Here is a 57,671-nt window from a genome sequence, read left to right on the forward strand (position 1 = left end):
CGTTGGGGGTGTTTTTTATTGGGAAAAATTTTATATATTCAATTATTCTCACCAGATTTGACTAAAAAGTCTTCATACTCTCCCTTTCCTTGCTTAAGATATAAACAATTTGAATCGAGCATCAGTTCATGCAGTTTAAAATTATCGCCGCTCAAGATTTGGATAGACTACAGCGACAACAGATTGCTGAGTTATGTTTTACAGCTTTTGATGAAGATCCTTGGAGTCAGTATGCCTTCATGCAAACAGCTTCTCATTTAATCTGTATATTGGATGAAAAGATTGTATCGCACGCTCTATGGACGGATCGAATGTTCATTGTTAATGACAATATCAGTGTAAAAACTGCTTATGTTGAATATGTGACGACTGATGAAATGATGCGGGGGAAGGGGCTAGCATCACAGTTATTAAGATATTTGATCGATGCTTTAACGACTTGGGGTTATGAACTTGCTGCATTACAGCCCGAAGATGATGCATTCTATAAAAAACTAGGCTGGATTTCTTGGTTGGGGGATTTATATATCAAACAAAATAGCTCTACTTATTTGACAGATGAGAATGAAATTCTGCTGTATCCATTGAGTGTTAAGCTGAAAGAATTACTATCACATCATACAGCTGATGATGCGATTTGCACGGATTGGCGAGAGGGAGAGCTTTGGTAGTTCTAGCTATATTTTAATGCTAATTGTTTGATTTTAAATGTATATTAAGTAAGGAATTATGATAATTACTATTTGAGATTGTTAGCCTAGGAGATGCTATGGAGTTTATAAGTACCTATGGTAAGGAAATAGTTTCTTTATTAGTACCATTTATTACTTGGTTTCTGAATGTGGGGATAAAGCCTAAAGCAAAATTAATTTGGACAAATCCTCATGCATTTGTTTTCCTTGTACAAGAACCTTTGAAGGATGCTGAGGGTAATATTTTAAAGCCGATGCAAAGAGTTGAGACAGCATCAATCAAAGTTATAAATACTGGAAGAGATACTGCAAATAAAATTGAATTAATTTTTAATTGGCAGCCCCAGCATATCAATTCTTGGCCTGTTCGCTCTTATGAACAAAAGATAGCCCAAGATGGTCGCTGTACTTTAATATTTGATAACCTATCACCGAAGAAAGAGATAGGAATTGAAATAATGGGCATAAATGTTGACCTTCCTGCTTTACTTCTAGTTCGTAGCGCTGAATGTACTGCTAAAAATGTAGCTTTGAGTTGGTTCCAATCTGTACCGAATTGGAGAATTAATTTAGTTCGTGGATTAATTCTAATTGGTTTTAGCACAACAATTTATTGGGTTATCTCTTTAATTCAGTTTCTTGTTTTAAAGACACCACATTAAATCATTAGTTAGAATAACTAATGATTTGAATAAGGCGAATTTGTTTCAGGATAATTGAATTTTGTAGTAACTCTTATTTATATGCCTATAATGATTGAGAATCATTCCAAATCTAATAAGGAAATAACATGTCAACCGATCAGCAATTTCCAACACCTGCCAATCTAGGTATCGCAGTTTATTCAAATAATGCTGAAGCCATTGGTAACACACCTTTAGTTCGGATCAATCGCCTCATCAAAACCGGTGCAACGGTACTGGCAAAAGTAGAAAGCCGGAACCCTGCATTTTCAGTGAAATGTCGTATTGGTGCAGCGTTGATTGCAGATGCGGAAAAACGTGGTGTACTGAAAGCAGGCATGCAGATTGTTGAGCCAACCAGTGGCAATACAGGGATTGCTTTGGCATTCGTCGCAGCGGCAAAAGGTTATCCAATTACTTTAACCATGCCTGCCAGTATGAGTCTAGAGCGTCGAAAAGTACTAAAAGCTTTAGGCGCAGATCTAGTGCTGACCGATCCTGCCAAAGGTATGAAAGGTGCGGTAGATGAGGCTGTTCGTTTAGCCACTGAAAATCCAGAACTATATTTCTTGCCGCAACAATTTGAAAATCCAGCCAACCCACAAATTCATACAGACACCACTGGCCCTGAAATTTGGCAAGCGACCAATGGTCAAGTGGATATCTTGGTTGCTGGTGTAGGAACTGGTGGTACCATTACGGGTATTTCACGTTATTTTGAGCAAGTTCAAAATAAACCACTGTATTCAGTTGCGGTTGAACCTGCTGAATCACCAATCATCACGCAAACCAAGCGCGGTGAAAGCATTACACCTGCACCACATAAAATTCAGGGAATTGGTGCAAACTTTATTCCTAAGAACTTAGACTTGGATCTAGTTGATGAAGTGCTGCCAGTGAATAGCGCAGCTGCTATTGAGTGGGCAAGAAAATGCGCAACCCAAGAAGGCATTTTAGTTGGTATTTCAAGTGGTGCAGCATTAGCGGCAGCAGCGCAAATTGCTGAACGTCCTGAAAATGTAGGCAAAACCATTGTGGTGATTTTACCTGATAGCGGTGAACGTTATTTATCTTCAGTCTTATTTGAAGGTTTGTTTGACGAAGCATAATTTCGTGATTCAATCAATAAAAAAACCATGCTTGAGGCATGGTTTTTTTATTGATTTTAAAGTGCTTTTTTTAAGGTTTTTTCGTGGCGTTTGACCGAGCGTGCATATTTCTTGGCTTTATGGCGCGTCCAGAAACTGCGTTCATAGCCAGTTGGTCCGACATTATAATAAGCCACGGCTTTAGACCAACTGCCAGCAGATCTATAGTAAGTCGAGAGCACATGTGCACCACAGTTAATATTGACATTCTCATCATAGAGATTGCCGGGGCAAGACTGACGCCAATGGCTGGAAATAATTTGGGTTAAACCGATTGCACCTGTTGGCGAGCGCGCTGAGCTGTTGTAATTCGATTCTTGACGGATCAGGGCCGCAAGTAGAGTCGGTGATACATCATAACGCTCAGCACTTTGAATAATTATTGGAGATAAACGATTTGCTGTGCTAGGCGAAACGGAATAGGCATTTTGCAAACCTGAGGAAAGTTGATTCGAGCGATTGGTAAAGGACCCGCTTAAACTGCTACATGCAGATAAACTGATTGCAAGCACAACAAGGCTGATCTTTAAAATGATTGAGGCAAACGGTTTGAAGGCCGTAGGTTGATCAGAAGAAGTTGATGTGATGTGCAAAACTAGAACCTGATACCAAACAGAAGTATAAGGATGGTATGCACTCAGTTTAGGCGAGTCAATAGTAGTTATTTTACGGTCATGGTTGGACTTGAGTGAGTCATAAAAAAGCCCCGACATCCTGTTGAAGCTTTTTCATCTTTGGTTGCCTGCCGCCAGTTTCTGTAAATGACTACATTCTGTATTTTTTGTTATTTTGAATGAGATATCCTGTCTTTCTATGATTTATAGATCAGTGAATCTAGCTCATTAGGTGTATTTGGCAATCATCACAGTAGTTTTAGGTTCTTGCATAATGGCGCATTAAAGGGCTTCTTTTAAACTTTGTTCATGGCGTTTGACTGAGCTGGCATAGCGTTCAGCTTGCTGACGCATATAGGGACTTCTTCTGTAACCTGTGGGGCCAACATTGTAATAGCCGAGGGCTTTTGACCAATCGCCTGTCGATTGATAGTAGTTCGCCAAGATATAAGCACCACAATTGATGTTGACATGTTCATCATATAAATCACCAGGGCAGAACTGTTGCCAAAATTTTGGGCGTACTTGGGTTAAACCCACGGCATCTGCTGAAGATCGTGCACGGGTTCTATAGCTAGACTCTTGACGAATCAGCGCGGCTAATAAATGCGGTGAGATATTGTGACGTTCAGCAGTTTGCAGAATGATTGGAGCAACCCGATTTGCGGTTGTTGGTGCTACTGAAAAAGCGTTTTGAATACCAGAAGACAATTTTTGGGAGTGATTTACCGTAGGTGCCTTGGTTGTCGTACACGCGACAGTGAAGTAAGTACTTAAAAAAATGAGACTCAATTTAGCAAAAGCAATCTGAAAGCGAGAAAAAGAAAATTTTTTGTGAATTATCATCGTGGAAAAATTTGACCGTCATCTATAAAACATGCGGATGGTAGGGAGCAAGCTGATGGGAGTCAATGTAATCTATAGGAGTAAATCGTTTAATTTTAGATATTAAGCCGAATAAGAAAGCCCCGACATCCTGTCGAGGCTTTCTCATATTTGGTTTCTTGCCGCCAACTCCTGTCAACGACCACATCCTGTGCTTGTTATTATTCTGAATGAGACATCCTGTCTCTCTATGCTTGATATATTAGTGAATCTATCTCATTCGGTATATTCGCCAATCACCACAGTCACTGTAGGCTTTTACTTACAAAGTGCAAATTAGCGTTTCTTTAGAATCCAGCCAACCAACCTTTGTGCAATTGGCGCGCAGACCAATACGCTAGGAAAGGCAAACATCCACGCCACGATCCATGCAGACATCCACATCGCAAAGAAATGATCGATAAAACCGACTGCCTTTAATGTGGTGATGCCAGAGATTAAAAAAGACATCATGCAGGATAAAATCAATGGAAATAAAAGACTTGCTGCTTTCACGTGATCATCACTCCTTGATATGCACTTAAGCTCAATGCAAAATTTTGTCCAAACAACTGAGCGGTTTTGATATCGCCAACATCAAAAGCATCTGCCGCACTGGCATGTTCAGCTTGTGCCATAAGGCCAGACCATGACCCGAGACGATTGGCCGCTTGCGTATAAGGAACACCTTGATGTTGCTCAGGTAAAATAGGATTACCGACCCATATCATACCGTGTTGCATCGAAAAGGTGAAAAGTGAAATCAGGGTAGATTGCTTATCGCCTGCAGGCAGTGAGGAAACTGTAAATCCTGCAGCTAACTTTCCTTTAAATGCTTGTTTTTTCCATAAAGGTCCTGTGGCATCCATCAACAGTTTCAATGTGCCTGACACACCACCCAAATAGGTTGGTGAACCCCAAATCAGTCCATCATAGTGACAGAGTAATTCAGGTTGTGACATTAGCTGCTCAGCGGTGAATAAATCAATTTTAATCTGTCCAACTTGTGCGGCACCGAGTTGAATCTGTTGGGCAATAAATTGAGTATGACCCTGACGGCTATGATAAATAATGGCAATAGACTTCATGGTTGAACTCCTCAGTGAAACAGTGCAAGCAATTGAGCGCTGAGATATAAACTGCAGCCAAAAATAGTGTGATTGATCAGACTTCGTAGGCAGTTGCGCAAAGGTTGTGCTGTTTTAGCTGAAGCAATGCCTGCCCCCATAGCCGGGTGCATGACGAAAAAGGGAATGAGCACTGTAATCACCCCGAAAATAAAGGCAGAGGTGAATTGTGGTTGCAACAGCCATGTCTCTCCAACAATCAGGACAAAGCTGAATGAAAAGAGAATGCCGACACTGTAATGTGCCAGCCAACCCAAGGCATATTCCTGTCGAATAGCAAGACTTTGCGCAATCGATGCATGGATGAACTTGCCCCGAAACATCCAACCGACCCAACGCCCCAGTAAGGCAAAATTTAAGCTTGGGAGGTTGAGTCTTTTTAATAGCAGTAGCCACATATCCATCATTATTGTGGCTCCTACGCCTAGGCATAGGATTTGAAATAATAGTTCCGAAGTTTCCATTTTTTCACCTTGATCTTTTTTGTATAAAACGCGATAAAGATAGTGTGCAAGTTCAAGTCAACTTGAAGTCAAGGGGTATTTATGGATATTGGAGAAGTGGCTAAACGGGCCAATGTGACTACCTCAACCTTACGCTTTTATGAGGAAAAGGGCTTAATTAGATCGATTGGTCGTCATGGCTTACGCCGACAATATAGCAAGCATGTCTTGGATCAATTGGCATTGATTGCTTTGGGGCGGGCGGCAGGTTTTTCCCTCAATGAAATTGCGCATATGTTTGGGGAGAGTGGTCAGCCCGAATTGGACCGAGCCATGCTCAATCAGAAAGCAGAGCAGCTAGAACAAATGACCCGACGTCTGCGCTTTATCAGCCAAGGACTGAGACATGCTGCGGTATGTCCCGCAGAAAATCATATGCAATGCCCAACCTTTCAAAACTTTTTAAAAGCTGCGATTGCTGGTGAATATCATCCGATCAAGCTTGCCTAAGATTGGATAGACCATAGTAAGCGCGATTCATAAAACAAAAGGTTGCGTTACATTGTCATGTTTTCGCCATAAAGACTTCATTTTATTGCAGTAAAAGCGTCATAAAAACTTGTTTTAATTTGCCTAATTTTTTACCAAATGTATAAAACCATGAACAAGAAAACTTTATTGGCCTTATTCTGCTGTAGTGCTTTGGGTTTAACGGCTTGTAATAATGATGACAATAACCAAGATCAGAATACATCGACAGACAAAGTCACAGAACCCACGCTGATTTCTTTCGCCAAGCTTCCTGTCGCAACTTATGCCGCTGGACCAGATTCAGGTAAAGCGGTGAGTGGGGCCAATGGCATCTATCCACCTTTTAAAGGACAACCTGTACAGGGCTTTTCTGCTGCCTTAAAAAATGAGGATGGCAGCTATATGGCCATGGCCGATAATGGTTTTGGCACACAGGATAACTCAGCTGATTTCTTATTACGCATTTATAAAATCAAAGCTGATTTTAAAACCAAGAGTAAAGGTTCGGGGCAGGTTTCTGTACAAAGTTTCCTTCAATTACGTGATCCCAATAAGCGGATTCCTTTTGAGATTGTAAATGGCAATACGGCAGAACGTTTATTGACAGGGGCGGATTTTGATCCTGAATCAATGCAACGTGCGCCAGATGGTACTTATTGGATTGGTGATGAATTTGGCCCATTTTTACTACATTTCTCAGCCGATGGTGTGTTACTCGATGCACCGATTGCTTTGCCCAATCCATTTAATCCGAGCCAAGAATTACGCTCTCCGCAAAACCAGCTGAATAAAGCCAATATCAATTATGTGGAGCCATTGGTGGGGCGCAGTAGTGGTTTTGAAGGCATGGCAATTTCACCTGATGGCAAATATCTGTATCCGCTACTGGAAAAGCCATTGCTGAATGACTCGACAGGTAGGCTGCTGATCTCTCAATTTGATCTTCAGAAGAAAGCCTATACGGGTGTTTATTATTGGTTCGTACTAGATAGTAAAGCCACCAATATTGGCGACTTCCAACTGTTTAATGACAAAGAAGGCATCATTATTGAGCGCGATGTGAGTCAAAATAATCTCGGTGGCCATAAGAAACTGATTCGAATTAAATTCAATGAGCCGAAGCAGGTGGTGGCACGCGAAGACTTGGTCGACTTAATGAAAATTGCCAATCCAAATGGGCTGTATGGCACAGCGCGTGAGGGAGATATTGGTACAGGCAAGGTGTTTGCCTTCCCTTTTGAAACCATTGAAGATGTGATTATTGAAAATGGCACGACTTTGACAGTATTGAATGACAATAATTTCCCTGGTTCATCAGGACGCAATGCCAAACTCGCCGATGATAATGAGATCATTCAGATTCGCCTGCCTAAAGCATTATTTTAAACATTTGATAAAAATGGCCGAAATGATCATTCCGCATTTCGGTCGAAGGCGTATACTGATCGGGCATAAGGAGTCCTCATGTCTGAATCAGTGCTGCGCCCAACCCATATTGAATATGGTTCGAAATCGTTTACTGCGATTTTATGGTCATTGTTCTTTGCTGGTTTCGCGTCATTTTCCTCGTTGTACTGTGTACAGCCGATGATGCCGATCTTTGCAGAATTCTTTCATGTCACTCCGACCCACAGTAGTTTTCCGCTGTCTTTTTCTACCATTGCACTGGCTATTGGCCTATTGTTCACGGGCTTTATTTCCGATCGATTCGGGCGTAAACCCATCATGGTGTTTGCCTTATTTCTGGTCTCGATTTTATTACTGATTAGTGCTTCTTTTCCAATCTGGGAAATTTTTCTAAGTACCCGTGTTTTGATTGGTCTAGCTGTTAGCGGTGTTGCTGCGGTAGCGATGACTTATATCGGAGAGGAGATTGCGCAGAAGGATATCGGTTTTGCCATGGGGCTGTATATCTCAGGTACCGCGATTGGCGGAATGGGTGGGCGTCTGATTGCAGGTGTTTTGGTTGATTTTATTTCTTGGCAATCGGCAACTTATATTATTGGTTTTCTGAATTTTGTGATTGCCTGCTTATTCTATCTGTTATTACCCAAATCACAGCATTTCAAACCATTTCCATTCCGATTTTCACGTTTTAAAGCAGCCTTTGAGCAAAATCTAAAAGACCCGAAATTACGCATTTTATTTGCCCAAGGTTTTATTCTAATGGGCTGCTTAGTCACGGTCTTTAACTATATTAGTTACCACTTATTAGAAGCCCCGTTTCATCTATCTCAAACATGGATCGGTCTGATTTCAATTGCTTATCTGGCAGGCATTTATAGTTCACCCAAAGCCGCGCAATGGGGCTTTAAATATGGGCGCGATAAAGTATTGCCAGTTTTACTGGTGATGATGATTATCGGCCTATTGATTACCTTGATTCCATCGCTCTGGACTATCTTACTGGGCCTCACAATTTTTACCTTTTCTTTTTTTGCGGCACATTCGACAGCCAGCAGTTGGGTTTCGGTTCAAGCTGTTCAGTATCGGGCAGTCGCGTCTTCACTCTATTTATTTTGCTATTACATCGGCTCAAGTTTACTTGGCAGTAGTGGCGGGTTGGTTTGGGAACGTTTTGGATGGGGTGGAATTAATTTGAGTGTCGCTGTGGTCTTAGTGATCGGTTTTGTGCTTGCGATATGCTTAATGAAGAATGAAAATAAAACGACAAATAAAGTCGCATAAACTTGATAAAAGTTCTGAAGATTTAGTAACTTAAATAAGCACCTATTTGGGTGTAGAGATAATATTAAAATTGGGGAAAATAATATGGAATTACATAGTCGTGTTTATTATAAACATCCTGATTCAACAATCATGGGGCAATTAGAAGTTTTATTTACAACACATCATGGAGATGAAGAAAAGTTCATTCAAACGGCTTTGCTAATTAATCCACAAGCAGATGAGATTATTCAAGAGCTGGTTGATTTGATCGATTCGATTGAACACGATCTTACACCAGAGACACTGCACTATGTTGATGGGTTTGCTGTGCTAGATTTTACCCATGGCTCAAATGGTGATGAAAACATTGAAAATATTTTATTATTTTTAAAAAGAGTATTACCTGATATTCATGCACAAGCTTGGGGCTGTGGTGATGATGATCCATGGGAGTTTTGGTTCAAATTTAATGGCGATGAGCTCATCCGTGAAGATGATGAACCTTTTAATGATCCTGATGAAGATGAAGAAATTAAAGCTTCTATTTATATGTGGTGGCATCAAGATTTACCTTCTGAAATTAAAGAAGGTTTCTTGAACGAAAAGGAATAATTATCATCATCTTATGACGCAGTTTCCTCAATAAGTTACAAATACTTTTTGGGGAAATGTCATTGTTTGTTTTTTGATCTATAAAAATGAATGAAATTCATGTTAAAATGATCGGCTTTCATTTTAGGGGTTAAAATACCAACAGCCCTTATAAATGTCTCTCCTTCATCTGCTAGCCGAGATTCGCAAGCTATGTCTACTGCCTATACCATGCAGACTGCGCCTAAAGCGCTGTTTGATTACGACAAATATTGGGCGTCGTGTTTTGAACCCGCACCATTTTTGCCGATGTCACGAGAAGAAATGGATCTACTCGGCTGGGATGCATGTGACTTTATTTTAGTTTGTGGCGATGCTTATATTGACCATCCATCTTTTGTATCAGGTGTGATTGGGCGAGTACTTGAAGCACAAGGCTTCCGTGTCGGAATCATTGCGCAACCTGATTGGACCAATGTCGAGAGCTTCCGCGTTTTAGGTAAGCCAACCATTGCATGGGGTGTGACTGCAGGGAATATGGATTCAATGATCAACCGTTATACGGCAGATCGTAAAATCCGCTCTGATGATGCGTACTCACCAAATAATGAAGCAAATAAGCGTCCAGATCGTGCAGCAACGGTTTACTGTCAGCGTTGCCGTGAGGCTTTTCCAGACGTTCCAGTCTTACTTGGTGGGATTGAAGGCAGCTTACGTCGTATCGCACATTATGACTATTGGTCAGACAAAGTTCGTCGCTCAATTTTGATGGACTCTAAAGCTGATTTGTTGATGTATGGCAATGGCGAGCGTGCCATTATTGACGTAATGCATCGTTTAGCCAAAGGTGAAAAAGTCCACGAGATTACCGATGTTCGTGGTACTGCATTTATTATCAATAAACATAATAAAAAATCGAAAGCAAAATTCGTTGAAATCGCCAGTAACGATGTTGATACCATTGGTCGTGTTGATCAAATTATCAACCCCTATGTCATGACTGAAGACATTGATGGCTGTGAAGTTGAAAAAGAAAAAGGTAACTCACTGGCACAGTATCAAAACTTCCAAAAAGAATTTGTGGCAAATCCGATCGTACGTGAAGGCGACAATCTAGATCCAGATACGCAGATCGTACAGCTGAAACCTGCACCATCAAAAGCAATTAAACATAAATTACCACCACGCGAATTGGCGGTAATCCGTTTACCTTCTTATGAAGAAGTGGCTGAGGATCAGGTGCTTTATGCACATGCCAATCGTATTTTGCATTTGGAAACCAACCCAGGTAATGCACGTGCATTGGTACAACGTCATGGTGAGCGTGATGTTTGGATCAATCCACCGCCAATTCCTCTGACCACTGAGGAAATGGACTATGTGTTTGATTTGCCTTATGCGCGCTTACCGCATCCCGCTTATGGCAATGCGCGTTTTCCAGCATTTGATATGATCAAATTCTCTGTGAATATCATGCGTGGTTGTTTTGGTGGTTGTACTTTCTGTTCGATTACCGAGCATGAAGGTCGTATTATCCAAAACCGTTCGGAAGATTCAATTTTACGTGAAATTGAAAAGATCCGTGATACTGCACCTAACTTCACTGGGATTATTTCGGACTTAGGTGGACCAACGGCAAACATGTACCGTTTGCATTGCCAAGACCCTGAAATTGAAAAGAATTGCCGTAAACCATCGTGTGTTTATCCAGGCGTTTGTCAGAACTTGCATACCGACCATGCACCTTTGGTTCAGCTTTATCGTAAAGCCCGTGAAATCAAAGGGGTGAAGAAGATTCTGATTGGTTCAGGTCTACGTTATGATCTTGCAGTCCTAAACCCTGAATATGTGAAAGAATTGGTTCAGCACCATGTCGGTGGTTATCTTAAAATTGCGCCTGAGCATACCGAAAATGGCCCATTATCCAAGATGATGAAACCAGGTATCGGGACTTATGATCGCTTTAAGCAAATGTTTGAGCGTTTCAGTAAGGAAGCAGGTAAGGAACAGTATTTAATTCCATACTTTATTGCCGCACATCCAGGTACTACCGATTACGACATGATGAATCTGGCGATTTGGTTGAAGAAAAATGGCTTCCGTGCCGATCAGGTACAGACCTTCTATCCATCGCCAATGGCAACGGCAACCACAATGTATTACTCAGGCAAAAATCCATTGTCTAAAGTGGCACGTTATACGGAAAATGTGGATATCGTGAAAGGCGAAAAGCGTCGTCGTCTGCATAAGGCATTCTTACGCTATCACGATCCAAACAACTGGCCTTTATTACGTGAAGCCTTGAAAGAGATGGGGCGTGTAGATTTAATCGGAAATTCAAAGCAGCATTTGATTCCAACTTATCAGCCACAAGGTACTGCTGAAGGTGAATATAAATCGGCACGTAAGAAGAATTCATCTGTCGCAGGGGATTCTGCAAAACGTGGTCAAGGTCAGTCTCGTTCACCGTCAGCTCAGCAACGTCCGCAAAAAGGGCAGCTATTAACGCAACATAATGGTTTACCGCCACGTGAAACGGGTGAGAAAAGACCATTTTCAGGAAAACCAAAGTCTAAAACCAAAGCACCTCGTTAATTGGGTATTGAAGAGGGCATGAGAGCGTTCATGCCTTCTTTTTTATGCCTAAATTATTATGTGATCACAATTTGATCGTAAAACTATCGCCCATAGAAACATAAACTGACAATAACGACTTGAATCTTGGCAAACGAATGATTATAAATAAAGTGCAGAGGGCTATTACGACTTTGGTCGTCTAGGAAAACACGATTAAAAAACTTAAGTTTGCACTGCAAAATGACTTTGCTATCGATGTTCTTGATTAAAAAAATTGGCATAAAGCCAAATGATTATAAAAAATCTAAAGGGATTAGTTAGAAATGTATTATTTTATAACAACAGTTGGGTTGCTGTTAATCACAGCACTTGCACTTCGTCGCTTACAACAAAATAGGCGTCAGGACAGTCCATTAAAACGCCGTGGTATTTTAAATATTGCGGAGCAAATTACTTTGATGCGTTTACAAGCTGTATTACCACGTCATACCGTGTTGGCGCATGTGTCTTTTGATGCTTTACTGACTACTAAATTTGCACACACACGTCGTAAGTATCAAGGTTTAGTCGCAGATTTCGTCATTTTAGATCAGCAACATCAAGTGCTTGCGATTATTGAGATTGCAGACGAATCTTATGTGAACCGTCTGCATCAAAAGCATTATCAAGATAGCTTACTTGAATTGGCAGGCTATCGTGTACTGCGTTATAGCAGCATTCCGACTGAACAGGAGCTCAGAGAGGATTTAGTGCCTGATTTGTTTGAGCCTACCGCTATTTCAGCGGCAGGTACCTCAGCATCAATGTCGCTGCCTAAAGCAGATCGAATGATGAAATATAATGAATTCGCATTTAAATCTTATTAATTTGGGCGAACCGCAGTGACTGTCATTTCAACCAAAACATCAGGTGTGTAGAGTTTAGATTCGACACAGGTACGTGCTGGGGGATGTCCCTCAGCAATCCATGCATCCCATACTGCATTCATGGCTGCATAATCTTTTTCGATGTCTTTTAAAAAGATCAGTACAGATAAAATATGGGTTTTATCTGTACCTGCTTCTGCCAATAAACGATCAATATTATCTAAGGTCTGCTGTGTCTGTGCGGTTACATCAACGCTGGTGTCATCCGCCAATTGGCCGGCTAAATGAACAAGATTTCCTGAAATTGCAACTTCGCAATAACGTGATGTGACATGAAGGCGTTGCACAGACATAGTGATTCCCTAATTGAAAAGTATAGTGAGGATTGTACTTGATGCCATTCAGCTGCAATGTAATTTTCTATAAATCAGGCGAAAAAAGTTTCTATTTCCATTAAGTTACGATGTTTGAAAATCAAAATGCAGCGTTGTTGTGGGCAAATAATAATATTTCCCAGATTCAAAAATTGGATTTTGGCTTGTCGTAATTGATTCAGACAGCTTGCAATCGAGCTATGCAAAGGGCATAGCTGTTTAAGTTGCTTTAACGCTAAATAAGTTGTTTGGTACATGGTTTTATTCCTCATCAATATAAATGAAAAAGGGGCAAAGACATTACACTTCACCCTTATATATTTTTTTATTGGCTTGGTTGTTCGGATTGGTACCAATTGACATGACGGGTGATGAACATGACACAGGCAATCAGAATAAAGGACAGGATCGAACCGAATAAGAAGGTCTTGCCACTGGATTGTAGTAATAGATACATCATGCTGTAGAGCACACCGAGTAGAATCCCGAAGAACAACGCAGGCTTAATCCCTTTCACGACGAAGTATAAGTACCACGTAATCAGACCGACGCAGGCGCAGGCCGCAACCAAATAAGCCAATGCAAAGGCATAATATTCACTGATTGAAAGTAACAACACGAAGAACACACCTTGTGCTATTGCAACCAAGGCATATTGCACAGGATGGATTTTAAGTTGTTTTAAAACCTCAAACAGAAAGAAGCAACCAAAGGTGATGATGATTACCATCACACCGTATTTAATGGCACGATCGGTTTGGGTATAGATATTGACGGGCTCTAGGAATTGCGTCGAAATGCCTGAAATATTGGATGGGGTACGGCTATCATAAGCCGCTTCTGCGGGTGCATGTTCTGTATTTAAGACCTGATAGAAGCACTGGCTATTTTCGCACAATGACACATTTTCTAAATTACGTTTACCCAGTGCGATATTTTTCCAGTTCGCTTGGAATTGGCGTTTTTCACTGGATTTTTTAAAGGGTAGGCTTTGCCCATCATATTTAACATCGCCCCAGTTACCTGTGGCTTGATAGGTCATTTCATAACTGGTCGGAATGAAGCTGAATTCACTGAGTCCTTCAAGCTCGAATTGCAGGCCAAACTTAAAACCCTGTTGGAACTTTTGCACCAGTTCAGGGTACTGCTTCGCTGTCAGATGCATCAGGTCAAAACCGCGTTGTCCTTGGCTTTGTTCTGAAAAGTCGAATTTATAGGCCTTGCCATCAATATTGAAGATTGGTTTGGCATTCAGCCCACGCGCATCTTGGATTGGGAAAATAATTTCAGCCTGTTCCCATCGATAATCACGTTTTGCCTCGTTATCGATGGCCTTGAATGTACCTTTACCGGACATCGAGTTCTGATAGCTGATTGCTTTATAGTTATTGCGCTTATAAGTGCTGTCCGAAACCTTAAATTGTGCATTCCAGTCGGTCGTTTCAGCCCCGATAGCGACAAATAGGGTTTGTGTACAGGGATAACTCTTCTTCTGCTCATCGGTGCAGGTGGTTTGCACTTGGTAGGGCAGTTTTAAATAAGGTGCAACGATTTGTTGTGGACGAATTTGTTCGTTGGCGATGTCATGAATGACTTGTTGTTGATAGCTTTGGCGTTCTGAGACCAAGCTCGAAATAAAAAACAAACCAATATAAAAAATCAAAATCAGGAACAGAATGGCTCCGATTTTAAGATTGATAAAATTGCGACGCATATGAAATTCCATGGTCATTAGGATATGACCAGTATCTATATGCGAGATGCGCTTCGGATGAGTTCGGTTTGAAGCTTAAGTGAAGTTTGTGTGAAGTATGAGGGTCAAGAGCACACCAGATTGATGGGTTGCTAAGAAGTCGAGGCGATTCGCTTCAATATTCTGGATATTAATCTGACCGTGGTGCTGCTGAATAATCTGTTTGACGATACTGAGTCCAATGCCGGTACTGCGTTGCTGATTATGCGGACGAGGCAGTGAAAAATAGGTTTCAAATACACGATTTAAGGCGTATTCAGGAATCGCATCGCCCTCATTAAAAAACAACAAAGTGATGCTTTGATGGCTTGGGTCTTGCTGAACTTGAACTGCGATTTTCCCCTGTGGCGGGCAGAAATCTCTGGCGTTATCTAAGAGATTATTCAGCGCTTGTTTCAGCCAAAATGGATCGGCATGGATCAAACAGTGTTGGGGCAGATCAAGTTGTATTTGGATCTGTTTCAGTTGCAAAGCACTATGTTGTTGCTGAAAGCATTGTTGAATGAGTTCGTTCAGGTCTAAGTTTTGAAACTCTAAAACATGTTGATTTTTTTCGAGTCGTGTTAATAACAACATTCGTTCAATCAAGGATTGCAAACGCTGGCTTTGCTGGACGATATGATGGGCAAACTGTTGCTGATCAGCTAGAGGGATATCATCTTGTAATAGTTCAGCGCTGGCTTGAATCGCGGTGAGGGGGCTTTTGAGTTCATGGGTGAGTGTATTGACATACTTCTCCACATAGCCACGATCTTCCAGTTTTTCCCGCATTTCGCTCAGTGCTTGAGTCACTTGGTTGAGTTCTTTAGCGGAATAAAAGAAAGGTGCCTGATTTACTGGTGCCAAAGCCTGTGCATAGCGTCGAACGCGATCAATACTGTGTCTTAGCCAATACGCCACCATGCTCGCCAATAATAAGCTCAGTGCTGCGATCCATAAGGATTGATAAATTAATTGCTGTTCGGCGCGCTCGATATAAGGTTGTACCGACTGATTTGGTTTACCAATACTGACCACACCAAGCAATTGTTGTTGGTAAATAATCGGCGCTGCAATATGCATGACACTGCTATTGCGGTCATAGGGATTGGTTGCCGTTGAACGTGCGCCGTATTTGCCGCGTAGCGTTAAGTAGACATCATTCCATTTTGAATAGTCCTGTCCTACAGCTGGCCCTTCAGAATCATAAATCACGATGCCTTTGGGATCGGTAATGTACAGTTGCTGATTAATCTGTTCTTTGCGGTGCTGCCAAATGGTGGCATTCAGTTGACGGGACAAAGCTGCCTGAATTTTTTGATCAAATTCGGGCGTATCCACCTGATGTTGATAGACATCTTCCGCAATCAGTTGGGCAATAATATTGGCGTTTTCAGCGAGGGTGTCTTCAACCACTTGTCGTACATTGGGTTTCACTTGTTGAGTCAGGGTATAGGCGATAAAGCCTAGACTGAGTACCACCACCAAGCTAAAGAAAAACCAGATACGGACAAAGATAGACATGCTTTAGCTCAACTTTATCAAACTATAGCCAAAGCCACGATGAGTACGAATCGGATCATCATGTGGAGTAATCTGTCTGAGCTTTTGCCTTAAACTCTTGATATGCGTGTCGACAGTACGTTCCAAACTATGTTCAGGATGTTCCCAAATATGATCCATCAGTTGTTGGCGGCTAAACACCTGTTCTGGATGCTGAATTAGTAAAAATAACAAGCGGTATTCATAGCGAGTCAGTTGTAGTACTTGTTGATGATAATGAATCTGTAAAGCTTGTGGATTGCATGACCAAGTTGCCGATTGCACAATAACGTCAGTTTTCGTCGCTGCTACAGAGGCTGTAACAGGCTGAGCTTGCGCTTCCATTCTGCGCCAAATCGCTTTGATTCTTGCCACAATTTCTCGTGCGCTAAAGGGCTTGCTGCAATAATCATCCGCCCCAATTTCGAGACCAACCACTCGGTCAATTTCATCATCACGGGCTGTTAAAAACAGTAAAGGGGTTTGATCTTTTTGACGTAATTGTTTGCAGACTTCGAAACCATTCAGATCAGGGAGTCCGACATCTAAAATAATAAAATCAAAGGATTGTTGCGTCAGTAATTGCAGTGCCTGTGTTCCTGTATTGGCCCAACTGACTTGCCAACCTTCACGCTCAAGCGCATAACGTAGCGGCAGGACAATGGCGGCTTCATCTTCAACACAAAGAATTTGTTTTTGCTTCATAAGGCATGTACATACAGAATTTTCTAGTTTTATCTGTTGAGTTTAACTGAAGTTATGAGTGTAGTGGGAATATAGAATTTTTTATAGGAACAAGAGGATAGCGAAAGAAGACCTGAAGTGCCCTGTAATCTTCGGATTTGATCGTCACGCCAACCACAGGAGCAGATGCTAAAAGTGAGGTTTTCTTTAGCAAAGCAAATAACAAGGATAATGTTACTGCGTTGCTTAGAGTACTGAAAACTGGATAAAAAGCAAACATAATTTTCAGCATGGATTGTGCTTTTGTGTAAAAAATCAGCACTACCACAAAGAAAGTTGTGATTCTTCTTCTAGCGCCTGTAATTGATATACCCCGACGCCGACCAGACGGAATTGGAATTCTGGGTCAATATGCATTTCATCGAGAAGTTGTAGTACCACTTGCCCCAAGTCTTGTTGTGATTGTAGTGCCTGCTTAAAGCTTTTACTGTGCTGTAAGACTTGGAAATTTTTAAGCTTGAGTTTGACGGTCACACCGCGAGCCGTTAGCTGTTTTTTATTTAAACTGCGCCAGACTTGCTCGGTCAATGGCTGCCACGCATGGCTGCATTGAGCAAGGGTGTAATCATCGTCAAAAGTAATTTCCTTGGAAATTTGCTGACGTTCTCGTTCTGCTTTGACAGGTCGGTGATCAATGCCTTGCGCATATAAATACAGCTGTTTGCCGTACTTTCCAAAATGATGAATCAGCACATTTTCGTCAATTTTTTGCAGATCGCCCAAGGTATGTAAATTCAGTTGCTGCAATCGTTCTTGGGTGACTTTGCCCACCCCAGGAATTTTATTCAAGGCTAAATCTTGAATAAAACGTAGCACCTGATTCGGTTTAATCACAAATAAACCATTGGGTTTGTTCCAATCCGAGGCAATTTTTGCCAAGAACTTATTCGGTGCCACGCCTGCGGAAGCGGTCAGTCCTGTGATTGCAAAAATATCAGCACGGATCTGTGTAGCGACTTCGGTGGCACTGGCAATATTCTTTAAGTTTTCAGTCACGTCCAGATAGGCTTCATCTAAGGAAAGCGGTTCAATCAAGGGCGTGTATTGCTGGAAAATCTGATGAATTTGTGCTGAAACTTCGCGGTATTTTTCAAAATTGGGTTCGATCACGATGACCTGTGGACAGAGTTTTTTGGCTTGTCCCATTGACATGGCAGAACGGAGTCCAAAGACACGGGCAGGATAAGACGCTGCTGCAATCACTGCACGAGGATGATGTGAGGAAATCACCACAGGCAAATCTTTTAGCTCTGGGCGGTCTTTGAGCTCGACTGAGGCATAAAAGGCATCCATGTCGATATGGATGATTTTGCGTAACTCATTTGGCATCTTCAATGCCTTGTGCTTTCAGAAAAATCCGCCATTGCTTTGGTGATTCGGCATAAACATTTAAATCCACGGCTTTGGGAACGCCATCGATTTTGCCTTGACTGCTATGCTGCCAAAACAGCCATTGTCGACCATCTTTGAGCTCAGGTTTACCCTCATAATCTCTGACCCATAACGGAGTGTTGTTAAAGTTTCCCATCAGGACAATATGGTAAAAGCTTTTGGAAATATAAAAAATCGGTTGTTTGCCATAATGCTGTTGTAGTTGGTCATGCATGACCTGAATTTCTTTCAGTAATTGCTCTTTGGTATAGGTGTTGATGCAGTTACTGTCATATTCCAAATCAATTACAGGCGGCAGGGCATCGGCTTTTTTCGGAACGGTCGCAATAAAATTTTCGGCTTGTATGGCGCCATCACGACACAGGCGATAGAAATGGTAAGCGCCTACATGCAGGCCACGTTCACGTGCTTTGAGCCAGTTTTCCTGAAAGTTACGATCTTTAAAATCACCGCCTTCGGTTGCTTTGAGATAGACGAATTGATATTGCATCGGCGAGATTTTTTTCCAGTTAATCTCGCCTTGATGATGAGATATATCAAAGCCGCGAATGGAATAATCCTGTGCTGATGCTTTCTGCTGATAGAACAAACCAAAGTAACTGACCACACCCAGCATGACCGCTAAACCGATACTGGCATAAGTCGGATAATGTGGTGTCGATGGAAATTTTGCAGATTTTTTTGCCATATCGTTTGTGTTATGCGGTGCCTAAGTAATAACGCGCTTGTTTATGAGTGAATTGTACAGGTTTTGCCTTGTGAAACCTGATCTGTGTCTACAATTGTGCCACACATTTGGATGCTGCATGGTGTCCCATTTGAGCAATTTTCTGGGCATCTTTTAATCTATGGTTTCTTTGGGAATTTGCCAGAACACCAAGGCGGTAATGATATTAATACAGCCGAGAGTGATCAAAGTGGCGTGAAAGGCGGTGCTAATCGAGGCACTGGAAAACTGTTGCCCAAACAGATTAATTAACGTTCCTGCCAAGGCCACCCCGATACTCATGGAAAGCATCATAATCATCGACAAGAAGCTATTGCCGCTACTGGCATCCTGTTGTGCTAAGTCTTTCAAGGTTAGCGTATTCATGCCCACGAATTGCAGTGAATTGAGCGTACCAAAGATAAACAGGTGCAACACTTTTAACCATAAAGGGGTGGTGGCAGTCATCAGAGAAAAACTGGCGATACATAAACCGACTAAAACCGTATTGGTGAGTAAGAAACGACGATAACCAACCCGTTGAATCAAGGGGCGAATAATCGGTTTGGAAAATAAGGAGCCGAGCACCAGTGGTATCATCATTAAACCGGTATAGAAAGGTTCAAAGCCAAAGGCAACTTGCAGCATCAGCGGTAAAATGAAGGGAATCGCATTACTGCCGAGGCGGGCAAAGAAATTGCCCAGTACGCCGATTGAAAAGATTTTGTAGCGAAATAGGCGACCATGAAACAGGGCATTTTGATGCGTATGCGCATGGTAGGCATAAGCGGTGGCTGCCAGCAGTCCGGAAATCAATAAAGCCACGCTGATCCAGCGGGAATATTGCGATGCTGCAATATTCTCAATGCCTAAAGACAAGCCTACCATTGCGACCATTAACAGGATAAAGCCACTTAAATCGAAGGATTTGACGCTTGGTTCTTTCTGGTTTGGCATGACTTTGAAGGTCATGATCATTCCCAAAATTCCCATCGGAATATTAATTAAAAAGATCCAGTGCCAAGTCGTTACTTCGACGAGCCAACCCCCTAAAGTTGGTCCCATCAACGGTCCAATCAAACCTGCAAGGCTCATCAGACTCATGGCAGATAGAAATTGGGAGCGTGGGATTAGTTTTAACAGTGCCAATCGGCCCACGGGCATCAGTAAGGCACCACCAACCCCTTGAATGACGCGGAAAAATAATAATTGTTCTAGGTTTTGCGACAAGCCACAGCCCAGCGAGGCCAAGCTGAAAATCACCATGGAGCTGAGGTAAATATTACGAATACCGAAGCGATCAGCCAGCCATCCACTGAGCGGAATACAGGCTGCAACGGACAGCACATAGGCCACAATGACGCCATGCATTTGCAGGGGATTTTCATTGAGTTGTACTGCCATGGCAGGAATTGCCGTGTTGACGATGGTTGTGTCTAAGGCTTGCATAAAAAAGCCAATCGAGACCAAGAGCACCAACATTCGGAATTCAGGCTGTACCGCTTGATGTGTTGTCGTTGTCATGAGCCATGATGCTTAAAAAGGCAGTTTTAGTTTAATGCAACTGTGTGTGAAATAAAGCCTAAAATTGTCAAAGAGTGGTCATGAAACTGACATTAAAGTGTCATCGAATTTGCATCACCAACGACTAGATTAGCCATACAGAATAAATTGTATGGAATTTGATCATGAAATTTAGGATTTCAGTATTATTGACAGCGTTACTGTCGGTGGGGTTAGTGGCGTGTAATGATGACAACGACAATAGTAAAACAAACACGCCAGCAGAAGTAGTTGAAACAACCCCTGAAACGATTAAGCTAAGTTTATTAGGGCGCTATGAAACCAATGTCTTTGCCAAAAGTGCTGCTGAAATTCCCGCTTATGATGCTGCGAGCAAACGTCTCTTTGTGGTCAATGCCCAGAAGGGTTTAGTCGATGTCTTAGATGCATCTAAACCTGAAAAGCCCGTCCATATTGCAGAACTTTCTGCCCGTACTTATTTAGCCAATTCGGAAGTGAACAGTGTTGCGGTTAAAAATGGAATTGTTGCAATTGTAGTCCAAGCTGAGAAGAAAACCGATACAGGGATCGTGGTATTTTTTAATGCCAAGGACTTAAGTTTTATCAGCAAAGTTGCTGTGGGTTCATTGCCCGATATGTTGACTTTTAGTCCCGATGGCAAAACTGTTTTGGTGGCCAATGAAGGCGAGCCAAACGATGACTACTCGGTTGATCCTGAAGGTTCAGTCAGCATTATCAATATCAGCAATATTCAACAACCCAAAGCTAGTGTCGCAGACTTTAAGCCGTGGAATTCACAAAAGGCGGATTTAATCGCCAAAGGTGTACGTATTTTTGGCCCCAATGCGAGTGTGGCTCAGGATTTAGAACCTGAATATATAACCATTTCTGCAGATAGCAAAACGGCTTGGGTGACATTGCAGGAAAATAATGCGATTGCTCGGATCGATATTACACAGCAGAAAGTGACGGATATTTATCCATTGGGCTATAAAGATCATGGGCAAATTGGCAATGAACTAGATGTCAGTGATAAAGACAAAAAGATTGATATCAAGACTTGGGCTGGCTTGGTCGGGATGTATCAACCTGATTCGATTGCCAATTATCAAGCAAATGGTCAAACCTATCTGGTCACTGCCAATGAAGGTGATAGCCGTGAATGGTTGAAGGATTCCAAAGCCTATTATGCGGGCGATGCCAGTAAAGGCTTTGTTGAAAATATCCGAATGAAGCATCTGTTTAACAGCAAAGGCTTTAATAAGGATGGCGATTATCCAGCACATTTACAGCAACTGGCTGCAGGGGTGAAAGGGGCAAAACTCAATCCAGTGACCTTTGCGTATTGTGGCGCCACTGCTACAACTGCGGGTACATGCCGTGATGATGCTGCATTGGGTCGTCTCAATATTGCGTGGAACATGGGTTATCAAACTAATGCAGATGGTTCAGCCAAACTAGATGCCAATGGCTTGCTCACTTATGACAAGCTCTATGCTTACGGCGCGCGTTCATTCAGTATCTGGAATACTCAAGGACAGTTGGTTTGGGACTCTGGCAGCGAGTTTGAAAAGAAAACCGCTGAATTGTTCCCGAACTATTTTAATAGTGACCATGAAGCAGTGGCTTTTGATGACCGTAGTGATAATAAAGGCCCTGAGCCTGAGGGTATTGCTATCGGCACGATTGGTCAGAAAACTTTTGCTTTTATTGGCTTAGAGCGGATGAGTGGAGTGATGGTGTATGACATCACCACACCGAATAAACCGAAATTTATTGAATATTTTACGACACGTAATTTTGTCGAAACCGATGCTGCAAAACAGGGCGATTTAGGGCCTGAAGGCTTGATCTTTATTGCTGCAAAAGATTCACCAAATGGTAAGCCTTTATTGGTGGTGGGAAATGAAGTCAGTGGTTCAACTGCGCTATATCAAGTGAATGTACAATAAGTTCTCAATATAAAAAAAGCGGATCTCCTTGATCCGCTTTTTTTATGGGTCAGTTTTAGACTTCGATATGGCTAGGTGTGTTTAAGTTTTTAATCACACTTGAAATCTGTTCCAGTGTGTCGCAAATAATCACTTTGGCGCGATGCTGTGGTGGTAAAAAGCCTTCTTCTACCGCATGATCAAGCTGTGCAATCAGGGCATCATAAAAACGATTGACGTTATAAATGATCATCGGTTTTTGGTGCTGATTGAGCTGTCCCCAAGTGGCAATTTCCAGAATTTCTTCAAAAGTTCCTAGACCGCCAGGTAGAGCAATAAATGCACTGGCACGTTCAGCCATCAGGGCTTTACGTTCATGCATACTATTGACGATATGCAGTTCAGTCAGTTTATGGTGGGCAATTTCATAATCCAACATAAACTCTGGAATCACACCGACTACTTCACCGTTATGTTCTAGTACAGTATCTGCGACCTGTCCCATTAAACCAATACTGGCACCGCCATAGACAATCCCAAAACCTTGATTGGCAATATGCTGGGCAAGTTCAATGGCTTTATCTCGATAAATAGGCTTGTTGCCTGTACGCGAACCGCAATATAACGCAATAAGGGATTGGGTGGTAATGGGAGTTGGGTTAATGCTTTTTTTCTCTGTCATTCTTAATACACTATTCATTCGTTTATTTTCACCTTATCATTTTCGCTGTGCTTGTCTAGGCTAAATCAGGTTTGTGACAGTTTTATGCACATTTTACATACAATGGGCTTTTGTCGCGTCTCGAAAGAATTTGAAAACATCCTCAACATAAAAAAAGATGAATTTCACTGCAATCTTGCCTATACTGAAAATCCTTTTATTAATCTTTGTACCTCTATGAGTAGTGGTTGTTGTCGCTCCGCATTGTTCTTATTTCCTAAAAAAAATGTTTTGGCTGTTTATGCCGACCTTTTAAAATCTCAACTTCATAACAATATTGCTGATTTTGCAGAGGAGTCACCTCAATGATTCTGGAATGGATGTCAGATCCAGCTGCTTGGGTTGGCTTAGCCACATTGGTGGTGCTTGAAATTGTATTGGGTATTGATAACCTTGTTTTTATTGCAATTTTGGCAGAAAAATTACCACCAGAACAACGTAATGCTGCGCGTAAAATTGGTTTAATTCTCGCTCTGTTAATGCGTTTGATCTTACTTGCCTCGATCGCATGGGTGGTGACATTAACCACACCGCTGTTTCATATTTTTGACCATCCCTTTTCTGGACGTGACTTAATTCTACTGTTTGGTGGTGTGTTCTTGTTATTTAAAGGCACCATGGAACTGCATGAACGCATTGAAGGCAAGCAGGCACATAAAGAAGAAAATCCGGTGCATGCTGTGTTTTGGATGGTGGTGGTACAGATCGTGGTGCTTGATGCTGTATTCTCGCTCGACAGTGTGATCACTGCAGTGGGAATGGTGAAAGAGCTTTCGGTGATGATGATCGCGGTAACGATTGCGATTGGTATCATGTTGCTGGCTTCACGCCCATTGATGGATTTCGTCAATAAGCATCCAACCGTAGTGATTCTGTGTCTTGGCTTCTTGATGATGATTGGCTTCTCATTGGTGGTTGAAGGCTTTGGTTTCCATATTCCAAAAGGTTATTTATACGCTGCGATTGGTTTCTCGGTGTTGGTGGAAATGGTCAACCAGACTATGCGCCGTAACCAAGAGAAATTGGTGACGACAACAGATTTACGTTATCGCACCGCCTCTGCCGTACTGCGTATGCTGGGCAGCAAAGGCAATGGTAACGAAAGTCAGAACAAAGAAGCAGAAGATGTGTTAGCGACTCAAGCTTATGCCAAAGAAGTCTTTGATGAAGATAATGGCGTATATCACAGTGTTCTAGTTCAAGGGGTATTGGGTTTATCTGAGCGTCCAGTCAAGTCGGTGATGACACCACGTCCAGAGCTAGAGTGGCTAGACTTAGATGATGATCCTGCTGAGTTAAAAGAACGTTTAATGGCAATGACCCATTCGCGTTTGATCATTGCTCGTGGTGAGTTAGACAATATTGAAGGTATTGTTCTCACCCATAAAGTATTGAATGAATATATCGAAACAGGTGCGATTGATTTCAGTAAACACTTACGTGAACCTGTGATTGTGCATGAAAATGCACAAGTCCTGATGGTAATGGAGCAATTACGTCAAGCACCATTACAAATGGCGATTGTCCTGAACGAATATGGTTCGATTGAAGGGATTGCCACACCAATTGATATGTTAGAAGCGATTGCGGGTGAATTCCCTGATGAAGATGAATTGGAAGCAACTGCAGAAAGTCTAGATGATGGTTCGATGTTGTTAGAAGGTTCAACCGACATTCGTCACGTTTCTTTGTTATTGGGCAAAGATTTGGTCGATGAAAGCGAAGAATACTCAACCTTGTCGGGCTATATCTTATTCCATCTTGGTCGTTTACCTGAAAATGGTGACATGATTGAAGTCGATGGCTATCGTTTTGAAGTTGTGACAATGGATGGGCACAAGATTGAAAAAGTGCGCATCCTTCCGAAAGAGAAGACGACCGAGAAATAATTAAGTTTGAGCAAATAGCCTTTGGGTTTGGCCTTGTGGTACAAGGCTTTTCTCAGGGCTTTTTTATTTGAGAATTGGAAATGACATCATCACAAAATTGTCCATGTGGGCAGGGGCAATATGCTGCGTGCTGTCAGCCTTTGCACTTAAAACAGCAAGTTGCTCAAACTGCAGAGCAATTGATGCGCTCGCGTTATAGTGCTTTTGCCTTGCAGCAGATTGACTATATTTTGCAAACGACTGCCTTGGGGCAGCAAAGTGCTTTAGATCGGGCAGCGATTGCCGACTGGAGTCAATCGAACCAATGGCTCAAATTGGAAGTAGTGCAGCATCAACCCAAGCTGGACAAAACGCATGCGCTGGTTGAGTTTAAGGCACATTATCATGATGGCACGCAAGCGCATATTCATCATGAAATTTCACATTTTGTATTGCATCAACAGCAGTGGTATTTCCTTGACCCGACTCTGGACATGCAAATCACCATGAAACAACCCTGCATTTGTGGCTCGGGGAAAAAATTTAAGCAATGTTGTGCGCAATTCATCTAAGTTTGTCTTAGAATAGCGCACACTTTTACGCCTGATTTAGGGATGTAGGCAGATGTTACTCACCGTAATTTATATTATTGCCATTACTGCGGAAGCGATGACTGGTGCTTTGTCAGCGGGCCGACGTAGTATGGACTGGTTTGGTGTGGTGCTGATTGCCTGTGTCACGGCCTTAGGCGGTGGTTCGGTACGTGATGTGCTGTTAGGACATTATCCTTTAACCTGGGTCAAGCATCCTGAATATTTGGTGCTGACCTGTATTGCTGCCTTTGTCACCATTATTATTGCCAAGTGGATGCGCCATTTGCGTAATATCTTCTTGGTACTGGATGCCTTGGGTTTAATCGGCTTTACCATTATTGGTTGCCAGATTGCGTTATCGATGGGGCATGGCTTTGTGGTGTCTGCGGTCGCTGGGGTATTAACTGGAGTATCAGGTGGTATTCTGCGTGATATTCTGTGTAATGACGTACCGTTGGTGTTCCGTCGTGAGCTCTATGCCAGTATTTCCTTTGTCGCTGTGATTTGTTATTGGGTGTGCTTGGAAGTCGGTTTGCCACACGATCTTACCGTGATTTTCACTTTGGTTTTTGGTTTCACTTTACGTTTGATTGCGATCTATTTTGGTTTGGAAATGCCGAAATTTATTTATAAAGAAGATGATGCGGAATCTGCGTCCTCAACCGATGAGCATTGATATTTCTAAGTTCAAAGAAAAATATATTACAAAAGCAAAATATTGTCTTGAATAGCGGCTTTATGCCGCTTGTCAGCTTATAAATCATGAAGAATGTTTAAGTTTTGAGGCCTTGTAATCATCCTAAGACACCATTTGACGTTTAAACAACAACAAGGGCTTGTCACAACGCCTGCATCCACATAGCATACAAAACATTGACGATAATAAATGATTTTGGATGACTCGCTGAAATGACCAGCCTTGCACATCATGCAACAGAAAACCGTTCCGTAGCCGAATTCACTGAGCAGGCTTACTTGAACTATGCCATGTACGTGATTATGGATCGTGCATTGCCCCATATCAGTGATGGTTTAAAGCCTGTACAGCGCCGTATTGTCTATGCGATGAGCGAGCTCGGCTTAAAGTCGACAGGCAAACCGAAAAAATCGGCACGTACCGTGGGTGACGTACTCGGTAAATACCATCCGCATGGTGACTCCGCCTGTTATGAAGCGATGGTGTTGATGGCACAGCCATTTAGCTATCGTTACCCACTGGTTGAGGGTCAGGGCAACTGGGGTTCACCTGATGATCCAAAATCATTTGCGGCCATGCGTTATACCGAAGCTAAACTTTCGGCTTATAGTGAATTATTACTGAGCGAACTTGGGCAAGGCACTAGCGAATGGCAGGACAACTTTGATGGTTCGATGAAAGAGCCAATCACGCTACCTGCACGTGTGCCGAATATCTTGCTGAACGGTACCACGGGGATTGCGGTGGGGATGGCAACCGATATCCCGCCACATAACTTGCGTGAAGTGGTGAAAGGCACGATTGCGTTGATTCGTAATCCTGAAACCACCGATGAAAAATTAGCAGAATATATTCCTGCACCAGATTTACCGACCAAAGCTGAAATTATTACTCCACCTGAAGAATTACTGAAAATTCAAACCACAGGTCGTGGTAGTTATCGTGTTCGAGCAGTGTATACGGTCGAAAAAAATGAAATCGTGATTAGCGAATTGCCTTATCAGGTTTCTGGTTCAAAAGTTGTGACTCAAATTGCCGATCAAATGATTGCCAAGAAGTTGCCACTGGTTGCCGATATTCGAGATGAGTCTGATCATCGCAATCCAACCCGTTTGGTGATCGTGCTGCGTTCTAATCGTGTCGATGCAGAAACGGTGATGAGTCACTTATTTGCGACGACAGATTTAGAATCAAGCTATCGTGTCAATCTGAACATGATTGGGGCGGATGGTCGTCCACAGGTGAAATCGATTCGCCGAATCTTGTTAGAGTGGATTGAGATCCGTAAGCAAACCGTGACCCGTCGTTTGCAATATCATTTAACTAAAATTGAAAAGCGTTTACATATTTTGGCAGGTCTTTTAATTGCCTACTTAGATATTGATACCGTGATTCGGATTATTCGTGAAGAAGACCAGCCAAAACCTGTATTAATGCAGCATTTTGGTATTGATGAGATTCAAGCTGAAGCGATTTTAGAACTCAAGCTTCGCCATTTAGCCAAGCTTGAAGAAATGGAAATTCGCCGTGAGCAAGAAGAACTGGAAGCCAAGGCCGCCATTATTCGTGAGCAATTGGCAAATCCAGAATCATTGAAAAATCTTATTATCAGTGAGCTAAAAGAAGACGCGAAAAAATTTGGTGATGATCGCCGTTCACCAATCGTTGCCCGTGCAGATGCGGTACAGATCAAAGAACAAGATTTAATGCCAGCGGAAGCGGTGACCGTGGTGTTGTCAGAAGCTGGATGGGTCCGCGCTGCCAAAGGTGCAGAAGTGGATGCTGCTAATCTTAACTTCCGAGCGGGGGACCAGTATTTAAGTCATGCTGTGGGTAAAACCAATCAGCGGGTGTACTTCTTGGATGAAACAGGGCGTAGTTATGCCTTGCCAATTAGCAGCTTACCGTCGGCGCGTGGCTTAGGAGAGCCGCTCAGTTCTAAACTGTCTCCAGCCAGTGGGGTTTCATTTATTCAAGTCTTTATTGAGGACGATAATAGTGAATTACTTGCGGTCAGTTCTAAAGGTTATGGTTTTAAAACCCAAGCTGCGCAATTGGATACCAATGCCAAAGCGGGTAAGGCATTCTTGACGGTTGCAGATAAGGGAACGGCTTTACCATTGCTGCCAATTCAGCAAGCAACTCATGTTGCGATCCTCAGTTCATCAGGGCGTTTACTGATTATTGATTTAGCAGAACTTCCTGTTCTGAATAAAGGTAAAGGTAACAAGTTGATACAACTTGATGAAAAAGAGCAAATTTTATCCATGACAACCCTGAGTTTAGATGAAATAATCCAAGTCGCTGCAGGACAACAGCATCTAAAACTGAAAGGGGACGATCTCCAAAAATATCTAGGAAAAAGAGCAACAAAGGGGCAACTTTTACCACGCGGATATCAAAAAGCAAATAGACTCTTCATTCAGAGATAAGGCTAGTATTCTGTGATACAAATACGTTATATATGACAATGTATTCATATTGTTTGAATAGATTGACAGGGCAATTCAAAAAGTTAAAAAAAATGTTTTGTCATGGACGTAACGTTGTTACATTTTTAAGGATTACCACTCGGAGATAATGGCATTATGGAAAAGATTTGGTTTGCTGAATACCAAAAGACAGGAATTCCAGAAACAGTTGAACTGCCTGCTGAAAACACCTCACTTGTTGATATTTTTGAACGCAATTTCCAAAAATTTGGTTCACGTGATGCCTTTATCTTCATGGATAAAGTTTTAACGTTTAATGAATTAGAAGTCGCTAGCCGTAAATTCGCTGCTTATTTACAGAGCTTAGGTTTAGCGAAAGGATCACGTGTTGCGGTCATGATGCCGAACGTTTTCCAATACCCAGTGGTTGCTTTAGGTGTATTCCGTGCAGGTTTAGTGCTTGTAAACGTGAATCCATTGTACACAGCACGTGAACTTGAGCATCAATTGAATGACTCTGGTGCTGAAGTGTTGGTAATCATTGAAAACTTTGCCAGCGTTTATCAAAGCATTATTGGTAAAACACCTGTGAAGCATGTTGTGGTGGCTTCTGTGGGTGACATGTTGGGTACATTGAAAGGTACCTTGGTCAACTTTGTTTTACGTAAAGTGCGTAAACAAATTCCAGCATGGAATATCCCTGGGCATACCAAATTCAATGCTGCATTAAGCAAAGCCAATCCAAGCAACTACAAGCGTCCAAGCTTAACCTTAAGTGATACTGCGGTACTCCAATACACGGGTGGTACAACAGGTGTTTCTAAAGGTGCTGAATTGACGCATCGTAATCTTGTTGCAAACTTACTTCAGTGTGAAGCAATTTTCTCAAGCAAGTTTGGTGCTTCTGACAGCGCGAAAGGTGATCGCATTGTTTGTGCATTGCCGCTATATCATATCTTTGCGTTCATGGTATGCGCGCTTTACGGTATGTACAAAGGCCAAGCGAATATCTTGATTCCAAATCCACGTGACTTGCCAGCAGTGGTTGGTGAATTACGTAAATACCAGCCATCATTCTTCCCAGCAGTAAACACATTGTTTAATGCTTTAGTGAACAATGAAGAGTTCAAACAACTTGACCATAGCAATCTTAAGATGGCGATGGGTGGTGGTATGGCGGTGTTGCCATCGACTGCTGCGGCATGGAAAAAAATCACAGGTACAACCATTATTGAAGGTTATGGTTTGTCTGAAACCTCACCTGTTGCAACTGCGAACCCACCTGCAACAACTGAATTCAGTGGCACGATTGGTATTCCATTGCCATTAACAGAAGTTGCAATTTTGGATGATGACGGTAAAGAAGTTGCACTGGGTGAACAAGGTGAAATTTCAATTCGCGGCCCTCAAGTCATGAAAGGCTATTGGAACCGTGCAGATGAAACTGCCAAAGTGATGACTGCTGACAATTTCTTCCGTACGGGTGATATCGGTGTGATGGATTCACGTGGTTATGTGAAGATTGTTGACCGTAAGAAAGACATGATCTTGGTCTCTGGTTTTAACGTTTATCCAAGTGAAATTGAAGAAGTGATTGCGAAGCATCCAAAAGTATTGGAAGTGGCTGCGATTGGTGTTCCAGATGAAAAATCAGGTGAAGTGCCAAAATTATTTATCGTGAAAAAAGATCCTTCTTTAACCACTGAAGAAATCATTGCTTATGCAAAACAAAACCTAACAGGTTATAAGTGCCCACGTTATGTTGAGTTTATGGAAGAATTACCGAAATCAAACGTAGGTAAAATCTTACGTAAAGACTTACGTAAACCAGCTTAAGAATAAAGCTAAAAAAAGCGCCGCAATTGCGGCGTTTTTTTTATTTGGGTTTATTTAGTATGATTTGATTTCATGAGCCAACGATCGATATACGGTCGTCCAATACCGACAATGCCGACAAAAACCACCATGGTCGCGAGCTGGAAACGTAAACGGGTGGGATCAATACCATTAAAGCTAAAATAATTATCAGCAATAGCATACAGCACAATCACTGCTAACCAGTGCCACAGGGTCAAACGGTAAATGCCAACCGCATAAAAGGCAACTGTTAGAATGACAAATGTGCCCAAGGTGGACTGCCAATTTAGATTGGCACAAATCACACTGAGTAGAAATGCCATGATTGGGAGCACAACTTTCAACACACGATCAACCAAGAGTTGATGTTGTCGTTGCTGTGCCAAAACATCAAACATTTCTTTTTGATCTTGCTGCTGCATAGTTTGACCTTAAAACTGTATGAAAAAACACAACTTTTACACAAAAACGTGGTGTAAAAGAAACGCTTGTAGAACAAGCATAAATGAAAGTTCAATAAATTATAGATTATGATAGCATGATCAGAAGAACTTCAAATGATGGATCTCAGCATGCAAGGTATTAGCGGCATTATATTGATGATTATAGTCGCATGTTTGTTGCCGTATGTGTTTACCTTGATTGCAAAATCGAAAGGTGGTTTTCAAGCAAAAGATAATCAAAACCCGCGTGAGTTTTTAGCCAAAACCACTGGCTTGTCTGCACGCGCCAATGCCGTGCAACAGAATAGCTTTGAAAGTTTACCTTTGTTTATTGCTGCGATTTTGATGGCAGAATATATGGTCGTGCCAGAACGCTTTATTCTTACGCTGGGCTGGGCTTATATCGTATTCCGTGTGATTTATGGCATCTGTTATCTAGCCAATTTGGCAACTTTGCGTTCAATTATTTGGTTTTTCTCTCTGCTTTGTCCAATTTTACTGTTCGTGATTACCATCAAAATGACTTAAGCGCTGCTGGATAGAAAATTCTCCAGCTGTTTGCATATCTAGCATCATTTTCATTGTATTCACGTTATAATCTGTCCGATTTACATCTGACTTCACAATATTAAACGAGTGTTGATATGAGTTATAGCAATATTCCTGCGGGTAAAGACGCACCTAATGACATCTATGTCATCATTGAAATTCCTGCAAATGCAGCGCCAATCAAATATGAAATCGATAAAGATTCAGATGCGTTATTTGTAGACCGTTTCATGGGTACAGCAATGTTCTACCCAGCAAACTACGGTTATGTACCAAATACTTTGTCTGAAGATGGTGACCCATTAGACGTACTTGTTGTAACTCCACATCCTGTTGCTGCGGGTTCTGTGATTCGTTGTCGCCCAGTCGGTAAATTGAAAATGGAAGATGACGGTGGTATCGACGCAAAACTCATCGCTGTTCCACACGAAAAATTATCTCCACTGTATAAAGATGTTCAAGAATATACGGATCTTCCACCGTTATTGATCAGCCAAGTTGAGCACTTCTTTGCTCACTACAAAGATTTAGAGCCTGGTAAGTGGGTAAAAATCAGTGGCTGGGAAGGTGCGGATGTTGCGAAAGCAGAAGTACTTAAAGCGATTGAAGCGGCTAAAAAGTAACTTTGAAATGCTGAGCCAAGCTTGGAATTTTTAAAGCTTGGTCATAAAAAAACTCCATTCATTTGAATGGAGTTTTTTTATTGCTTGATCAACTGTGAATTAGAATAATTTCACAGGGATATCAAGCCAGATACGCCATTCGTTGGTATCACCAATGTAGGCATTTGTTTGGTAGTCATCACTCGCACGGTAGTATGAGTGACGTAAGCGTAAGCTTGCATCTTTGGCAAAACCAGATTGAACGGTGTATTTCACTTGGTTAAAGAACTCACGTTCTTTGGCATTGTCAGTCAGGTTCTTAACTTTAATGTCCCAACCGTAAACATATGCAGTGGTCCAGCTTAAACCAGGAACACCATAACCACCAAAGTCTACGTTATATTGAAGTTGTGCAGATTTTTCACTGTTACCAATGAAGTCAGACAAGTAAGAGTTTGGCAAATAGATACTTTGTGCACCATCAGCATTCTCACCATAGTCATAACCAGTATTGCCATTGTTTTGTTGGTAAGCCAACATCACGCTGTGAGGACCAGTGTTATAGGTTGTAGAAAGTGCCCAAATGGTGTTTTTACGATTAGACAAATCATCTGTCGTACTTGAGTAAGTGCTCGCTTTTTCATCCCACTTGGTGTGATATGCGCTCAAATCGTAAGTCAAACCACTGTTTTTATCTAACGCTTGTTTGTAGTTCACATTGATATAATGACGATCCAACTTATCTTTGCTGTCTAAGCCAAAGTAAGCGGCATTTAAGTTGTCATCAAATTTGTATTTTGCGCCCCAAACCACAGCACTATCAAGCTTTCGGCCATCGCGATTGATTTGATCAGAGTACTGATCCTTGGTGAATTTACCTGCCGTTAATTCTAAGCCATTAATTTCACGGCTGGTTGCCAAAACACCTTCAAAGTATTCAGGAACCAAACGCGTGGTATTACTTGCCAAGACAGGTAGATCTAAAATTTGTGTACCGTAAGTGACCGTAGTATTCGAGATACGGGCTTTAACAAAACCGCCACCACGTGCCCAGTGATCATAAGCCGAACCATCTGGACGTTTCGGAATCATACCGTTACCAGAATTGTTGTTTGAGCCTAATTTAAAAGAGCCATCACCGATCACACCAGCACCAAAACCGACTAAACCTTGAGTAAAACCGGTTTCCAGTTTCACCATTGCCGTTTGAGCATATGAGCTTGTGTCTTTGACACCATTCTTTTTGTCACGATTTAAATAACCAGTACGGAATAAAATATCCCCTTTGGCATCTTCAACAAGTCCTTTTGCTTCGCTTTGTTCGCTTGCATATGTTGAGGTAATTAACGCGGCATTAATCAAAACCGCTAAAGTAAGTTTATTTGCCTTTGGCATAGCTCGCCTCATTAAAAAAAATAAATTTGGGATAGAACCGAAATTTTGACCAATTGTATAAGTTATGCATAAAAAAGATAGATTTTTATTAAAATAATTTAATTAATATTAAATAAAATACTTATATAATTTTATGATTTGTTTCTCGTTTAAAAAACCGTCAAATTAAATTTAAGGTAATGATTTTTATGTTTAATTTAATTTAATTTGGTTGTAAAATAAGCTGTATGTTTTTTGATTTATTTTTATAAAAATATGTGATTTATTGCATTATTTTTTCTTTCTATTTAATGAGTTATTTTTTCTTTGTTTAAAAAATAAGCGTATCGGTTTGCAAAAAATACCATCCCGACGAATGACAGTGACTCATCAATCCAAAAGTTACAGATGTTCAGGCGAATTTAAGTTTTTTGCCGATGCACTTTTATGGAACACTGCCTGCTTTTTCTACACAATGCTTATCTTTTAAACGCTTTGTTGCTTTTTTACTTTGCAGATATGCCTCTTTTTTGTGCAATAAATAGTCTTTATTTTAGTTACGCTTCTAAATAGTTCAAAAAAATAGATCTGATTTTGATAAAGATCAATTCCAAGGCACAGATGACAAAAGCTCAGCACTTTTATGGGACAAAATCGAGATTTAATGCAGTTTTTATAGAGTTGGCACAGCAATTGCTAATTACTTTTCGATGCAATTTAAAACATAAATCAGTCGAATATCCATCATGGGGGAGATCAATATGATGAAATTTGCATGTAAAGCAATCGCGTTGAGTATTTGTGCAGTGACTTCGACTTTTGCTATGGCGGAAGAAACAAATACATTATCTCAATACGGCCTTAGCTTTTCTGGAACCGCTGCTTTAACGACAGATTATCGTTATCGTGGTATTACTCAAACTGAAAGTGATCCTGCGGTGCAAGGTGGTTTTACATTGACACATTCATCTGGTTTATATGCAGGTGTGTGGGGTTCGAATGTTAATTTTGGCGCTCCAGATCCACATTTGGAGTTAGATCCATATGTGGGCTATGCGACTGAACTTCCATTTGCGGGTAAACCGACTTTAGATGTGGGTTTATGGTATTACGGCTATCCAAGTGCATCTGATCTGAACTGGTTAGAATTATATGCAAAATTAGGCTTTAAAAATGTCTTGGCATCTGGCGACAGCTTATTGGGTAGTTTGAACTATACCAATGATTTTGCAGGTACAGATGAGAATGGTTGGTATGTAAATGCGACTTATAATGTTCCTTTCGCTGATACCGGCTTCGGTGGTGTTGCAAGCATTGGCTATACCAAAGTAGATCTTGATGAAGCTTTTGGTCAAAAAGATGCTAAAGATAATTATGTAGACTGGAAAGCAGGTGTGACTTATAGCGTTAAATCAGTATCGGGTTTAACGGCTGAACTCGCAGCGGTAGGGACTAATATCGATGCACAGACTCAACCTTATAAACGTGGCGTTGAGACAGGCGCTGTGTTTACATTGACCAAAGCATTCTAAGTTTCTTTAAGTAAATAAAAAGCTAGCACTGTTGCTGGCTTTTTATTGATTTGAGCATTGAGATATTAAGCCTGATTAAAATATAGATAGACCCATTCTGATAATCAGGAAGACCAAAAGAATAAGAAAAAATAATCTGATAAATTGACTGCCATAGCGTAGCGCTAAAAAAACACCCACTAAAGAACCCATAATATTACAGACGGCGATCGTTAATCCGATTGCCCACAAGACATGACCTGTAGGGATGAAAAATAAAAGTGCTGCGCTAAATGTCCCAAGGTTAACAACTTTTGCCGATGCTGAAGCATTGAGGAAATCAAAACCGAAAACTTTGACAAACAGAAAGAGTAGAAAACTTCCGCTACCAGGCCCAAAAACACCATCATAGAAGCCAATCAATCCGCCAAAAAGGATTCCGAGCAAGATTTCTTTATGTCCGCATTTGAGATAAGTACTTCGTGCACCTAAATCCTTCTTCAAAAATGTATAGACAGCCATCATGATGAGTACCAAGAAAATGACATACGTCATCAATTGCTTGGGAATATAGGCAGTGGTCATCGCCCCAATAAATGCAAATATAAATGCTGCCAGCATTGTGGGAAGCAGAAGCTTCCACACAAAATTGATTTTATGAATAAATTTAAAAATAGAAGATGCCGTTCCAGCCCAAACAGCTAACTTATTTGTACCAAAAACGGTCGCAATACTGTGTTGTGGCAAAGCATGTAATAAGGCAGGTATTTGTACTAAACCACCACCGCCAACTGCTGCATCAATCAGACCGCCACAGAAAGCAAAGAACCCTAAAGTCAGTAGGACGGTTTCATCAATCATCATATCAGCCAGTCTGAGAATTTTTTATATTGTTCGCACTATTGAAGGAACAGCATGCGAATCTTGTTAGATCATTATTAAACATCGTTTCTTTTGAACTTGCTGTTTTTTTATGCTGCTCAGTAACTAAGGTTTTGAATGAATATAAATTATTTACTTGGCTAAAAAGGTGCTTTTTATGCGCTATGAAGGATTGGAATCGCTCATTTCAGTTGCATGATTAGAAATATGTTGCTTTAAAACCGAGAAAATATTGAGTTAATTTTCATTAGCATTTGATTTTACTTGTCTTTTTTTTATTTTTGTGATTTGGCACAGCAATTGCTAATTAGCTTGTGATGCAATTTAAAGCTTAAAAATCAATTGAGTATCTAAAATATAGGGGGAGACCAATATGATGAAATTTGCATGCAAGGCTGCTGTACTGGGAATGATGGCTACAGTATCAACTTTGAGCTTGGCTGAGGAAACAAAACTGCCATTTCCAGGGACGATCACAGGTAATGTGAATGTGGTATCGAGTTACAATTTACGTGGTATGACCAACTCACCAGAAAGTGATACACCCGCAGTGCAAGGGGGGCTGGATTATACACATGACAGTGGTTTTTATTTGGGTTATTGGTTTTCGACTTTAACGGCTGCCTATGCTGATTTTAATACTTCGCCTACTGATGTGAAGGAAGAGAAAAAATCCTTCGAAAACGATTTTTACGCGGGCTATAAAGGCAAAATTACCGAGGATCTTGGTTATCAAATTGGGGGAACGGTTTATTACTATTATCCGGGTTGGGAATCGACAGGTTATGAAACCATCTTGGGTTTGAGCTATAAAGATTTCAGCATTACCGCGCAGACTTTATTGAATAATGTGACTTTCGGGAACAAAGGGGATACCTATTTCTTGGCGACCTATGCGCCAAAACTTGCAGGTGGATTTACAGGTAAAGCGCAAGTCGCAGCCTATTATTATGGTGATGACGACGAGTATCTGGCTTATCAAGCCAAAGCTGGCGATGTAACTAAAACGGATTTTGCTTTCCGTCATGCAACACTGGGTTTATCACATCCTTTGGGCAATACCGGCGCAACGTGGAGTCTGGATTATATTTTTGGCGGCTATACCCGTGATGAAACCAAACAAAAGAATAAAGTGGTATTAGCTTTAGGTTATGCCTTCTAATTGAGTCTGATCCATAAAAAAGCGACCTCAAGGTCGCTTTTTTAGCTTTGCTGACCGCGGTAGGACAAGGCTTCAGTGATATGGCCACTACTGATGAATTCACTTTCTGCTAGATCTGCAATGGTTCGAGCCACTCTTAACACCCGATGATAGGCACGAGCAGAAAGGTTGAGCCGCTGTTGTGCCATTTCAATAATTTTTATTGAGCTGTCATCTAATAAGGCATGCTGTTCCAATAATTTTGGAGAGAGCGCTTGATTTAAACAATGTTGTCTTTGGATCTGTTTTTCATAAGCATTGATGACGCGCTGTCGTACCGTGTCAGAGTTTTCGGTTGGGGTACGATCCTGTAATTCTTGTGCCTGTAAAGGTGGAACATCAATATGTAAATCAATCCGATCTAATAGCGGGCCTGAAATTCGATTTTGATAGCGTTGGATACTATCCAGAGAACATTGGCAACGACTATCCTGATTAAAGGCATAACCACATGGGCAGGGGTTCATTGCTGCAATAAATTGAAAATTTGCAGGAAAAGTCATTTGCCTTGCTGCACGAGAAATCACAATTTCTTTGGACTCTAGCGGTTGACGCAAGACTTCGAGGACTTTGCGGTCAAATTCGGGTAATTCATCCAGAAATAATACACCCAAATGTGCCAAGGTAATTTCACCAGGTTTGGGTTGTGAGCCACCACCGACCAAGGCAATCGCAGATGCAGTATGGTGTGGTGCGCGAAAGGGCCGTTGTCCAAAGCTATGTTGTGCATTGGCAACTGAATAAATACTGGCGACCTCTAAATTTTCCTGTGCATTGAGTGGCGGTAAAATGGAAGGAAGGCGAGAGGCGAGTAAGGTTTTACCTGTACCAGGAGGACCTTTAAATAAGAGCGAATGCCCACCAGCTGCTGCAATCTCTAAGGCACGACGTGGTCGTAATTGTCCTTTAACATCTGCGAGGTCGAGTTGATAAGAGGTTAAACCATGAATTGATCTTTGTGGTGCAGCCGTAATTCGAGAATTGCCCGAAAAATGTGCACATACATCCTGTAGGTGATTGGCCGCATATACCTCAAAATTGGGGAGTTGGTTGGCCTCTTCTAAATTGCCATTAGGCAGTAACAGACGGTGCTGCGCTTGTTGGCAGGCCATCGCGATGGTCAATGCGCCTGAAATCGGGCGTAAATGTCCATCTAATGCCAGTTCACCAATAAATTCAAAGCCTTCAGTGCTATTTTCTGGTAATTGTCCTGAAGCAATCAAGATACCAAGAGCAATGGGTAAATCAAGTCTAGAACCATCTTTAGGGAGATCTGCTGGGGCTAAATTGATGGTTAAGCGCTTGGTTGGAAACTGAAAACCGCTATTAATAATGGCTGAGCGGACACGATCTTTACTTTCACGTACTGCAGCTTCAGGTAGACCTACAATTGTGAGTGAAGGCAAGCCTGAACTGATATGAACTTCAACTTCAATTTGTGGGGCGTGTAGACCTAATAAGCCTCTCGTATAAATTTTTGCAAAAGACATCTTATTATTGTTCCATTGTGGTGCTTTATTTTTAATCATTTTTCGGTGCTATTCGCACCGAATTGGTGCTTATTTTTTATTCTGAACGATTTCTTCAAGTATTTTCATTTGCTGTTGCAGCTCAGTGAGGCGTTGATTGGCCGTATTGAGAGCAGTTCGTTGGCGATCAAGCTCTTGTTTAGAGACAAGGTCTAACTTTTCGATGCTTTCACTGAGTAACGCACGTAAGTTTTTTTCTAGGTCTTTTTTAGGTTGGTCAACTTGTTGCAAAATTGCCTGTAAAAGAGTCTCAATCATAAAGTGCTCAATAGGTTATGTATATTTGCTGCTCAGTGTATCACTGCTGGCTATATTCCTCTAGCACACTTCGGGACAGAAGGATGAGTGACTGGTTGATTTCATTCAATATAGCGAAATGAAACTTATTTTCGATGCACTATCTACATCTTCAAGCCTAAATAGGTTATAAAGAAAGCTTGTGCTCAATATTTAAAAAACCCCAACCTTTAAATATTGGCATGAAAATTGAACATAAAACCTTACTGGTGAAAATAAGCCGAAGGAAAACAAACATGAAGCTTGTAACTGCAATTGTAAAACCATTTAAATTAGATGATGTGCGTGAAGCACTCTCTGAGATTGGTGTTCAAGGGATTACCGTAACTGAAGTCAAAGGTTTCGGACGTCAAAAAGGTCATACAGAACTGTATCGTGGTGCAGAGTATGTGGTTGATTTCTTACCGAAAGTGAAGATTGAAATTGCAATTAGTGATGAAATGGTGGACGCAGTCATTGAATCAATCACTCGTGTCGCAAGCACAGGCAAAATTGGTGACGGCAAAATTTTTGTCACGAATTTAGAGCAAGTAATCCGTATCCGTACGGGTGAAACTGGGCCAGATGCTGTCTAAATTGGCACAAACTTTGCTGAGTTAGAAATAAGAGAAATAGCTCACAAAATAAGGTTGGGGGACACGAATGAAAAAAATGCTTATGGCGCTCAGTCTATCTGGCGCACTCTTAGGTGGTTCAGCGGTGGTTTGGGCAGAAGATGCTGCATCAACACCAGTAACTGAACAAACTGTAGCCGTTGCTGATACGGGTGCTGCAACAACTGAAATCGTTGCAGTTGAAGCTCCAGCTCCTGAAGAGGCTGCTCCTGCTGCTGTAGCAACAGTGGATACGGGTGATACAGCTTGGGTTCTTGTTTCAACAGCATTGGTTCTGTTGATGACTATTCCTGGTTTGGCTCTGTTCTATGGTGGTATGGTGCGTAAGAAAAACGTACTCAGCACCATGATGTTCAGCCTTTCTGCGGCGATCTTAGTGAGTTTAATCTGGGTAATTGCCGGTTACTCATTGGCTTTCTCTGGTTCAGGAGCTTATGTGGGCGACTTGGGCAAGGCGATGCTGAATGGCGTTGCATTTGATGCCTTAAGTGGAACAATTCCTGAAAGCTTATTTGTTATTTTCCAAATGACGTTTGCGATCATCACTGTTGCGATTATCAGTGGTTCGATTGCTGATCGTATGAAATATTCAGCATTTATGGCATTTATCGCAGTATGGGTAATTTTGGTTTATGCACCAATCACTCACTGGGTATGGGCGGCTGATGGCTGGTTATTCAAAGCAGGCGCATTAGATTTTGCTGGTGGTACGGTTGTTCATATTAACGCAGGTGTTGCAGGTTTGGTTGCAGCATACATGTTAGGGAAACGTACAGGCCTTGGCCGTGAATCGATGGCACCACATAACCTGACTTTAACTGTGATCGGTGCAAGCTTGATTTGGGTGGGTTGGTTCGGCTTTAACGGTGGTAGTGCTTTAGGTGCGGGTGCGCGTGCAAGTATGGCGATTCTTGTAACTCAAGTCGCTGCTGCCGCTGCTGCATTCTCATGGCTCATTGTTGAACGTCTTGTTCGTGGTAAAGCATCAGTTCTTGGTGGTGCATCAGGTGCGGTTGCTGGTTTAGTGGTGATTACGCCTGCTGCTGGTTTCGTTGGTGTAGGTGGCGCATTAATCATGGGCTTAATTGGTGGTGTGGTGTGCTTCTGGGGGATTACTGCACTGAAACGCCTGCTTAAAGCGGATGATGCTCTAGATGCGTTCGGTTTACATGCTGTGGGTGGTATCGTTGGTGCGATTCTTACAGGTGTGTTCTACAGTGATGAAATCATCAAAGCGGCAAATGTTGCACTTGCACCGACCTTTATCGGTCAATTGTGGGTACAAATTGAAGGTGTGTTAGCAACAATCGCTTATAGCGCAATTGTGACCTTCATTATCCTGAAAGTGATTGATTTGGTGATTGGTATCCGTGTCAGCGCTGATGATGAACGTATGGGCCTTGACCTTAGCCAACATGGCGAACGTATCGAATAATTTGTACAACATGCGTTTTAAAAAACAGCCCCATCGGGCTGTTTTTTTATGGGTTTAGACGACTAGTTCTGCAATTGAAGAAACTTTGCTACACTTAAGCAAAGTGAGTAAATAATCGCGCAACTATGCATTGTCCATTTTGTAACGCTGCTGATAGTAAAGTCATAGACTCCCGTTTGGCTGCCGAAGGCTGCCAGATTCGTCGTCGTCGTGAGTGTGTCATTTGTGGGGAGCGTTTTACCACCTTTGAAAGTTATGATGTGGTCATGCCTCGCGTGATCAAATCAGACGGTAAAAATGAACCTTTTGATGAGGCCAAACTACGCCGTTCTTTAATGCATGCCTTACAAAAACGTCCTGTCACTCAGGAACAAATTGAAACAGTACTCAGTGATATTCAATCGCAGATTCGCCGCCTAGGCGAACGGGATGTCAAATCTAGAACTATTGGTGAAATCGTGATGCAGGCATTATTTGCTTTGGATCATGTTGCCTATGTTCGATTTGCTTCTGTGTACCAAGATTTCCAAGATGTAGAAGCATTTCGCCATCAAATTGAGCAAATGCAACAACGTGAAAATGAAGCTTAAATTCGAGAGATCATGTCTGAGTTAACCCAAGATCATTTATCTGAACATCAGCACTGGATGCAACAAGCCATTGCCTTAGCTCGACATGGTCAATATTCGACGAAGCCGAATCCTAATGTCGGTTGTGCCATTGTCAAAGACGGTCAACTGATTGGGGAAGGCTATCACCCTAAAGCTGGTCAGCCGCATGCGGAAGTATTTGCATTACGTCAAGCAGCTGAGAATGCCAAAGATGCAATTGCATATGTCACTTTAGAACCTTGTGCACATTACGGTCGAACACCGCCTTGTGCGGAGGCTTTGGTCAAAGCTCAAGTGAAAAAAGTCGTCATTGCCTGTTCTGATCCAAATCCACTGGTCGCAGGTAAAGGCGTTAAGATTTTACAAGATGCTGGCATTGAGGTTGAAACGGGAATTTGTACGGAAAGTGCAAAAACGCTCAACTTGGGTTTTTTGAAGGCTATGTCAACTGGCCTGCCTTATGTACGTTTAAAGATAGCATCAAGTCTGGATGGCCGTACTGCGATGGCTTCGGGTGAATCAAAGTGGATTACTGGCACAGCAGCTCGACAAGACGTACAACATTGGCGGGCAATTTCGGGTGCGGTGATTACTGGTATTCAAACGGTTTTAGCTGATGATTGCGAACTGAATGTGCGTGCATTAGAAGGCGTTGATCTGACAAAAGTGGTGCAACCAAAACGGATTGTTTTAGATCGACAAGGGCAATTACCACTTTCTGCAAAAATTTTACAGCAATCTGAAACGGTGATGGTGATGACACCATTTCGTCAAGAACTTGCTGATTTAGGCGTGATACAATTGCCACCGCAACCTTTAAACCAGTTATTGCAGACTTTGTCTCAACAATATCAAATTTATGATGTTTTGGTTGAGGCAGGTGCGACTTTATCAACGGCCTTTTTACAACAAGGATTGGTTGATGAAATGATTAGTTATGTTGCACCAACTTTACTTGGTCAATCTGCTCGGGCTATGTTTAATGCTGAATTTAGCAAAATGGCAGAGCAGCTCCGTTTTGAGTTGGTCGATGTAACCCAACTTGGGCAAGACATTCGCCTAAGATTGCTCCCTATCCAAGAGATGATATGAATCCAGAACCATCGGTTTATCACAAACGTCGTCATGCTGCCCGTACGACTGACGAATATCTTTTTCATCAGTTAGTGCCTTATCTCGGTAATAAGCGTCGACTGCTTCACCTCATTTTAGAAGCACTTGAGATTACAGGTACATTGAATAGCAAGAAAAAGAATCCACCGATTTTTGCTGATTTCTTTGCGGGGAGTGGGGTTGTTTCGCGGTTAGCCCGCCAGAATGGTTATCGCGTGATTGCCAATGACTGGGAACCGTATAGTCATGCCTTGAACAATGCCATTTTAGCTTGTGTTGATGCACCTGCTTTTAAAGAGTTAGGTGGCTATCAGAAAGCCATTGATTATCTGAATCGCTTACCTGAGGTCAAAGGCTGGGTCACGCATAATTTATGTCCACGTAATGATGATGTGTATGATCCTGCCCGTGATCGTTTGTTCTTCAAACGCCGTAACGGTATGCGGATCGATGCGATTCGTCAGCAGATTGCAACGTGGCAAGCGCAAGGTGCAATTAATGATGTAGAGATGAGTGCTTTATTGGCACCGCTACTGTATTCCGCAAGTTTCGTCAGTAATACCAGTGGTGTCTTTAAAAGTTTCCATCAGGGCTGGGGCGGACGTACCCAAACTGCCTTGGAGCGGATTGAATCTTTATTGTGGCTGACACCAAGTCGCTTCTGTGAGATTGGTGATCCTAAGCGTCCTGCTGCTGAAATGTGGTGTGTGGATGCACAGCATCTGGCCAATCAAATGAGTAGTTTTGAGGTTGATGTCGCCTATCTTGATCCACCCTATAATCAGCATGCCTATAGCAGTAACTATCATGTTCTGAATGCACTGACTTTATGGGATCAAGTTGACTTGCCATCCCCAGACACCAAAGGTTTTAAAAGTGGTATTGATCGAGCTTGGCGTAAAGAACGTCCAAGTCCTTATAACTCTTCTAAATATGCCAAAGAGGCCTATGAAAAGTTATTGGAAACGATTAATGCACGTTATATTTTGACCAGTTATTCGACTGATGGAAATATTGAGCCGAAGGACTTACTGACTGCCAATTTGAAGCGCGGTAAAGTGACCTTATTGACCCAAGATGTTCCACGTTATCGGGTCAGTAAACAACGCCAGTCTGAACGTGCTCGCGTTCTTGAGTTTATTGTGATCACAGACACCCATGCCAAGTCTGGACCACCATTACGGCAGCTCTTGGGGCAGTTGTACCATTTCGCTGAATTGGGTGGTGTAGATACCACGGGTAACAGTACCCAATTGGCACTTTGGTAAAAGAAAAAAGACACCACTTTGGCAACAAAGTGGTGTTTTTGTATCCAGTATTCGTTGAGTATCGGTTAATTAGATTGTTGTGATCGATTTGTAAGATAAGCCTATGTTTTTATAGTAAATATCTACCAATTTCGAGTTGGTTTATATGTGCATAGTCATGCTTTTAAGTTGAATGATAGAAAATAATAATTAAAAAATAATGATGTAAAACAAATGAATAGAACTATTTATTCTTCTGTTTTTATCGTCATGTTCACTTAATATAAAGCTGGAAATACTTTAACCAATCGTTCAAATTTTTACCAAATGATATTGACCATATCTAAAAATAACTATAGTTTGCCGAGCTTAATTTAGGGTCTTGCCTATTTGCAGCGATGACCAAGAGAGGTTGTTATGAGTCGCTCGGAACCCACCTTATTGGGGCAATGTGTAGCTGAATTTTTTGCTACCGCAATTTTTTTATCATTTGGTATTGGTGTGGTGGCTGCACTTAAGCTTGCGGGAGCGAGTTTAGGCTTGTGGGAAATTAGTATTGTATGGGGTTTGGCTGTTGCATTGGCAGTGTATTTGTCTGCTGGCATTTCTGGGGCACATCTTAATCCCGCAGTGACCATCGCGTTGGCACTGTTTGCTGGTTTTGAAAAACGTAAAGTGCCTTTCTATATCATTTCACAAGTTGCTGGTGCTGCTGTAGGTGCGCTTCTGGTTTATGGTCTGTATAGCAACTTATTTGTGGATTATGAGCAAACGCATCATATGGTACGGGGCAGTGTTGAAAGTTTAGAATTGGCGGGAATTTTCTCAACCTATCCACATCATCTGCTCTCGCTTGGTCAGGCCTTTATGGTGGAAATGTTTATCACCATGTTATTGCTTTGGCTGATTATGGCGATTGGTGATGATAGCAATGGTTTACCGCGTGGTGCTTTGGCACCGATCTTAGTCGGTTTATTGGTTGCCGTGATTGGTGCATCTTTTGGCCCATTGACTGGCTTTGCTATGAATCCTGCCCGTGATTTTGGCCCGAAAATTGTGGCTTATTTCTCTGGCTGGGGACCTGTTGCATTTACCGGTGGACGCGATATTCCATATTTCATCGTCCCGATTATTGCACCAATCGTAGGGGCTTGTTTGGGCGTACTTGGTTATAAGCTGTTTTTTGGTCATTTTTTAGTCAACAATCCTGTTGTAGTAAAAGAAAAAGAAATTGCTGAAAAGCAAGTGTCTGAAATGTAATAAAGACCAGATCAAGAATCTGAAGGGCAGTCAACGGATTGCCCTTTTTATTTGCCTGTATTTGGACTGTACATGCCTTGTTATCTCTAGTTCTTTGCTTTAAGGTATCTTCTTTACAGTGGTACATACTGCAATAAAGATAGGTTGAAACTCCCATGTTTACAGGCATTATTGAAAGTTTAGGTAAGGTTGAGAGCCTACAGAGTGTAGGTGGCGACGTTCGTTTGCGTATTCAAACTGATTTGGATATGTCTGATGTACATTTGGGGGATTCAATTGCCACCAATGGGATCTGCCTGACTGTGATTGAATGGGGTGAAAACTGGTATGCAGCTGATGTTTCGCGAGAGAGTTTAAACCGTACCACATTAGGCCAATGGAAAGTCGGTCAAGCCGTCAACGTTGAGAAAGCAATGCTGCCAACCACACGTTTTGGTGGGCATATTGTCAGTGGACATGTGGATGGTTTAGGTGAAATTACCTTAGTGCGACATGATGCACGTTCACTGTATTTTGAAGTGACAGCGCCTGTTGAGTTAGCTAAATATTTAGCTGAAAAAGGTTCAGTTACTGTCGATGGGATCAGTCTGACCATTAACCATTTACGCGGCAATATTTTAAGTCTGAATTTAATTCCACATACTGCGGAACGTACCAATATCGGCACTTGGCAGGTCGGTAGCAAAGTCAACTTGGAAGTGGATGTCTTGGCACGCTACATTGAGCGTTTATTGCTAGGTGATAAGGCTGCGGAACAGAAAACTGAATCGAATATCAGTATGGCTTTTTTAGCTGAAAACGGTTTTTTAAAATAAAAGATGAAGTATAAAAAAGCCCAGTTCAAACTGGGCTTTTTTATTATTTTTCGTCTGAAAATTCACTATTTTTCAAGATATAGTCAATTTCATCTTGCGCGAGGGCATGTAACTTGGCGCGGAATACAGTTACCGCTTGCTCAATTAAACCTTCGGCTTCTAATTCAAGTCGTACACGAACACTTTCTAACTCTGACAGAATTTGCTGATCATCGATCACAACACGTTGAGCCTTTGAATAATCGATACTTGGCTGTTCAGGATTACTTTGATAGCGTTCAGTTTGCTGTGCAATTTCCTGATCAATATGACCACGTAAGGCAAGCAGGTTTTCAGTCTGTTGTTCAAATTGACGGGCTTCATCGGCTTGCAGTTGTGCGGCATAGGCGGCTTCAGCTGCACGCTTCTCTTCTAAAGCCTTTTCCAAAGCCAGTTGTTTACGAATACGTGCTTGTTCAATCAATTCCGCTTTTAAGTCGGCATAGGCTTGATCAATGCGCTGCTGAGAAAGTTGCTGCGCATTTTCCTCATGTTGTGTCCATGTCTGAGTCAGTGTTTGTGGTAACAGTAGATCACAAATACGTGCTAAATCATCCTGATAGGTCTGACGGACAGCCTCAGGTGCATTTAACCAACGTTTTTTAAAGTCCTGACCTACATTTAATGCCACAAGACACTCCTCAAATGATGCTGTTTATTGCCGATTTATAATTTAAATGTTCGAGGTTCAATACCTAAACGACGATACATTTTAAATTTTTCCCGCCCGATCTGTTTTGCCGTTTCATTATTTTCAATAATTTCGATAATGTGGCGAAAATCTTGAGTTTGTTCAAGTGCATGATTGTTAAAATTAAACACGATCCAATCATTCGACGGGGGTAATTCCGCTGAAATACACACAGGACTATGCGGCTGATCAATGCCATGTGGAATAAAGCTGAGTGGATCAAAGTTCCAAAGTTTCTCATCTAACTCCGTTTGCTGCCCTGAATCAGCGCAATACCACCAGATGTGTGGATGCTGATTCAGAATCTTACGGCATAAACGGCAAGCACTTTCGACTTGCCGTTCTTTACTATTTTCAAATAGATAAAAGCTGATTTGTGGCATGTTTTAGTTTTTCGTTGCAACACGATTTGCTAAAAACTGCATCAGTAATGGCACTGGACGACCTGTAGCACCTTTAGCTGCACCCGATAACCACGCTGTACCTGCGACATCAAGATGTGCCCAACGATAATCACGAGTGAAACGTTCGAGGAAACACGCAGCAGTAATTGCGCCACCATATGGACCGCCAATGTTGGCAATATCAGCAAAAGGAGAGTCGAGTAATTCTTGATACTCTTCCATCACTGGCATACGCCATACTCGGTCTAGTGACTGTTCGCCTGCCTGTTGTAGGTCTTGGGCAAGTTCATCATCTGGCGTAAATAAGCCACTTACCACTTTACCTAGCGCAACCACACAGGCACCTGTGAGGGTTGCAATATCAATCACCAACGCAGGATTAAAGCGCTTGATATACGTTAAGGTATCACAGAGAACCAGACGGCCTTCTGCATCGGTATTCAGTATTTCAATAGTCTGACCGCTCATGCTGGTCACAATATCACCCGGACGAGTGGCATGGCCAGAAGGCATATTTTCTGCTGCTGCAATCGCACCGACCACATGAATTGGCAATTGTGCTTCGCATAGTGCTTGAATGGTTCCAAGCACAGAAGCTGCGCCGCACATATCAAATTTCATTTCATCCATGCCTAGGCCTGGTTTTAATGAAATACCACCTGTATCAAAGGTCACACCTTTGCCGACAAGCACGACAGGGGATTGATCTACTTTGGCATTGTATTCGAGTGTAATAATGCGACCCGGGCGGTCAGAGCCTTTGCTGACTGCAAGGAAGGCATACATCCCCAAGTCCGCCATTTGCTGCTCATCAAGCACTGTGACTTTTAAAAGCGCTGGATATTGTGCTGCAAGTGCAATTGCTTGATCTGCCAAATATTCAGGGAAGCAAATATTACCTGGACGGTTGCCGAGATCACGTGCGTAGTTTTGACCTGATTGCACTGCATGAATTAGATTCAGTTGTGCATCATCTAAAGTAGTTTGGTTGGCAACAAGATGGATTGTTTCTAATACAAATTCATTTTTTTTCGATTTAAATTCATCATAACCATACGCTGCTTGAGTCAGGCTCAAGACAAATAGTGAATGTAAATCGGTTGGAAGCGCTGACAGGTCGACACTAATTTGTTTAAATTTATTTTGTGATGATTTGATAATAGTTTGTGCGAGTTTTGCTAATTTTGTGGCTTTTAACTCGGCACTTTTTCCGAGTCCGAGCAGGTGACCATTGGCTTGTGCGGAAATATTGGCAATTAAGGCTAAGCTTTCGTTAAAACCTGCTTTGAATTGTGTTGCGTTAAGCACTTCTTCTAGGTGATTGATTTGATATGTATTTAAGTTCTGTTGTAATTGTTCTGAATCAACCAAAATCCACAAAGATTCGCTAGACGCCTGAGTTGGGAATGCGTTATGAAGGGTAAATTTCATTGTTTGTATGGAACCTGATGAGTGAAAAATAAAGATAAGTCCATTAAACACTTTCAGATATGAGGTTGCAATCCGCAACAAGCGATAGGTTTTATATTTTTAACATTCGGGTAAACTAGCGTTACCTTCAATTGGGCTTTTTGGAAGTATTACTTTGATTATTCGGCGTTATCTCGTCAAACAAGTGGTTTCGACATCTCTCGTCGTCATAGGTTTATTAACCCTGATTATGATGGGTGGTCGTTTAATCAAATATTTTGGCGTGGCAGCTCAAGGTCGTTTAGATGCAGGCATTTTATTTAGCATCATCGGCTATCGTTTGCCCGAGTTTTTAACGCTGATTCTTCCTTTGGGTTTCTTCATTGCCTTGATGCTGGTGTTTGGTCGTCTTTATGTTGACCATGAAATGGCGGTGTTAAATGGCAGTGGTGTGAGTCGTAACCAGTTGGCACGTATGTTGTTACCGATGACGTTGGTCTATCTGGTGGTGCAAACCTGTTTAATGATTTGGATGGGACCATGGGGCTTACGTGAGTTTGAAAAACTGACCAGCACACAAGCGGTACGCACGGGCTTTGACTTGGTTCGTCCCAAGGAGTTTATTTCTTCAGGGCCTTTTACGATTTATGCAGACTCATTATCTGAAGATCGTAAGAATTTAAAAGAGATTTTCTTCTATCAAAAATCCAACCAAGAAGATAAACCAGACATCATGATTTTGGCGAAAGAAGCCACTCGTGTTGAAGTTGCTAATGATACGGCGAATGTCGTGGACTTGGTTCAAGGCCGCCGTTACGAGATTTATCCTAATCAGCCACGTTATCTTCAGGCAGAATTTCAATCTTACCGCTTACGTTTAGAAAATGATAAAGATGTGAAATTTGAAAGTGATGATGTAGAAGCATTGTCAATGTCCAAACTTTGGCAGAAACGGGATGACTCCGTGGTGCGGAGTGAGTTGGGCTGGCGTATCTTTGGGCCATTTATCATTATTGTGGGTTTGATGCTTGCTGTCGCATTGTCTGAAGTGAGTCCGCGTCAAGGGCGTTATTATCGTTTGATTCCTGCGATCTTTATTTTTGCCAGCTTAATTGTGGTATTGATCGCGATTAAGACTCGAATCAGTAAAGATGAGTTGGACATTTGGGCTTATCCAGCTGTGATTTTGGTTTATGGCATTGCAGCCGCAATTTTTGCACGTAAACAAAAATTAGCGCCTAAAATTAAGAAAAGTATGCAGCGAGTGGGGTTGTGATGTTAGCACGTCGAATAGTCGCCAAACATGTGACAAAAACCACGGTTCTAGCCATGCTCGGAACAACGCTGGTGTTATCTTTCCTACAAGTATTATTTACGTACCTTGGTGAATTGGGTTCGCTGAAACCTAACTATAATGCGTGGCAGGCTTTTCTGTTTGTGATGTGGGGTGCGCCGCGTTATTTATATGAAATCCTGCCTGTTGCTGCATTGATTGGCTCTGTTTTAGGACTGGGCGCACTTGCTTCGAATAGTGAACTGATCGTAATGCGTTCTGTTGGTATCAGTTTATGGCGAATTGTTGGTTGGGTCATGCGTTCAGCGCTGTTATTGATCGTACTGTCTTTTGTGTTGAGTGAATGGGTGATTCCTTATACCAACGAACAAGCTCAAAGTATTAAAAAACAACGCAGTGTAGCAGCTTTGGGCGAAGTCAAAGGCTATTGGTCACGTGAAGGGCAGCGCTTTATCTATATTGATTATGCCAACTCACAAGGTCAGTTACGCAATATTCAAACCATTGATTTTGATCAGGACCATCGCTTGCAGTCTTTTGTGACCGCTGAAAAAGGACAGTTTATTAAAGATGGTGAATGGCAGTTGTCCCAATCACATCAAGTGGATTTACTGGCGCAAGGCAATGCCATTAAAACGGATCATGAGCAGCAATCGCTTGGTTTAGCATTACAGCCGAAATATGTACATATGGTGACCTTGGACCCTGAAGATTTATCTCCAAGCCAATTGATTAGTTTCATGCGCTATATGGATGAATATAGCCAGGTTCCGAAGACCTATGAATTGGCCTTCTGGCAGAAAGTGACCTCACCATTTTCTTTAATTACCTTGGTGTTGATTGCTTGTTCCTTCATTTTTGGACCATTACGTCAACAGTCAATGGGTTTCCGTTTGGTGATTTCACTGTTCACAGGCTTAGGTTTCTTCTATCTTCAAGATTTCTTGGGCTATGCAAGCTTAGTGTATGCACCTTCACCTGCATGGTTTGTGCTGATGCCAGTGGTGCTGATCTTTATGGTGGGAAGCTATCTGCTCTATCGAGCACGCTAAGCTTGATGGCGAGGTTCTATGATCAGGATTGATGAAAGCCATCAGTCAGGTCATGGAGAATTCGATTAAATTTCGGTAAAATAGACCGATCAAATGACAAACAGAGAGTCCATTATGACGGATGCAAATGCTGGCAAAATTCCTCACGTTCTGGTGATTATGGATGGCGTAGGACATCGTGAAGCAGTTGAAGATAATGCTTTTTTAGCGGCAAAAACGCCAAACCTCACTGCGATGAAGGCCAAGCATCCAAATAGTTTAATCTCAGGTTCAGGCGAAGATGTCGGCTTGCCTGATGGTCAAATGGGCAACTCTGAAGTCGGTCATATGAATTTAGGTGCAGGTCGTGTGCTGTACCAAGATTTCACTCGAATTACTAAAGATATCCGCACTGGTGCTTTTTTTGAGCATGAAGTTTTAGTTGATGCTGTAGAAAAAGCCAAACTAGCAAAGGGTGCTGTGCATGTGATGGGCCTGCTGTCTCAAGGTGGTGTTCATTCACATGAAGACCATATTGTGGCAATGTGTGAGCTGGCATTAAAACGTGGTGCGACAGTATATCTACATGCCTTCCTAGATGGACGTGATACCCCACCACGAAGTGCAAAGCCGTCATTAGAAAAACTAGATGCTTTATTTGCACAATATCCAAATCAGGGTCGTATCGTTTCGATGATTGGTCGTTACTTTGCGATGGACCGTGATAATCGTTGGGATCGTGTTGAACAAGCCTATCGCCTTATGACTGAAGGTGAGGCAGTACGTGTCGCCAACTCAGCAGTTGAAGGCTTAGAGCTTGCTTATGCTGCGAATGAAAATGATGAGTTTGTTAAAGCAACACGTATTGGTGAAATTGCCAAAGTGCAAGATGGTGATAGTGTTGTTTTTATGAACTTCCGTGCCGATCGTGCGCGTGAGATTACGCGTGCTTTTGTTGAAAAAGATTTTGCTGGATTTACCCGTAAAGTCGTTCCAAACCTGTCTAAGTTTGTCATGTTGACTCGTTATCAAGCGAGTATTGATGCACCTGTGGCGTATATGCCAGAAGGACTTAAAAACTCGATTGGTGAATATCTGTCAAGTTTGGGTAAGACCCAATTGCGTATTGCTGAAACTGAGAAGTATGCACACGTCACTTTCTTCTTCAGTGGTGGTCGTGAAGATGAATATGAAGGTGAAAAACGTATTCTCATTCCTTCGCCGAATGTTGCAACCTACGATTTAAAACCAGAAATGAGTGCTTATGAAGTAACTGATGAGTTAGTCAATGCAATCAATTCTGGTGAGTTTGACCTTTTAGTCGTGAACTATGCCAATGGTGATATGGTTGGGCATACGGGTGTGTTTGATGCTGCGGTGAAAGCCGTTGAAACAGTCGATAGCTGTCTAGGCCGTGTTTACGATGCAGTGATGGCAAACAAAGGGCATATGTTAATTACAGCGGATCATGGTAATGTAGAGCAAATGCAAGACTATGATAGTGGACAGGTTCATACCCAACATACCACAGAGTTGGTTCCATTTATTTATGTTGGTCCAACACAAGCAACGATTGCTGAAGATGGCGTATTGGCGGATGTAGCACCAACACTCTTGCATTTGATGGACATTCCTGTGCCGCCTGAAATGCAAGGCAAGAACTTAATTACTTTAAAATAAGGTGAATCAATGACCCAACACAACAACATTTACCGAGCGTTATGTGCAAGTGTGTTGATGTGTTGGGGACATAGTCTCTCAGCCGCACCAATCACCCATTCTTCTGGGTGGTCGAATGAAGACTCCAAGTCTGGTAATGCTGAAGTCCCGATTGAATCTATTCAACAATTTGTACAGATTTACGGCATCGTCAAAGATAACTATGTCGATAAAAAGTCGGATGATGCTTTATTCCAACAATCGATTAAGGGCTTGGTCAGTGGTCTAGATCGTTATTCCCGTTATTTATCTGCAGAAGAATACCGTCAACTGATTCAGTATACAGAGGGCGATTTAGCTTCTGTCGATTTCAATTTAAATTATGATGCACATTCGAAAACGTGGCAAATTCAGGATCTGAAGCCTGGTTCGGATTCGAGTAAACTCGGTTTACGCAATGGACAAGTTATCCTAAAAGTGGATAACCAAGAACTGAAAAGCTTAAATCAAGACCAAGTACAAGGTCTGCTCTATGGCTCGATTGGAAGTACTGTCCAGATACAAACAGAGAATAATAGTACGACCATTTTGGTGAGAAACAAGAAAGTCGAAACTGATATTGAACCCGTTTTATTGCACAATCAGGTATTGGTGCTGAAAATACGTGTTTTTCAGCAAGATACGGCGAATGAGATTAAACGTTTGATTGAAGAATATAGTTCAACCAAACTTAAGGCCGTGGTATTCGATTTACGTAATAATCCAGGAGGCTTGCTTTCGGCCTCAGTCGAAGCGGCTGATCTATTTTTAAATCAGGGTTTAATTGTTACGACTAAAAGCCGTTCTGAAGGTGATCAGCAATTCCAAGCGCTTCCTTCTAATGAATTTCAAAATATGAAATTAGGCATTTTAATCAACCGTCGTTCTGCTTCTGCTGCTGAAGTCTTTACAGCGGCATTAAAAGAGCATAAGCGTGCATGGGTGGTTGGCGAAAATAGTTATGGCAAAGGTGTGGTACAAAAGTTATTCCCCTTACCAAGTGGCGCTGCATTGCAGATGACGGTATCGCATTATTACACTCCCAATGGCAATATGATTGAAGGTCAAGGTATTCAGCCAAATCAGACCTATGCTTTATCTGCCGAGATGAAAGAAGATAATTATCTTGAGCATGTCACAGATCTGGTTTTAAAAAGTAGATATTAAAAAAAAGCCCCTCAGTTGAGGGGCTTTTTTTAATATTGATTATTCATCATCTTCGGTGTCTAAACCAAATTTTTTCAAACGGTAGCGTAACGAACGGAAGGTCATTCCCAACTTCTTCGCGGCTAAGGTTCGATTCCAATGGGTAAGATTCAATGCATTCAGAAGAATTTCTTTTTCAATATTCTCCAAATAGCGCTCCAAACCTTCGGGTGGAAGCTTCTTTGAACTCATGTTTGGACTTGCAGAATATTGCGGTGTTTCAACTTCTTCAGTTGTCGTATTGGAAAATGAAGGTGCTGGGTTTGCCAATGAACTACGTAAAGGTGCAGTTTGCAGATGTGCTAAATCAATATTGTCATCGTCACTCAGCGTAATCGCACGTTCAATAATATTGCGTAATTCGCGCACATTACCTGGGAAATATTGCTGTAATAAGAACTGCTCTGCACGTGAAGATAACGATTTTGCAGTGAGGTCCCATTCTTGACTAATCTTTTGAATAAAGTGATTGGCCAATAACAAAATATCCTGTCCACGTTCACGTAAAGGTGGCAGTACGATATCCATCACATGAATACGGAAGAACAAATCCTGACGGAAACGACCTTGCTGTACCAACAGCTCCAAATCTTGGTGGCTGGCACTAATCACACGGAAATCCACATCAATCTCTTGATCTGAACCAACGGGACGAATTTTCTTTTCCTGTACGGCACGCAGCAATTTGACCTGCATATTTAAAGGTAGTTCGGCAATTTCATCCAAGAACAAACTCCCGCCGTGTGCAGACAGAATTAAGCCTTGCTTGTCCTGAGTCGCGCCAGTAAAACTACCTTTTTTATGCCCGAATAGTTCACTTTCCATCAATTCAGTTGGAATCGCCCCACAGTTAATCGCAATAAAAGGGCCTTCGCTGCGATTACTTAAACGGTGGACCAGATTCGCAACCACTTCTTTGCCTGTTCCTGATTCACCTGTAATGAATACTGGGGCCTGAGAGCGTGCAATTTTCTTTAAGGCGATGCGAAGCTGTTGAATGGGTGCAGAACGTCCAATTAACAGCTTGTTCTCTAAGGCTGTTTCGGCAGCCTCTTGTTCAGGCTGTGGACGGTTCAATGCTTTCTGAATCAATTGATCCAAATGCATTTGGTTGACTGGCTTACTGACGAAATCAAATGCGCCTGCTTTTAAGGCTGAAATGGCAATATCCATATTGCCGTAGGCAGTCAGTACCGCAATAGGCGTATTGGGATAGTTCTGTGTTACGTGTTTGACTAGATCCAAACCATTGCCATCTGGAAGATTTAAATCTGTTAAGCAAGCATCGTACTGGAATTCAGTAAAGAACTTTTTTGCCTGTTCGACCCGATAGGCGAGATGTGTCTTGATGCCCATACGCGCCAGCGTCATCTGCATTAAAAGACATAAATCTTCTTCGTCGTCTACCAATAAGACGAGTGGTTGTTTTGTTGCCATTTCCCCGAGAAACCTAATCTATAAATCAATGAATTTTTGAGCATTCAATCCTGAAGCATGCTCCTTGTTGTCGCTCTATATAAGTGAGCTTTGCATGATTTGCCTCACAAAAAGTATGAGACAAATACAATCCTAAACCAGTTCCTTTAATTTCGGTACTAAAAAATGGTTTGAACAGTTGAGAAATATCCCGTTTTGAGACACCCGTCCCAAAATCGATGACATCAATGCAAGTTCGTCCGTCTTTTTCGTGCACCTCGACTTCAATATAAGGCGCGTCAGTTGCATTATGTCTTAACGCATTTCTAATTAAATTAATCAGCACTTGGCGTAATTGTTTTTCATCAAATAAGATGTTGGTTTGCTCTGTGAGTTTAATTTGAATTTGTTGTTTAGCATCTGCAAGATCTTCATTGAGTAAACTTTCAAAGAAGGAGCTCAGATCAATTTCTTGTGCTTCTGTCGGTTTATTTCGTGCCATTGCTAAGGTGTCTTGCACGATGCTATCAATCCGCTTGGCTTGTTTGCTAATCATGCGCGACAGCATTTCTTGTTGATGGGTATCACTGTCTTTGAATAATTCATTGGCTTGCACAATAGCAGCCAAAGGATTGCGTATTTCATGGGCAATACTGGCTGACAACTGACCAAGTGCGGCGAGTTTCAATTGCTGAACTTGCTGAGTCAGTTTTTGTGCGTCTTTTAAGATCAATAATACTAAGGCTTGTTCAGGAACAATTAAATGCTTAACCCGAACGTTGATGGTGTATGAACTTTGCTGTGATTCAAAACTGAATTCTTCGCCATCCTCTAAGTCACTAAACTGAACCAGTTCAAATAAGTCGGGTTGTAATTTGATCAGTGGCGTTTTTTCTAAGGAAATCGGTAAATGGATACCTAATAGCGCATTGGCTGCAGGATTGGTTAACACGATATGGTTACTTTCATCGAGTACTAAATAGCCATCTTCGATTTGTTCGAGAATATAACGGTTAATATTCTGTAGTTGATGGATTTCAATCGATTGATGAAAAGTTAAAGTTTCTAGAATTTTAAAACGCTGTACTGCAATACGACCAATGGCATGAACTACAAAAAATAAAAACGCCAGAAAAACGCTATTTCCGAGGTGATTTAAATTATTGGCCTCAAAAAAGTCACCTAAAAAACGTTGGTAAACCACCATAATGACGGCAAATAAAGTAATAATCAGCGACAGGTGAGCGTTTAATAATATCGCAGAAGAAAAAATAATAATGACGTAAAGCAAGCTGAGTTGCAGATTTGGACCACCTGCAGAAAAGGTGATTAAGCTTAGGCAAATGACATCAATCAGAAAGATAAAAATCAACTGCTTTGAGGTCTGTATTGGGACAAGATGTAGTAAAAACAGTTGAAAAATGTTGAATGCGATATAGCAAATCAAGGTATAAAAATATAAGAAGGGATAAACATAGTTGCTGGAAAGTTGTTCAGCAGTGAGCAAATAAATTAACAGCAGGCTAATCGAAATGATTAGCCGATAGCCACTATACCAAACCCCAAGCCGATAGACAGTTTGTGAGACTGACGACGCAATTTTCCCTAACATAGGCGCTTACTGTTATTTTAAGGTTTAATGAGTCCATAACGAATCGCAAGATGGGTGAGTTTGACATCACTATCAATGCTCAATTTTTCAAAAATACGATAACGATAGGTATTTACAGTTTTTACGCTTACGAATAATTTGTCAGCGATTTCTTGAGCACTAATACAATTCACCACCATCATGGCAACTTGCATCTCACGTTCTGATAGTGCATCAAAAGGAGATTGTTGTGTATCTGAAAGATAGGAGCTGGCCAATTGTTCAGCAATATCTGCACTAAAGTATTTCCCGCCTTGCATGACTTTGTTGATAGCACGAACCATTTCAGAAATCGGTGCACCTTTGGTGATATAGCCTTTCGCTCCTGCTTTTAATAACAGGGATGGATAGGGTTCTTCAGCAAGACCGCTGACGGCAATCACTTTGGTTTCAGGTGCGCTTTGTAATAAGCGCCGAGTAGTTTCCACT

Annotated in this window: 56 protein-coding genes (1 of these 56 running past the window's edge); 31 read left to right on the forward strand and 25 right to left on the reverse strand. The window is 41.7% G+C overall.

All coding sequences use genetic code 11. From position 1 onward, the window contains the following. Positions 1–128: 128 nt before the first annotated feature. The 3 genes from B2727_RS13040 (at position 129) to cysK (ending at position 2,484) form a co-directional block, all read left to right on the forward strand. On the forward strand, positions 129–671 hold the full coding sequence (locus B2727_RS13040) for a GNAT family N-acetyltransferase (protein ID WP_033133894.1): 543 nt from the start codon (positions 129–131) through the stop codon (positions 669–671). Positions 672–769: 98 nt separating this feature from the next. Continuing rightward, positions 770–1,354, forward strand: coding sequence for a hypothetical protein (locus B2727_RS13045; protein WP_033133895.1), 585 nt, complete (start codon positions 770–772; stop codon positions 1,352–1,354). A 128-nt stretch (positions 1,355–1,482) separates the two neighbouring features. Further along, positions 1,483–2,484, forward strand: a complete 1,002-nt coding sequence (gene cysK / locus B2727_RS13050; protein ID WP_033133896.1) for a cysteine synthase A — start codon at positions 1,483–1,485, stop codon at positions 2,482–2,484. Positions 2,485–2,540: 56 nt separating this feature from the next. Here the strand turns inward: cysK and B2727_RS13055 are convergent, their stop codons facing one another. The 5 genes from B2727_RS13055 to B2727_RS13075 all read right to left on the reverse strand — a co-directional run bounded on the left by B2727_RS13055 (position 2,541) and on the right by B2727_RS13075 (position 5,592). After that, positions 2,541–3,059 carry a lytic transglycosylase domain-containing protein gene (locus tag B2727_RS13055; protein ID WP_033133936.1) on the reverse strand — a complete coding sequence of 173 codons (519 nt, stop codon included), beginning with the start codon at positions 3,057–3,059 and terminating at the stop codon, positions 2,541–2,543. Positions 3,060–3,419: 360 nt separating this feature from the next. After that, positions 3,420–3,983 carry a lytic transglycosylase domain-containing protein gene (locus tag B2727_RS13060; protein ID WP_004802034.1) on the reverse strand — a complete coding sequence of 188 codons (564 nt, stop codon included), beginning with the start codon at positions 3,981–3,983 and terminating at the stop codon, positions 3,420–3,422. 315 nt (positions 3,984–4,298) lie between these two features. Continuing rightward, positions 4,299–4,517 (reverse strand): DUF2798 domain-containing protein, encoded by a 219-nt coding sequence (locus tag B2727_RS13065; protein WP_004656444.1) that lies wholly within the window; start codon positions 4,515–4,517, stop codon positions 4,299–4,301. After that, positions 4,514–5,089 carry a flavodoxin family protein gene (locus B2727_RS13070; RefSeq protein ID WP_033133897.1) on the reverse strand — a complete coding sequence of 192 codons (576 nt, stop codon included), beginning with the start codon at positions 5,087–5,089 and terminating at the stop codon, positions 4,514–4,516. The genes B2727_RS13065 and B2727_RS13070 overlap by 4 nt, the downstream gene beginning before the upstream one ends. An 11-nt stretch (positions 5,090–5,100) precedes the next feature. Beyond that, the gene (locus B2727_RS13075; RefSeq protein WP_033133898.1) at positions 5,101–5,592 is read right to left on the reverse strand and encodes a DUF2938 domain-containing protein; all 492 of its coding nucleotides are present in this window, start codon (positions 5,590–5,592) and stop codon (positions 5,101–5,103) included. Between the two features lie 81 nt (positions 5,593–5,673). Here B2727_RS13075 and B2727_RS13080 point away from each other — a divergent pair, with 81 nt between their 5' ends. The 6 genes from B2727_RS13080 to B2727_RS13105 all read left to right on the forward strand — a co-directional run bounded on the left by B2727_RS13080 (position 5,674) and on the right by B2727_RS13105 (position 12,806). Next, complete coding sequence (locus B2727_RS13080; RefSeq protein ID WP_033133899.1) at positions 5,674–6,081, forward strand: helix-turn-helix domain-containing protein; 408 nt, start codon at positions 5,674–5,676, stop codon at positions 6,079–6,081. A gap of 150 nt (positions 6,082–6,231) precedes the next feature. Beyond that, positions 6,232–7,488, forward strand: coding sequence for an esterase-like activity of phytase family protein (locus B2727_RS13085; protein ID WP_162180589.1), 1,257 nt, complete (start codon positions 6,232–6,234; stop codon positions 7,486–7,488). 78 nt (positions 7,489–7,566) lie between these two features. Next, a complete protein-coding gene (locus B2727_RS13090; protein WP_033133901.1) occupies positions 7,567–8,790 on the forward strand; it encodes an MFS transporter in 1,224 nt (407 codons plus the stop codon). An 84-nt stretch (positions 8,791–8,874) separates the two neighbouring features. Then, positions 8,875–9,384: a hypothetical protein gene (locus B2727_RS13095; protein ID WP_033133902.1), complete on the forward strand. Its 510-nt coding sequence runs from the start codon at positions 8,875–8,877 to the stop codon at positions 9,382–9,384. 192 nt (positions 9,385–9,576) lie between these two features. Further along, positions 9,577–11,958 carry a YgiQ family radical SAM protein gene (locus B2727_RS13100; protein ID WP_004802047.1) on the forward strand — a complete coding sequence of 794 codons (2,382 nt, stop codon included), beginning with the start codon at positions 9,577–9,579 and terminating at the stop codon, positions 11,956–11,958. A 305-nt stretch (positions 11,959–12,263) separates the two neighbouring features. Next, positions 12,264–12,806 carry a DUF2726 domain-containing protein gene (locus B2727_RS13105; protein WP_004802049.1) on the forward strand — a complete coding sequence of 181 codons (543 nt, stop codon included), beginning with the start codon at positions 12,264–12,266 and terminating at the stop codon, positions 12,804–12,806. On the opposite strand, the gene B2727_RS13110 is transcribed toward B2727_RS13105, so the two are convergent. The 8 genes from B2727_RS13110 to mdtD all read right to left on the reverse strand — a co-directional run bounded on the left by B2727_RS13110 (position 12,803) and on the right by mdtD (position 20,820). Then, positions 12,803–13,159 carry a RidA family protein gene (locus tag B2727_RS13110; RefSeq protein WP_005200652.1) on the reverse strand — a complete coding sequence of 119 codons (357 nt, stop codon included), beginning with the start codon at positions 13,157–13,159 and terminating at the stop codon, positions 12,803–12,805. The genes B2727_RS13105 and B2727_RS13110 overlap by 4 nt on opposite strands. A 74-nt stretch (positions 13,160–13,233) precedes the next feature. After that, complete coding sequence (locus B2727_RS13115) at positions 13,234–13,437, reverse strand: hypothetical protein (RefSeq protein WP_005163235.1); 204 nt, start codon at positions 13,435–13,437, stop codon at positions 13,234–13,236. A gap of 68 nt (positions 13,438–13,505) precedes the next feature. Next, positions 13,506–14,894 carry a cell envelope integrity protein CreD gene (creD, locus tag B2727_RS13120; RefSeq protein WP_033133903.1) on the reverse strand — a complete coding sequence of 463 codons (1,389 nt, stop codon included), beginning with the start codon at positions 14,892–14,894 and terminating at the stop codon, positions 13,506–13,508. Positions 14,895–14,969: 75 nt separating this feature from the next. Then, positions 14,970–16,436, reverse strand: a complete 1,467-nt coding sequence (creC, locus tag B2727_RS13125; RefSeq protein WP_033133904.1) for a two-component system sensor histidine kinase CreC — start codon at positions 16,434–16,436, stop codon at positions 14,970–14,972. Positions 16,437–16,439: 3 nt separating this feature from the next. Then, positions 16,440–17,159 (reverse strand): two-component system response regulator CreB, encoded by a 720-nt coding sequence (creB, locus tag B2727_RS13130; protein ID WP_005200645.1) that lies wholly within the window; start codon positions 17,157–17,159, stop codon positions 16,440–16,442. Positions 17,160–17,459: 300 nt separating this feature from the next. Next, positions 17,460–18,527, reverse strand: a complete 1,068-nt coding sequence (gene dinB, locus B2727_RS13135; RefSeq protein WP_005200644.1) for a DNA polymerase IV — start codon at positions 18,525–18,527, stop codon at positions 17,460–17,462. Next, positions 18,517–19,278, reverse strand: a complete 762-nt coding sequence (locus B2727_RS13140; RefSeq protein ID WP_033133905.1) for a GH25 family lysozyme — start codon at positions 19,276–19,278, stop codon at positions 18,517–18,519. The genes dinB and B2727_RS13140 overlap by 11 nt, the downstream gene beginning before the upstream one ends. Positions 19,279–19,431: 153 nt before the next feature. Then, entirely contained in the window at positions 19,432–20,820 is a 1,389-nt protein-coding gene (gene mdtD / locus B2727_RS13145) for a multidrug transporter subunit MdtD (RefSeq protein WP_033133906.1), read from the reverse strand. 164 nt (positions 20,821–20,984) lie between these two features. On the opposite strand from mdtD, the gene B2727_RS13150 reads away from it, so the two are divergent. Beyond that, positions 20,985–22,772: a choice-of-anchor I family protein gene (locus tag B2727_RS13150; protein WP_033133907.1), complete on the forward strand. Its 1,788-nt coding sequence runs from the start codon at positions 20,985–20,987 to the stop codon at positions 22,770–22,772. A 55-nt stretch (positions 22,773–22,827) separates the two neighbouring features. On the opposite strand, the gene B2727_RS13155 is transcribed toward B2727_RS13150, so the two are convergent. Next, positions 22,828–23,451, reverse strand: a complete 624-nt coding sequence (locus B2727_RS13155) for a TIGR00730 family Rossman fold protein (RefSeq protein ID WP_033133908.1) — start codon at positions 23,449–23,451, stop codon at positions 22,828–22,830. Between the two features lie 84 nt (positions 23,452–23,535). Between B2727_RS13155 and B2727_RS13160 the strand changes: the two genes are divergently transcribed. From B2727_RS13160 to B2727_RS13185, 6 genes are all read left to right on the forward strand, one after another. Continuing rightward, positions 23,536–23,781 (forward strand): hypothetical protein, encoded by a 246-nt coding sequence (locus B2727_RS13160; RefSeq protein WP_005200628.1) that lies wholly within the window; start codon positions 23,536–23,538, stop codon positions 23,779–23,781. After that, complete coding sequence (locus B2727_RS13165) at positions 23,778–25,361, forward strand: TerC family protein (RefSeq protein ID WP_005191700.1); 1,584 nt, start codon at positions 23,778–23,780, stop codon at positions 25,359–25,361. The genes B2727_RS13160 and B2727_RS13165 overlap by 4 nt, the downstream gene beginning before the upstream one ends. 80 nt (positions 25,362–25,441) lie before the next feature. Further along, a complete protein-coding gene (locus tag B2727_RS13170; protein ID WP_005191701.1) occupies positions 25,442–25,912 on the forward strand; it encodes a YchJ family protein in 471 nt (156 codons plus the stop codon). Positions 25,913–25,964: 52 nt separating this feature from the next. Continuing rightward, positions 25,965–26,609 carry a trimeric intracellular cation channel family protein gene (locus tag B2727_RS13175; protein ID WP_004802075.1) on the forward strand — a complete coding sequence of 215 codons (645 nt, stop codon included), beginning with the start codon at positions 25,965–25,967 and terminating at the stop codon, positions 26,607–26,609. Positions 26,610–26,842: 233 nt separating this feature from the next. Then, positions 26,843–29,062, forward strand: a complete 2,220-nt coding sequence (parC, locus tag B2727_RS13180; RefSeq protein ID WP_033133909.1) for a DNA topoisomerase IV subunit A — start codon at positions 26,843–26,845, stop codon at positions 29,060–29,062. 156 nt (positions 29,063–29,218) lie between these two features. Next, positions 29,219–30,898: a long-chain-fatty-acid--CoA ligase gene (locus tag B2727_RS13185; protein WP_005191709.1), complete on the forward strand. Its 1,680-nt coding sequence runs from the start codon at positions 29,219–29,221 to the stop codon at positions 30,896–30,898. Positions 30,899–30,948: 50 nt separating this feature from the next. Here B2727_RS13185 and B2727_RS13190 read toward each other — a convergent pair whose 3' ends face one another. Beyond that, positions 30,949–31,341: a hypothetical protein gene (locus B2727_RS13190; protein ID WP_033133910.1), complete on the reverse strand. Its 393-nt coding sequence runs from the start codon at positions 31,339–31,341 to the stop codon at positions 30,949–30,951. A 150-nt stretch (positions 31,342–31,491) separates the two neighbouring features. On the opposite strand from B2727_RS13190, the gene B2727_RS13195 reads away from it, so the two are divergent. Both B2727_RS13195 and ppa read left to right on the forward strand, forming a co-directional pair. Continuing rightward, on the forward strand, positions 31,492–31,890 hold the full coding sequence (locus tag B2727_RS13195; protein WP_004802081.1) for an MAPEG family protein: 399 nt from the start codon (positions 31,492–31,494) through the stop codon (positions 31,888–31,890). A 116-nt stretch (positions 31,891–32,006) separates the two neighbouring features. Further along, positions 32,007–32,534 carry an inorganic diphosphatase gene (gene ppa, locus B2727_RS13200; RefSeq protein WP_004656389.1) on the forward strand — a complete coding sequence of 176 codons (528 nt, stop codon included), beginning with the start codon at positions 32,007–32,009 and terminating at the stop codon, positions 32,532–32,534. Positions 32,535–32,633: 99 nt separating this feature from the next. On the opposite strand, the gene B2727_RS13205 is transcribed toward ppa, so the two are convergent. Then, on the reverse strand, positions 32,634–33,908 hold the full coding sequence (locus tag B2727_RS13205; protein WP_033133911.1) for an OprD family outer membrane porin: 1,275 nt from the start codon (positions 33,906–33,908) through the stop codon (positions 32,634–32,636). Positions 33,909–34,648: 740 nt separating this feature from the next. Here B2727_RS13205 and B2727_RS13210 point away from each other — a divergent pair. After that, positions 34,649–35,419, forward strand: coding sequence for a TorF family putative porin (locus tag B2727_RS13210; RefSeq protein WP_004802085.1), 771 nt, complete (start codon positions 34,649–34,651; stop codon positions 35,417–35,419). A 75-nt stretch (positions 35,420–35,494) separates the two neighbouring features. Here the strand turns inward: B2727_RS13210 and B2727_RS13215 are convergent, their stop codons facing one another. Next, positions 35,495–36,259, reverse strand: a complete 765-nt coding sequence (locus B2727_RS13215) for a sulfite exporter TauE/SafE family protein (protein ID WP_033133912.1) — start codon at positions 36,257–36,259, stop codon at positions 35,495–35,497. 394 nt (positions 36,260–36,653) lie between these two features. Between B2727_RS13215 and B2727_RS13220 the strand changes: the two genes are divergently transcribed. Then, positions 36,654–37,442 carry a TorF family putative porin gene (locus B2727_RS13220; RefSeq protein ID WP_033133913.1) on the forward strand — a complete coding sequence of 263 codons (789 nt, stop codon included), beginning with the start codon at positions 36,654–36,656 and terminating at the stop codon, positions 37,440–37,442. 41 nt (positions 37,443–37,483) lie between these two features. Here the strand turns inward: B2727_RS13220 and B2727_RS13225 are convergent, their stop codons facing one another. Together B2727_RS13225 and B2727_RS13230 are read right to left on the reverse strand one after the other, a co-directional pair. Continuing rightward, positions 37,484–38,971: a YifB family Mg chelatase-like AAA ATPase gene (locus tag B2727_RS13225; protein WP_033133937.1), complete on the reverse strand. Its 1,488-nt coding sequence runs from the start codon at positions 38,969–38,971 to the stop codon at positions 37,484–37,486. Positions 38,972–39,040: 69 nt separating this feature from the next. Next, positions 39,041–39,268 carry an accessory factor UbiK family protein gene (locus B2727_RS13230; RefSeq protein ID WP_004802123.1) on the reverse strand — a complete coding sequence of 76 codons (228 nt, stop codon included), beginning with the start codon at positions 39,266–39,268 and terminating at the stop codon, positions 39,041–39,043. A gap of 275 nt (positions 39,269–39,543) precedes the next feature. Between B2727_RS13230 and glnK the strand changes: the two genes are divergently transcribed. The 7 genes from glnK to B2727_RS13265 all read left to right on the forward strand — a co-directional run bounded on the left by glnK (position 39,544) and on the right by B2727_RS13265 (position 46,402). After that, positions 39,544–39,882, forward strand: a complete 339-nt coding sequence (gene glnK, locus B2727_RS13235; RefSeq protein WP_004656379.1) for a P-II family nitrogen regulator — start codon at positions 39,544–39,546, stop codon at positions 39,880–39,882. A gap of 67 nt (positions 39,883–39,949) precedes the next feature. Then, entirely contained in the window at positions 39,950–41,356 is a 1,407-nt protein-coding gene (locus B2727_RS13240; protein ID WP_005200614.1) for an ammonium transporter, read from the forward strand. A gap of 125 nt (positions 41,357–41,481) precedes the next feature. Further along, complete coding sequence (gene nrdR / locus B2727_RS13245) at positions 41,482–41,946, forward strand: transcriptional regulator NrdR (RefSeq protein WP_004656377.1); 465 nt, start codon at positions 41,482–41,484, stop codon at positions 41,944–41,946. Between the two features lie 12 nt (positions 41,947–41,958). Further along, positions 41,959–43,059 carry a bifunctional diaminohydroxyphosphoribosylaminopyrimidine deaminase/5-amino-6-(5-phosphoribosylamino)uracil reductase RibD gene (ribD, locus tag B2727_RS13250; RefSeq protein WP_033133914.1) on the forward strand — a complete coding sequence of 367 codons (1,101 nt, stop codon included), beginning with the start codon at positions 41,959–41,961 and terminating at the stop codon, positions 43,057–43,059. Then, positions 43,056–44,348: a DNA adenine methylase gene (locus B2727_RS13255; RefSeq protein ID WP_005200608.1), complete on the forward strand. Its 1,293-nt coding sequence runs from the start codon at positions 43,056–43,058 to the stop codon at positions 44,346–44,348. Before ribD ends, B2727_RS13255 begins: the two co-directional genes overlap by 4 nt. A 396-nt stretch (positions 44,349–44,744) precedes the next feature. Beyond that, a complete protein-coding gene (locus B2727_RS13260) occupies positions 44,745–45,587 on the forward strand; it encodes an MIP/aquaporin family protein (protein ID WP_033133915.1) in 843 nt (280 codons plus the stop codon). Between the two features lie 155 nt (positions 45,588–45,742). Further along, entirely contained in the window at positions 45,743–46,402 is a 660-nt protein-coding gene (locus B2727_RS13265) for a riboflavin synthase (RefSeq protein WP_004656373.1), read from the forward strand. A gap of 43 nt (positions 46,403–46,445) precedes the next feature. Here the strand turns inward: B2727_RS13265 and blhA are convergent, their stop codons facing one another. Genes blhA through B2727_RS13280 form a run of 3 tightly spaced genes read right to left on the reverse strand, consistent with a single transcriptional unit; the run spans position 46,446 to position 48,967 of the window. Next, the gene (gene blhA, locus B2727_RS13270) at positions 46,446–47,072 is read right to left on the reverse strand and encodes a cell division protein BlhA (protein WP_004802133.1); all 627 of its coding nucleotides are present in this window, start codon (positions 47,070–47,072) and stop codon (positions 46,446–46,448) included. A 35-nt stretch (positions 47,073–47,107) separates the two neighbouring features. Continuing rightward, positions 47,108–47,515, reverse strand: a complete 408-nt coding sequence (locus B2727_RS13275; RefSeq protein WP_005314778.1) for a DNA polymerase III subunit chi — start codon at positions 47,513–47,515, stop codon at positions 47,108–47,110. Positions 47,516–47,518: 3 nt separating this feature from the next. Next, positions 47,519–48,967, reverse strand: a complete 1,449-nt coding sequence (locus B2727_RS13280; protein ID WP_033133916.1) for a leucyl aminopeptidase — start codon at positions 48,965–48,967, stop codon at positions 47,519–47,521. Positions 48,968–49,121: 154 nt separating this feature from the next. On the opposite strand from B2727_RS13280, the gene lptF reads away from it, so the two are divergent. From lptF to B2727_RS13300, 4 genes are all read left to right on the forward strand, one after another. Continuing rightward, entirely contained in the window at positions 49,122–50,222 is a 1,101-nt protein-coding gene (gene lptF, locus B2727_RS13285; protein ID WP_005200601.1) for an LPS export ABC transporter permease LptF, read from the forward strand. After that, positions 50,222–51,292 carry an LPS export ABC transporter permease LptG gene (gene lptG, locus B2727_RS13290; protein ID WP_004802141.1) on the forward strand — a complete coding sequence of 357 codons (1,071 nt, stop codon included), beginning with the start codon at positions 50,222–50,224 and terminating at the stop codon, positions 51,290–51,292. The genes lptF and lptG overlap by 1 nt, the downstream gene beginning before the upstream one ends. A 114-nt stretch (positions 51,293–51,406) precedes the next feature. Further along, positions 51,407–52,951: a 2,3-bisphosphoglycerate-independent phosphoglycerate mutase gene (gpmI, locus tag B2727_RS13295; RefSeq protein ID WP_005200599.1), complete on the forward strand. Its 1,545-nt coding sequence runs from the start codon at positions 51,407–51,409 to the stop codon at positions 52,949–52,951. Positions 52,952–52,960: 9 nt separating this feature from the next. After that, positions 52,961–54,136, forward strand: a complete 1,176-nt coding sequence (locus B2727_RS13300; protein ID WP_033133917.1) for a S41 family peptidase — start codon at positions 52,961–52,963, stop codon at positions 54,134–54,136. Positions 54,137–54,175: 39 nt separating this feature from the next. Here the strand turns inward: B2727_RS13300 and B2727_RS13305 are convergent, their stop codons facing one another. The 3 genes in view from B2727_RS13305 to B2727_RS13315 are tightly spaced (at most 25 nt apart) and all read right to left on the reverse strand, a layout consistent with a single transcriptional unit that may run on beyond the window. Then, on the reverse strand, positions 54,176–55,612 hold the full coding sequence (locus B2727_RS13305; RefSeq protein WP_004802148.1) for a sigma-54-dependent transcriptional regulator: 1,437 nt from the start codon (positions 55,610–55,612) through the stop codon (positions 54,176–54,178). Between the two features lie 25 nt (positions 55,613–55,637). Further along, positions 55,638–57,203 (reverse strand): sensor histidine kinase, encoded by a 1,566-nt coding sequence (locus B2727_RS13310; RefSeq protein ID WP_033133918.1) that lies wholly within the window; start codon positions 57,201–57,203, stop codon positions 55,638–55,640. Between the two features lie 17 nt (positions 57,204–57,220). Continuing rightward, positions 57,221–57,671, reverse strand: the 3' portion of a protein-coding gene (locus tag B2727_RS13315; protein ID WP_004802154.1) for a response regulator transcription factor GacA. It continues 185 nt past the right edge of the window; only the last 451 of its 636 coding nucleotides appear in the window; its start codon lies beyond the right edge, outside the window; the stop codon is at positions 57,221–57,223.

It is taken from the genome of Acinetobacter sp. UBA991 (genome assembly GCF_002292065.1).
Classification (GTDB): Bacteria; Pseudomonadota; Gammaproteobacteria; order Pseudomonadales; family Moraxellaceae; genus Acinetobacter; species Acinetobacter higginsii.

Coding starts and splice junctions, on each gene's coding strand:
- B2727_RS13040 (WP_033133894.1), top strand. CDS start 129: ATGCAGTTTAAAATTATCGCCGCTCAAGATTTGGATAGACTACAGCGA.
- B2727_RS13045 (WP_033133895.1), top strand. CDS start 770: ATGGAGTTTATAAGTACCTATGGTAAGGAAATAGTTTCTTTATTAGTA.
- cysK (WP_033133896.1), top strand. CDS start 1,483: ATGTCAACCGATCAGCAATTTCCAACACCTGCCAATCTAGGTATCGCA.
- B2727_RS13060 (WP_004802034.1), bottom strand. CDS start 3,983: ATGATAATTCACAAAAAATTTTCTTTTTCTCGCTTTCAGATTGCTTTT.
- B2727_RS13070 (WP_033133897.1), bottom strand. CDS start 5,089: ATGAAGTCTATTGCCATTATTTATCATAGCCGTCAGGGTCATACTCAA.
- B2727_RS13075 (WP_033133898.1), bottom strand. CDS start 5,592: ATGGAAACTTCGGAACTATTATTTCAAATCCTATGCCTAGGCGTAGGA.
- B2727_RS13080 (WP_033133899.1), top strand. CDS start 5,674: ATGGATATTGGAGAAGTGGCTAAACGGGCCAATGTGACTACCTCAACC.
- B2727_RS13085 (WP_162180589.1), top strand. CDS start 6,232: ATGAACAAGAAAACTTTATTGGCCTTATTCTGCTGTAGTGCTTTGGGT.
- B2727_RS13090 (WP_033133901.1), top strand. CDS start 7,567: ATGTCTGAATCAGTGCTGCGCCCAACCCATATTGAATATGGTTCGAAA.
- B2727_RS13095 (WP_033133902.1), top strand. CDS start 8,875: ATGGAATTACATAGTCGTGTTTATTATAAACATCCTGATTCAACAATC.
- B2727_RS13100 (WP_004802047.1), top strand. CDS start 9,577: ATGTCTACTGCCTATACCATGCAGACTGCGCCTAAAGCGCTGTTTGAT.
- B2727_RS13105 (WP_004802049.1), top strand. CDS start 12,264: ATGTATTATTTTATAACAACAGTTGGGTTGCTGTTAATCACAGCACTT.
- B2727_RS13110 (WP_005200652.1), bottom strand. CDS start 13,159: ATGTCTGTGCAACGCCTTCATGTCACATCACGTTATTGCGAAGTTGCA.
- B2727_RS13115 (WP_005163235.1), bottom strand. CDS start 13,437: ATGTACCAAACAACTTATTTAGCGTTAAAGCAACTTAAACAGCTATGC.
- creD (WP_033133903.1), bottom strand. CDS start 14,894: ATGCGTCGCAATTTTATCAATCTTAAAATCGGAGCCATTCTGTTCCTG.
- creC (WP_033133904.1), bottom strand. CDS start 16,436: ATGTCTATCTTTGTCCGTATCTGGTTTTTCTTTAGCTTGGTGGTGGTA.
- creB (WP_005200645.1), bottom strand. CDS start 17,159: ATGAAGCAAAAACAAATTCTTTGTGTTGAAGATGAAGCCGCCATTGTC.
- dinB (WP_005200644.1), bottom strand. CDS start 18,527: ATGCCAAATGAGTTACGCAAAATCATCCATATCGACATGGATGCCTTT.
- B2727_RS13140 (WP_033133905.1), bottom strand. CDS start 19,278: ATGGCAAAAAAATCTGCAAAATTTCCATCGACACCACATTATCCGACT.
- mdtD (WP_033133906.1), bottom strand. CDS start 20,820: ATGACAACGACAACACATCAAGCGGTACAGCCTGAATTCCGAATGTTG.
- B2727_RS13150 (WP_033133907.1), top strand. CDS start 20,985: ATGAAATTTAGGATTTCAGTATTATTGACAGCGTTACTGTCGGTGGGG.
- B2727_RS13155 (WP_033133908.1), bottom strand. CDS start 23,451: ATGAATAGTGTATTAAGAATGACAGAGAAAAAAAGCATTAACCCAACT.
- B2727_RS13160 (WP_005200628.1), top strand. CDS start 23,536: ATGGGCTTTTGTCGCGTCTCGAAAGAATTTGAAAACATCCTCAACATA.
- B2727_RS13165 (WP_005191700.1), top strand. CDS start 23,778: ATGATTCTGGAATGGATGTCAGATCCAGCTGCTTGGGTTGGCTTAGCC.
- B2727_RS13170 (WP_005191701.1), top strand. CDS start 25,442: ATGACATCATCACAAAATTGTCCATGTGGGCAGGGGCAATATGCTGCG.
- B2727_RS13175 (WP_004802075.1), top strand. CDS start 25,965: ATGTTACTCACCGTAATTTATATTATTGCCATTACTGCGGAAGCGATG.
- parC (WP_033133909.1), top strand. CDS start 26,843: ATGACCAGCCTTGCACATCATGCAACAGAAAACCGTTCCGTAGCCGAA.
- B2727_RS13185 (WP_005191709.1), top strand. CDS start 29,219: ATGGAAAAGATTTGGTTTGCTGAATACCAAAAGACAGGAATTCCAGAA.
- B2727_RS13190 (WP_033133910.1), bottom strand. CDS start 31,341: ATGCAGCAGCAAGATCAAAAAGAAATGTTTGATGTTTTGGCACAGCAA.
- B2727_RS13195 (WP_004802081.1), top strand. CDS start 31,492: ATGCAAGGTATTAGCGGCATTATATTGATGATTATAGTCGCATGTTTG.
- ppa (WP_004656389.1), top strand. CDS start 32,007: ATGAGTTATAGCAATATTCCTGCGGGTAAAGACGCACCTAATGACATC.
- B2727_RS13205 (WP_033133911.1), bottom strand. CDS start 33,908: ATGCCAAAGGCAAATAAACTTACTTTAGCGGTTTTGATTAATGCCGCG.
- B2727_RS13210 (WP_004802085.1), top strand. CDS start 34,649: ATGATGAAATTTGCATGTAAAGCAATCGCGTTGAGTATTTGTGCAGTG.
- B2727_RS13215 (WP_033133912.1), bottom strand. CDS start 36,259: ATGATTGATGAAACCGTCCTACTGACTTTAGGGTTCTTTGCTTTCTGT.
- B2727_RS13220 (WP_033133913.1), top strand. CDS start 36,654: ATGATGAAATTTGCATGCAAGGCTGCTGTACTGGGAATGATGGCTACA.
- B2727_RS13225 (WP_033133937.1), bottom strand. CDS start 38,971: ATGTCTTTTGCAAAAATTTATACGAGAGGCTTATTAGGTCTACACGCC.
- B2727_RS13230 (WP_004802123.1), bottom strand. CDS start 39,268: ATGATTGAGACTCTTTTACAGGCAATTTTGCAACAAGTTGACCAACCT.
- glnK (WP_004656379.1), top strand. CDS start 39,544: ATGAAGCTTGTAACTGCAATTGTAAAACCATTTAAATTAGATGATGTG.
- B2727_RS13240 (WP_005200614.1), top strand. CDS start 39,950: ATGAAAAAAATGCTTATGGCGCTCAGTCTATCTGGCGCACTCTTAGGT.
- nrdR (WP_004656377.1), top strand. CDS start 41,482: ATGCATTGTCCATTTTGTAACGCTGCTGATAGTAAAGTCATAGACTCC.
- ribD (WP_033133914.1), top strand. CDS start 41,959: ATGTCTGAGTTAACCCAAGATCATTTATCTGAACATCAGCACTGGATG.
- B2727_RS13255 (WP_005200608.1), top strand. CDS start 43,056: ATGAATCCAGAACCATCGGTTTATCACAAACGTCGTCATGCTGCCCGT.
- B2727_RS13260 (WP_033133915.1), top strand. CDS start 44,745: ATGAGTCGCTCGGAACCCACCTTATTGGGGCAATGTGTAGCTGAATTT.
- B2727_RS13265 (WP_004656373.1), top strand. CDS start 45,743: ATGTTTACAGGCATTATTGAAAGTTTAGGTAAGGTTGAGAGCCTACAG.
- B2727_RS13275 (WP_005314778.1), bottom strand. CDS start 47,515: ATGCCACAAATCAGCTTTTATCTATTTGAAAATAGTAAAGAACGGCAA.
- B2727_RS13280 (WP_033133916.1), bottom strand. CDS start 48,967: ATGAAATTTACCCTTCATAACGCATTCCCAACTCAGGCGTCTAGCGAA.
- lptG (WP_004802141.1), top strand. CDS start 50,222: ATGTTAGCACGTCGAATAGTCGCCAAACATGTGACAAAAACCACGGTT.
- gpmI (WP_005200599.1), top strand. CDS start 51,407: ATGACGGATGCAAATGCTGGCAAAATTCCTCACGTTCTGGTGATTATG.
- B2727_RS13300 (WP_033133917.1), top strand. CDS start 52,961: ATGACCCAACACAACAACATTTACCGAGCGTTATGTGCAAGTGTGTTG.
- B2727_RS13305 (WP_004802148.1), bottom strand. CDS start 55,612: ATGGCAACAAAACAACCACTCGTCTTATTGGTAGACGACGAAGAAGAT.
- B2727_RS13310 (WP_033133918.1), bottom strand. CDS start 57,203: ATGTTAGGGAAAATTGCGTCGTCAGTCTCACAAACTGTCTATCGGCTT.